Below are 56,602 nucleotides of genomic sequence, written 5' to 3' on the forward strand. Positions count from 1 at the left end.
GGCAGTACGACAACAGCGGCAGTCTGCCGGGTGACCAGAATCTCTTCAACGGCTCGACCAGCCGTCTGAAGGTGTTCGCCCGGGGCTACTAGCCCTGCCGCGTCCGGGCCGCCGCTCCCGAACGAAAGCACAGCTCTTCGTTTACGACACCCTGACGCCCGTCTCAGTTCACCTTCCGTTCATCCAGGTTACCTACGTTCGTCCAGCCAATGACTTCGAAAGATTGCCTGGGTAAATGGAAAACTTCTCGCTGATCCTCGCGATTGTGGTGGTAACCGCACTCGCGTTTGATTTCACGAACGGTTTTCATGACACCGCCAACGCGATGGCCACGACCATCTCGACCGGTGCGCTCAAGCCCAAGATCGCGGTGGCCATGTCCGCCACGCTCAACCTCGTGGGCGCTTTCCTCTCCGTGGAGGTCGCCAACACGATCTCCAAGGGTCTCGTCGACGAGACCGGCATCCGTCCCGAGGTCATCTTCGCCGCCCTGGTCGGCGCGATCCTCTGGAACCTGCTGACCTGGCTGGTGGGCCTGCCCTCCAGTTCCTCGCACGCCCTGATGGGCGGTCTGATCGGTGCCACCATCGCCTCCGCGGGCACCGGCGCCGTCCACGGCGACGCGCTCGTCACCAAGGTCCTGATCCCGGCCGTCGCGGCCCCGATCGTCGCCGGCGTCGCCGCGCTGCTCGCCACCCGGCTGTCGTACAGGCTGGGCAGGAAGGCCGACGGCGAGGCCGCAGCGAAGGGCTACCGCGCGGGCCAGATCGCCTCGGCCGGCCTGGTCTCGCTGGCCCACGGCACCAACGACGCGCAGAAGACGATGGGCATCATCACCCTCGCCCTGGTCGCCGGCGGCGCCGTCGCGCCCGACTCGGACCCGCCCGTCTGGGTCATCCTCTCCGCCGGTCTCGCCATCGCGCTCGGCACCTACCTCGGCGGCTGGCGCATCATCCGCACCATGGGCAAGGGCCTGACCGACCTTCAGCCGCAGCAGGGCTTCGCCGCCCAGACCAGCGCCGCGACGGTCATCCTGGCCTCCTCCCACCTCGGCTTCTCCCTCTCCACCACCCACTCGGTCTCCGGTTCGGTGATGGGCGCGGGTCTCGGCCGCAAGGGCGGCGTCGTGCGCTGGTCCACCGCGACCCGCATGTTCGTCGCCTGGGCCCTGACCCTGCCGGCCGCCGCGCTGGTCGGTGCCCTCGCCGAGTCCGTGACGGACCTCGGCAGCTGGGGCACGGCCGTCGTCGCCGTCTTCCTGATCGCCTCAAGCGCCGCGATCTGGAAGATCTCCCGGCGCGAGGTCGTCGACCACAGCAACGTCAACGCCCCGGAGCAGCCGGCCGGTGTCGTGACCACGGCCATCGCCGCGGTCACCCCGCCCCCCGCGGGCACGGTGACCGCGGACCTCACGGCCACGATCCCCGCCCCCGCCACCACCGTGTCCGTCCCCGCCCAGGCCACCGCCGCGTCCGTCGCCGACCCGGCGACCCCGCCGGCCGCCGCCGTCTGAACCCCCCGCGCACCCGGTTAAGAAGGAAGCATCACCATGAACATCGACTGGGCGACCCTGGGTTCCGTGTTCGGCGTCAGCCTCGTGGTCACCGTGGCCCTCGTGGCCCTGTTCACCCTCGGCATCATGGGCCTCTCGCGCCAGGAACGGGCCTCCGCGCAGGGCGGGTCCGCCGCACTGGCCGTGACGGGCGCCTACGCCTGCTTCGCGGCCTGCACCGCCGCGGTGGCCTACGGGATCTACCTGATCGTCGCCTGACCCGCGCTCACGCGCACACCGTTCTCCAAGGGGCGGGAGGAACCCACCGGTTCCTCCCGCCCCTCCCCACGTCCAACCGCCTTCACACAGACGGCACCTGCCTCTCGTGTGGGGCTGCCCACACTCCTCCGTCCCAGGTCAGCAGCAAGTTGACGGCCCTTCCGGGCCCGTGGTGGACTGCCCGAGCCATATACGGAGGCAGAAGAGGAAGCCGGTGCGAATCCGGCGCGGTCCCGCCACTGTCACCGGGGTAGTAAGCCCCGGGAGCCAGGAACTCTCGCCGCCGGTCTCGTCGAACCAGGGCGCGGACACCCTGAGTGAGGACATATCGCCATGCTCGGCTGCCGATCGAGTCTCAGCACCACATCGTCGTCCGGTACCGCCGCGATCGGCTGAACCGATGCGTGCCGACCGCGTCTTCGCGTACGGCGCCACCGCCGGCCTCCTGGGCGACCTGTTCCTCGGCGATCCGCGCCGCGGGCACCCGGTCGCGGCGTTCGGGCGGGCGGCCGGGGCCGTCGAACAGATGCTGTGGCGGGACCACCGGGGCCGGGGCGCGCTGCACACCGTCGTGTGCGTCGGCGGCGCCGTGGCACTCGGGGCCGTGGCCACCCGCGCCGTGCGTTCCTCCACCGCCGCCTCCGTGGCCCTGACCGCCACCGCCACCTGGGCCGTCGTCGGGGGCACTTCACTCGCCCGCGAGGCCGGGGCCGTCGGACGTGCGCTGCGAGCCGGGGACGTCGACGGTGCCCGCGCCCGGCTGCCCCATCTGTGCGGGCGCGACCCGCAGGCCCTGGACGCCGACGGGATCGCCCGGGCGGTCGTCGAGTCGGTCGCCGAGAACACCTCCGACGCCGTCGTCGGCGCGCTGGTGTGGGGAGCCGTCGGCGGGGTGCCGGCCCTGCTCGGCTTCCGGGCCGTCAACACCCTCGACGCCATGGTCGGCCACCGCTCGCCCCGCTATCTGCGCTACGGGTGGGCCTCCGCCCGGCTCGACGACCTCGCCGGCTGGCCGGGCGCCCGCCTCACCGCCGTACTCGCGGCCGTCTGCGGAGACGATCCGCGGGGGGCCGTACGGGCCTGGAGGGCCGACGCGGCCAGACATCCCAGTCCCAACGCCGGCCCCGTGGAGGCCTCGTTCGCGGGGGCCCTCGGCGTGCGGCTCGGCGGCACCCTCTCCTACGCCGGGCGCGTCGAGCACCGGCCCGTCCTCAACGGCGCCGACGGGCGGCCCGTCCGGGTCACGGACATCGACCGGGCCGTACGGCTCTCCCGTCGCGTCGGCTGGCTCGCGCTCGGCGTCAGCGCCGCCGCGCGACTCCTCGTGAAGGGGCGTACGTCATGAACGGTGGTCTCCTGGTCGCCGGCACCACCTCCGACGCGGGCAAGAGCGTCGTCACCGCGGGGATCTGCCGGTGGCTGGTACGACAGGGCGTCAAAGTGGCGCCCTTCAAGGCGCAGAACATGTCCCTGAACTCGTTCGTCACCCGCGAGGGCGCCGAGATCGGACGCGCCCAGGCCATGCAGGCACAGGCCGCGCGCGTCCAGCCGACCGCGCTGATGAACCCCGTGCTGCTCAAGCCCGGGAGCGACCGCAGCAGCCAGGTCGTCCTCATGGGCAGGCCCGTGGGCGAGATGACCGCGCGCGGCTATCACGGGGGGCGGCAACAGGCGCTCCTCGGGACCGTCCTCGACTGCCTCGCCGAGTTGCGGGGCACCTATGACGCGGTGATCTGTGAGGGGGCCGGCAGTCCGGCCGAGATCAACCTGCGCCGGACCGACATCGTGAACATGGGGATCGCCCGCAACGCCCGGCTGCCCGTCCTCGTGGTCGGCGACATCGACCGCGGGGGCGTGTTCGCCTCCTTCTTCGGCACCGTCGCGCTGCTGTCCCCCGAGGACCAGGAGTTCGTCGCGGGGTTCCTCGTCAACAAGTTCCGCGGCGACGTGTCGCTGCTGGAACCCGGACTGGACATGCTGCGCGGACTCACCGGCCGGCGCACGTACGGCGTCCTGCCGTTCCAGCACGGCCTCGGCATCGACGAGGAGGACGGCCTGCGGGTCTCCCTGCGGGGCGCCGTGCGGGAGTCCGCGGTCACCGCTCCGGTCGGCGAGGACGTCCTGCGGGTCGCCGTCTGCGCGATCCCGCTCATGTCCAACTTCACGGACGTGGACGCGCTGGCCGCCGAACCGGGCGTCGTCGTGCGGTTCGTGGACCGGGCCGAGGAACTCGCCGACGCCGACCTCGTCGTGATCCCGGGAACCCGGGGGACGGTCAACGCCCTGGAATGGATGCGGCGGCGTGGTCTCGCCGACGCGCTGCGGCGCAGGGCCGCCGAGGGACGGCCGGTGCTCGGCATCTGCGGCGGCTTCCAGATCCTCGGCGAACACATCGAGGACGAGGTGGAGAGCCGGCGCGGGCCGGTCGACGGGCTCGGGATGCTGCCCGTACGGGTGCGGTTCGCGCCCGAGAAGACACTCAGCCGGCCGGTCGGCGAGGCCCTCGGCGAACAGGTCGAGGGATACGAGATCCACCACGGAATCGCCCGGGTCACCGGCGGGGAGCCCTTCCTGGACGGCTGCCGGGTCGGCGCCGTCTGGGGCACCCACTGGCACGGCTCACTGGAGTCGGACGGTTTCCGGCGGGCCTTCCTGCGCGAGGTGGCGGCCGCCGCGGGCCGCCGCTTCGTACCGGCCCCCGACACGTCGTTCGCCGCGCTGCGCGAGGAACAGCTCGACCGGCTCGGCGACCTGATCGAACAGCACGCGGACACGGACGCGTTGTGGCGGCTCATCGAGTCCGGCGCGCCGCAAGGACTGCCCTTCATCCCACCGGGAGCGCCCGCATGAGCACAGTGTTGTTGTTGTCGACCGCAGACACCGATCTGCTGGCGGCCCGGGCCTCCGGCGCCCCGTACCGGATCGGCAACCCGACCCGGGTCGACGTCGCCGAGGAGCTCCCGGAGCTGATCCGGGGCGCCGACCTCGTCGTCGTACGGCTGCTCGGCGGCAAGCGGGCCTGGGAGGACGGGCTGGCCGCGCTGAAGGCGTCCGGCATCCCGACCGTGCTGCTCGGCGGGGAGGCCGTGCCCGACGCCGAGTTGATGGCGGAGTCCTCGGTGCCGGCCGGCGTCGTCGCGGAGGCGCTGCGCTATCTCGTCGAGGGCGGACCCGCCAACCTCGTCGAACTGGCCCGGTTCCTGTCCGACACCGTGCTGCTGACCGGCGAGGGCTTCGTCGAACCGCTGAAGATGCCGGAGTACGGGATCCACGGGGCGCGTCCCCGCGAAGAGGGCCGCCCGACCGTCGGGGTGCTCTTCTACCGCGCCCACCAACTGAGCGGCAACACCGGCTTCGTCGACACACTGTGCGACGCCATCGAGGCCCGGGGCGCCAACGCCCTCGCCGTGTACTGCGGTTCGCTGCGCGGCGCCGACGCCGGGCTGTACGAGATCCTCGCGACGGCGGACGCGCTCGTCGCCACCGTGCTCGCCGCGGGCGGCACCCACGCCTCGCAGGCCTCCGCGGGCGGCGACGAGGAGGCCTGGGACATCGGCGCCCTCGCCGGCCTCGACATCCCCGTGCTGCAAGGGCTCTGCCTGACCTCGTCGAAGAGCGCCTGGGACGCGTCGGACGCCGCGCTCTCCCCCATGGACGCGGCGATGCAGGTCGCGATCCCGGAGTTCGACGGACGCCTCATCACCGTGCCGTTCTCGTTCAAGGAGCAGGGCCCGGACGACGTGCCGGTGTACGTCGCCGACCCCGAGCGGGCCGCGCGGGTCGCCGGGATCGCCGTACGGCACGCCCGGTTGAGGCACCGGCCCAACGCGGAGAAGAAGCTCGCGCTGGTCTTCACCGCCTACCCCACCAAGCACTCCCGGGTCGGCAACGCGGTCGGGCTCGACACGCCCGCCTCCGCCGTACGGGTCCTCGACGCCCTGCGGGACGCCGGGTACGGGGTCGACGGGCACCCCGACAACGGCGACGAGCTGATCCACCGGCTGATCGCGGCCGGCGGCCACGACGTCGAGTGGCTCACCGAGGAGCAGCTCGCCGCCGCGCCCGCCCGCGTGCCCCTCGCCGACTACCAGGAGTGGTTCGAGCGGCTCGACCCCGGACTGCGCGACGGGATGCGGGAGGCGTGGGGCGAACCCCCGGGCAACCTGTACGTCGACGGGGACGACATCGTCCTGGCGTCCCTGCGGTTCGGGAACGTCGTCGTCATGATCCAGCCGCCGCGTGGCTTCGGCGAGAACCCGATCGCGATCTACCACGACCCCGACATGCCACCGTCGCACCACTACATGGCGGCCTACCGGTGGCTGGAGAACAGCTTCGGGGCCGACGCGGTCGTCCACATGGGCAAGCACGGCACGATGGAGTGGCTGCCGGGCAAGGGCCTGGGCCTCAGCGGCGGGTGCGCACCGGACGCCGTCCTCGGCGAACTGCCCCTGGTCTACCCCTTCATCGTCAACGACCCCGGCGAGGGCACCCAGGCCAAGCGGCGCGGCCACGCCACGGTCGTCGACCATCTGGTGCCGCCGATGGCCCGCGCCGACACCTACGGCGACCTGGCCAAGCTGGAGCAGCTCCTCGACGAGTACGCGCTCGTCTCCGACCTGGACCCGACCAAGGCCCCGGCCGTCCGCGCCCAGATCTGGACGCTGGTCAAGGCGGCCGAACTGCACCACGACCTGCATGTCGACGAGCAGCCGGACGACGGCGCCTTCGACGAGTTCGTCATGCACATCGACGGCTATCTGTGCGAGATCAAGGACGTGCAGATCAGGGACGGCCTGCACATCCTCGGCGGCGGGCCGGTCGGCGAGCCGCGGGTGAACCTCGTGCTGGCCGTACTGCGGGCCTCGCAGGTGTGGGGCGGCCAGGCGAACGCGCTGCCGGGGCTGCGGGCCTCGCTGGCCGAGCACTTCGCACTGGTGGAGAAGGAGCTGCTCGCCGAGCCGGGCGCGCCGGTGAAGGTGCCGGTCGAGTTGACCGACCTGGTCGAGGGGCCCGCGCGCAGCGCCGCCGACGCGATCGACCTGCTGGAACAGCTGTGCCGGCGGCTCGCGGAGGGCATGGAGGCGAGCGGCTGGGCGGCAACGGCCGTGCCCGCACTGCTGCGTGACGTACTCGGTACCGAACTCCGCGACGCCAAGGCGGTGTTGGAGTTCGCGTGCCATGAGGTCGTGCCCCGGCTGGCCCGTACGACGGACGAGATCGACCACATCCTCAAGGCGCTCGACGGCGGGTACGTCCCGGCCGGCCCGTCCGGGTCCCCGACCCGCGGACTCGTCAACGTCCTGCCGACCGGCCGCAACTTCTACTCGGTCGACCCCAAGGCCATTCCCTCGCGGTTGAGTTGGGAAGTCGGTCAGTCGCTCGCCGACTCCCTCGTGCAGCGCTACCTCCAGGACACCGGCGAGTACCCGCGGTCCGTCGGCCTGACGGTCTGGGGCACGTCGGCCATGCGCACCCAGGGCGACGACATCGCCGAGATCCTGGCGCTGCTGGGCTGCCGCCCGGTCTGGGACGACGCCTCGCGCCGCGTCACCGGCTTCGAGATCGTGCCGCCGGCCGAACTCGGCCGGCCGCGCATCGACGTCACCGTCCGTATCTCCGGCTTCTTCCGGGACGCGTTCCCGCACGTCGTCGGGCTCATCGACGACGCGGTGCGGGCGGTGGCGGAGCTGGACGAACCGGCCGAGTCCAACTACGTCCGGGCGCACGTGGAGCAGGACGCGGCGCAGCACGGCGACCGGCGGCGCGCGACGGCCCGTATCTTCGGCTCCAAGCCCGGCGCGTACGGGGCGGGGCTGCTGCCGCTGATCGACGCCCGCAACTGGCGCTCGGACGCCGACCTCGCCGAGGTGTACGCGGTGTGGGGCGGCTACGCCTACGGACGTGGCCTCGAAGGCCGGGCGGCGCGCGGGGACATGGAGACGGCGTTCCGGCGGATCGCGGTGGCCGCGAAGAACGTCGACACCCGTGAGCACGACCTCGTCGACGCCGACGACTACTTCCAGTACCACGGCGGCATGGTCGCCATGGTGCGGCACCTGACCGGGACCTCGCCCGAGGCGTACGTGGGCGATTCGGCCACGCCGGACCAGGTGCGGACCAGGACCCTGGGCGAGGAGACGCACCGGGTGTTCCGCGCCCGGGTCGTCAACCCGCGCTGGATGGCGGCGATGCGCCGGCACGGCTACAAGGGCGCCTTCGAGATGGCGGCGACGGTCGACTACCTCTTCGGCTACGACGCGACGGCCGGGGTCGTGGACGACTGGATGTACGAGAAGCTCAGCGCCGAGTACGTCTTCGACGCCGGGAACCGGGACTTCATGAAGAAGTCCAATCCCTGGGCGCTGCGCGGCATCACCGAGCGGCTGCTCGAGGCGGCCGACCGCGGCCTGTGGGCCGAGCCGGACGCGGACACGCTGGAACGGCTGCGGGCCACCTATCTGGAGCTCGAGGGCGACTTGGAGGGCGACGACCAGTGAGTACCCCCTTTCCGTTCACGGCCGTCGTCGGCCAGGACGATCTGCGGCTCGCGCTGCTGCTGAACGCCGTGTCGCCCGCGGTGGGCGGTGTGCTGGTGCGCGGCGAGAAGGGCACCGCCAAGTCGACCGCCGTCCGGGCGCTTTCCGCGCTGCTGCCCGAGGTCGCCGTGGTTCCCGGCTGCCGTTTCTCGTGCGACCCGGGCGCACCCGACCCGGCGTGCCCGGACGGGCCGCACGAGGCGGGGACGGGCGCGCGACGCCCGGCCCGCATGGTCGAGTTGCCCGTCGGCGCGTCCGAGGACCGGCTGGTGGGGGCGCTCGACATCGAGCGTGCGCTCGCCGAGGGGGTGAAGGCCTTCGAGCCGGGACTGCTCGCCGACGCCCACCGCGGGATCCTCTACGTGGACGAGGTGAACCTGCTGCACGACCACTTGGTGGACCTGCTGCTGGACGCGGCGGCCATGGGTGCCTCGTACGTCGAGCGTGAGGGCGTGTCCGTCCGGCACGCCGCCCGGTTCCTGCTCGTCGGGACCATGAATCCCGAGGAGGGGGAGCTCAGGCCCCAGCTCCTCGACCGGTTCGGGCTGACCGTCGAGGTGTCCGCCTCGCGCGAGCCGGACCAGCGCGTGGAGGTCGTACGGCGGCGGCTCGCCTACGACGACGACCCCGCCGGCTTCGCGGCTCGCTGGGCCGGGGAGGAGACCGCCGTACGGGCGCGGATCGTGGCGGCGCGGGAACTGCTGCCGCAGGTGCGGCTGGGCGACGGGGCGTTGCGGCAGATCGCGGCGACCTGTGCCGCGTTCGAGGTGGACGGGATGCGGGCCGACATCGTGATGGCCCGTACGGCCACCGCGCTGGCGGCGTGGGCCGGGCGGACGGACGTGCTCGCGGAGGACGTACGGCAGGCCGCGCTGCTGGCACTGCCGCACCGGCGGCGGCGGAATCCCTTCGACGCGCCGGGACTCGACGAGGACAGGCTCGACGAGACGCTGGAGGAGTTCGGCGGGTCCGAGGACGACGATCCCGATCCCGACGGGCCCGGTGGCGGTGGCGGGCAGCCCCCGCGGGCCGACGGTCCGCAAGGCGGTGACACGGGCGCGACGCCCGAGGCCGGTGAGAGCGGTGAGCCGCAGCCGTCCGGTGCCGGTGCGGGCGAGCAGTCCGCCGTACGGGCGGCGGAGCCCTTTCGCGCGAAGGCGCTGAGCGTTCCCGGTCTCGGCGAGGGCGCGGCCGGGCGGCGTTCTCGGGCGCGGACCGAGCACGGGCGGACCACGGGTGCGCGCCGGCCCCGGGGGGCCTTGACGAAGCTGCATCTGGCGGCGACGGTGCAGGCCGCCGCGCCGCATCAGCGGGCGCGCGGCCGGTCCGGGCGCGGTCTCGTGGTGCGCCGGGACGATCTGCGGCAGGCGACCCGGGAGGGGCGCGAGGGGAACCTCGTGCTGTTCGTGGTCGACGCCTCGGGCTCGATGGCGGCCCGGCAGCGGATGAGTGCGGTGAAGGGCGCCGTGCTGTCGCTGCTGCTGGACGCGTACCAGCGGCGCGACAAGGTGGGCCTGGTGACGTTCCGCGGGACGGCGGCGGAGGTGGCGTTGCCGCCGACGTCGTCCGTGGACGCCGCCGCCGTCCGGCTGGAGTCGCTGCCGACCGGCGGGCGTACCCCGCTCGCGGCGGGGCTGCTGCGGGCGCACGAGGTGCTGCGGGTGGAGCGGCTGCGGGACCCCGCGCGGCGGGCGCTGGTGGTGGTCGTGACGGACGGGCGGGCCACGGGCGGGCCCGAACCGGTGGCCCTGGCCGGGCGTGCGGCCGGGCTGTTCGCGGCCGAGAAGATCGCGTCGGTCGTCGTCGACTGCGAGTCCGGGCCGGTGCGGCTGGGACTCGCCGGGCGGCTCGCGGGTGAGCTGGGCGGAACGGCGGTGACGCTGGACGAACTGCGGGCGGACTCTATCGCCGGGCTGGTCAGGGACGTGCAGGGGACTTCGAGGAGGGCCGCGTAGTGCCTCAGGGGCAGCCGAGTGTGGTGCCGGACGACGGTCTGACGACTCGCCAGCGGCGCAATCGTCCGCTGGTCGTGGTGCACACCGGGATCGGGAAGGGCAAGTCCACCGCCGCGTTCGGGCTCGCGCTGCGCGCCTGGAACCAGGGGTGGCCGATCGGGGTGTTCCAGTTCGTCAAGTCGGCGAAGTGGAAGGTCGGCGAGGAGAACGCGCTGCGGGTGCTGGGGGCGTCCGGCGAGGGCGGCACCGTCGACTGGCACAAGATGGGCGAGGGCTGGTCCTGGGTGCAGCGGGACCTTCAGGGGGACAACCTCAGCAACGAGGAGAAGGCCCGCGAGGGCTGGGAGCAGGTCAAGCGGGACCTGGCGGCCGAGACGTACCGGCTGTACGTGCTGGACGAGTTCGCGTACCCGATGCACTGGGGCTGGGTCGACACCGACGAGGTCGTCGACGTGCTGCGCGCGCGGCCAGGCACCCAGCATGTGGTGATCACCGGGCGGAACGCGCCGGAGAAGCTGGTCGGCTTCGCCGATCTCGTCACCGACATGTCCAAGGTCAAGCATCCGATGGACGCCGGCCAGAAGGGGCAGAGGGGCATCGAGTGGTGAGTTCCGTACCCCGGTTGGTGATCGCCGCGCCGTCCTCCGGCAGCGGCAAGACCACCGTCGCCACGGGGTTGATGGCCGCCTTCGCGGGGCGCGGACTCGCCGTGTCGCCGCACAAGGTCGGTCCCGACTACATCGACCCCGGGTATCACGCCCTCGCCACCGGGCGGGTGGGGCGCAACCTCGACGCGTACCTGTGCGGTCCGGAGTTGGTCGGGCCGTTGTTCGCGCACGGTGCGCGCGGCTGCGACGTCGCTGTCGTCGAAGGGGTCATGGGGCTGTACGACGGGGCCGCCGGTGAGGGTGAACTGGCCTCCACCGCGCAGGTGGCGAAGCTGCTGCGGGCGCCGGTGGTGCTGGTCGTCGACGCCTCGTCGCAGTCCCGGTCGGTGGCGGCGCTGGTGCACGGCTTCGCGTCCTGGGATCCGGAGGTGCGGATCGGGGGCGTGATCCTGAACAAGGTCGGGTCGGACCGGCACGAGGAGTTGTTGCGGGAGGCGCTGGACTCGGCGGGGGTGCCGGTGCTGGGCGTGCTGCGGCGCGTCGCGGGGGTGGACACGCCGTCGCGGCATCTGGGGCTGGTGCCGGTCGCCGAGCGGCGGACGGAGGCGGTTCGCGCTGTCGCGGCGATGGCGGCGCAGGTGTCCGACGGGTGCGATCTGGAGGCGTTGCTGGAGCTGGCGCGGGGGGCCGGTGCTCTGTCGGGTGAGGTGTGGGATGCGGCCGAGGCCGTTGCCTCCTCGGCACGGCTGCCCCTGGGGACCGTGCCCCCGGACCCCCTTGTTCGGCCCGGAGGATCTCGTCCCGGAACGCGGGACGGGCTGGACGACGCCGGACGGGACTCGAAGGCACCGGTGATCGCCGTTGCCGGTGGGTCCGCCTTCACCTTCTCCTACGCCGAGCACGGCGAGCTGCTCGCCGCCGCCGGCGCCGACGTCGTGCCGTTCGATCCGCTGCGGGACGAGCAACTCCCCGACGGAACCCGCGGGTTGGTCATCGGCGGTGGTTTTCCGGAGGTGTACGCCGCCGAGTTGTCCGCCAACGAGCCGCTGCGCAAGGCCGTCGCCGAGCTGGCGCTGAGCGGGGCTCCCGTCGCGGCCGAGTGCGCGGGGCTGTTGTACCTGTGCCGGGAGCTGGACGGGCAGCCGATGTGCGGGGTGCTCGACGTCCGGGCGCGGATGAGCGAGCGGCTCACCCTCGGGTACCGGGACGCCGTGGCCGTGAGCGACAGTGTGCTCGCGAGCGCCGGGCAGCGGATGCGCGGCCACGAGTTCCATCGGACCGTCGTCGAGCCGGGGGCGGGCGAGGCTGCGGCGTGGGGGGTACGTGCCCCTCGGCCGCGGCTCGAGGGTTTTGTCCAAGCGGGGGTGCACGCGAGTTATCTGCACACGCACTGGGCGTCGGCGCCCGGTGCGGCCCGTCGGTTCGTCGAGAGGTGCCGGACGTCATGAGCAGCAGACTGATCGGAGTAGGAGTCGGTCCCGGCGACCCCGAGCTGGTGACCGTCAAGGGGGTCAACGCGCTGCGGGCCGCCGAGGTGGTCGTCGTACCGGTGATGGCCGCGGCGGACGGGACGGACGGCGGTGAGCGCGGCAGGGCCGAGGCGACCGTGCTGCACTACGTGCCCGAGGAGAAGGTCGTCCGGGTCGTGTTCGCGCTGAACGAGCGCAGCGACCGGGCCCGGCGCGAGGCCGCCTGGGACGCGGCCGGGGCGCGGGTCGCCGGGCTGCTGGAGGCGCACGGCAGCGTCGCCTTCGCGACCATCGGCGATCCGAACGTGTACTCGACCTTCACCTATCTCGCGCTGACCATCGCCGAGTCGGTGCCGGGGGTCGTCGTTGAGACCGTGCCCGGGATCACCGCCATGCAGGATCTCGCGGCGCGTTCGGGCGCGGTGCTCACCGAGGGGACCGAGCCGCTGACCCTCGTGCCGGTCACCGCCGGGGCCGCCGTGCTCAAGGACGCGTTGAACGGGCCCGGCACCGTCGTCGCGTACAAGTTCGGTCGGCAGGCCGGGGAGGTCGCGGAGGCGCTGCGCGAGACCGGGCGGCTCGAGGGTGCCGTGTGGGGCTCGGCACTGGGGCTGGCCGACGAGTCCATCCAGCCGGCCGTGGACCTCGGGGACGGTCCGCTGCCCTATCTCTCGACGCTCATCGCGCCCGCGCCGCGGGACGGCGGCCGGGGCGGCAAACTGTGACGGCCCGCGGCGCGTCCGGCCCATCCGGCACTACCGGCATTACCGGCACCACCGGCACTACCGGCACTACCGGCACTACCGGTTTCGCCATATCCGCCGTCTCCACCGGGTCTGGCGTCTCCACCGGGTCCAGCGGCTCATCCGGCCAAGCCCACCACCAGCCAGATGAACGCCACGCCCGCGACCGTGCACAGCAGGGTCGATTGGGCGGGGTGCTCGTGGTGGGCCTCGGGGAGGATCTCGGCCGCCGCGAGATAGAGCAGCGCACCGCCGAAGAGACCGAGATAGCCGCCGAGCAGTTGCTCGGGGAGGGTGAAGAACGCGGTCGAGGCGGCGCCGAGGACCGGTGCCGCCGCGTCCGCGAACAGCATGGCGAGCGCCTTGCGCCGGGCGTTCCCGTACAGGCTGGTGATCGTGTACGTGTTGAAGCCGTCCGCGAAGTCGTGGGCGATCACCGCGAGCGCGACCGCCGTGCCCATGCCGTGGCCGACCTGGAAGGCCGCACCGATCGCGACGCCGTCCATGGCGCTGTGTCCGACCATCGCGGCGGCCGCCGTCAGGCCCACCTCGGGTGCCCGGCCGTCGCGCGGGGCCTGCCCGGGGTGTCCCGGGGGCGCGGCCGGATGCCCGCTCTCGTCCGCGCCGTGCCCGGCCTGACGAGCGGCCAGCAGACGTTCCACCATATGGGCCAGCAGGAAGCCGGCCACGAAGAGCAGCAGCGCGGCCGGTACGCCGTGGATCTCGGTGCCCGCCGCCCGCAGTGCCTCGGGCAGCAGGTCCAGGCCGACCACGCCGAGCATCAGGCCGCCGGCCAGGCCGAGGACGAGATGGCGGCGGTCGGTCACCCGCTGTGCCGTCCAGCCGCCGGCCAGCGTCATCAGGAACGCGCCGAGCGCGACGAAGACCGCCATGTGCCCTTGCTATCCGATCGACCCCGGGTCGCGCACATCCGACCCCCGTCACGTTGAAGTTCCGTACGAGAGGACTCGAACCCATGGCCGATGCCACCACCGGCAAGGTGACCTTCGTCGGTGCCGGCCCCGGCGCCGCCGACCTGCTGACGTTCCGGGCCGCGCGCGCCATCGCCGAGGCCGACGTCGTGATCTGGGCCGCGAGCCTGGTCCAGGCGGAGGTCCTCGAACACGCGCGTGAGGACGCGGAGATCCTCGACTCGGCGGCCATGTCCCTGGAGGACGTGGTGGCGGTGTACGAGCGGGCCCTCGGGGACGGGCTGCGCGTGGCCCGGATCCACTCCGGCGACCCCGCGCTGTGGGGCGGTACGCAGGAGCAGCTCGACCGGTGCGACGTGCTCGGGATCGAGACGGAGGTCGTGCCCGGCGTCTCCTCCTTCTCGGCCGTCGCCGCGCTCGCGCAGCGCGAGTTGACCATCCCCGAGGTCGCGCAGTCCGTGGTGCTGACCCGGCTCGGCGGCGGCAAGACGCCGATGCCGCCCGGGGAGGAGGTGCGCGAGTTCGCCCGGCACGGGACGACCATGGCGGTCTTCCTGTCGGCGGCGCGCAGCGGCCAGCTGGTGCGGGAACTGCTGGAGGGCGGGTATCCGACGGACACCCCGGTCGTCGTGGCCTACCAGGCGACCTGGCCGGAGGAGCTGATCGTGAAGTGCACGATCGGCACGCTGGAGGAGACCGTCAAGGAACACAAGCTCTGGAAACACACCCTGTTCCTGGTCGGTCCGGCGCTCGACGCCAGCGGTACGCGCTCGCACCTCTACCACCCGGGCCACTTCCACGGCTACCGCAAGGCGGACCCGGAGGCCCGCAAGGCACTGCGCGCCCGGGGCGCCGGCACGTGATCACGGTCGTCGGCACGGGAACCGGTGCGCCGCCGCCCGCGGACGTCCTCGCGGGGGCGGAGCTCGTCGTGGGCGGCCGGCGGCACCTGGACGCCGTACGGCCCGCGGTGCCGGAGAGGGCCGAGCTGATCGTCCTGGGGGCGCTGGCGCCCGCCCTCGACACCGTCGAGGAGTATGTCGGCAAGGGGCGGCCGGTCGTCGTGCTCGCCTCCGGGGACCCGGGCTTCTTCGGGATCGTGCGGGTGCTCGCGCAGCGGTTCGGGGCCGGGGCGCTCGACGTCCGGCCCGGGGTGTCCTCCGTGGCGGCCGCGTTCGCCCGGATCGGGCTGCCCTGGGACGACGCCGTGGTCGTCAGCGCGCACGGGCGGGAGCTGCGCGGCGCGGTCAACGTGTGCCGCGCGCATCCGAAGGCCGCCGTGCTGACCGGGCCCGGCGCCGGCCCCGCCGAGCTGGGCGCGGCCCTCGCCCGCGCGTGCGCCGACCGGGTCCTGGTGGTGGCCTCGGCGCTGGGCGACCCCGCGCGCGAACGCGTCGAGCGGGTGACGCCGGCGCAGGCCGCCGCCCGTGACTGGGGTGCGGCGGTGAACGTGGTGCTGTGCCTGGACGAGACACGGACGGTCGGCGGGATGCGCACGGTCGCCGGGGCGGCGCCGGGACCGGCGGGCTGGGCGCTGGAGGAGAGCGGGTTCGCGCACCGCGACTCGATGATCACCAAGTTCGAGGTGCGGGCGCTGGCGCTGGCCCGGCTCGGGCCGCGCCCGGGTGACCTGGTCTGGGACGTCGGCGCGGGCTCCGGATCGGTGGCCGTGGAGTGCGCGCGGCTGGGCGCCGCCGTCAGCGCGGTGGAGAAGACCCCGGACGGTGTCGCACGGATCCGCGCCAACGCCGCCGCGCACGGCGTGGACGTGCACGTGGTGCGGGGCACGGCGCCGGCGGCGCTGGCCGAACTCGACGATCCCGACGCGGTGTTCGTCGGCGGCGGGGGCCGTGAACTGCCCGCCGTCGTCACCGCGTGCGCGCGGCGGGCCCGGCGGAGCGTGGTCGTCGCGATGGCCGCGCTGGACCGGGTGCCGGCCGCGCGGGCGGCGCTCACCGGCGCCGGGTTCGACTGCGAAGGGGTGCTGCTGCAGTCGTCGCGGCTCGCGCCGCTGCCGGGGGACGTGACCCGGCTGGCGGCTGCCAATCCCGTGTTCCTGCTGTGGGGCACCCGCCCCGCGGTGCGTAGCGAAGGAGTTGCTCAGTGATCGGCCTCATTTCCGCCACCGCGGCCGGGGCGGCGGCGCGCGACCGGCTGGCCGCGGCCTGGCCCGACCGTACGCGGGTGTACGACGAGCCCGTGGGGGACGCCGTACGGCGGGCGTTCGCGGAGTGCGAGCAGCTGGTGTGCTTCCTGGCGACGGGGGCGGTGGTACGGCTCGTCGCGCCGCTGCTGGGCGACAAGCGAACCGACCCGGGTGTCGTGTGCGTCGACGAGGGCGGGCGGTTCGCCGTGTCGCTGGTGGGCGGGCACGGCGGCGGTGCCAACGAACTGGCCCGTGCGGTCGGCGGGTTGCTGGGCGCCGAGCCGGTGGTGACGACCGCGACCGACGCGGTGGGCGTGCCCGGTCTCGACACGCTCGGCCTCCCCGTGGAGGGAGACGTCGCCGGGGTGACCCGGGCCCTGCTGGACGGGGAGCCGGTCGCGCTGCGCGAGGAGGTGTCCTGGCCGCTGCCCGCGCTGCCGGTGGCGGCGCGCGGCGCGTACACGATCCGGCTGACCGACCGCGCGGTGGAGGCCGCCGCGCACGAGGTGCTGCTGCGTCCGCCGTCCCTGGTCGTCGGGGTCGGCGCGGCCAAGGGGGCCCCGGCCGACGAGGTGCTCGGGCTGGTCGAGGGGGCGTTGCGGGAGGCGGGGCTGTCCGCGCGCAGCGTCGCCGAACTCGCCACCGTCGACGCCAAGGCGCAGGAGCCCGGCATCGTCGCCGCCGCCGCGCGGCTCGGCGTGCCGCTGGTGACCTACCGTGCCGGGGAGTTGGCGGATGTCGAGGTGCCGAACCCCTCCGACGCGCCGCTCGCCGCCGTCGGCACGCCCTCCGTCGCGGAGGCCGCCGCCCTCGTGCGGGGCGGTGAACTCCTCGTTCCCAAGCGGAAGTCGCGGCGCGCCGACGGGCGGCCGGCGATGGCGACCTGCGCGGTCGTACGGCGTCCGGGGCGCGGGCGGCTCGCGGTGGTCGGGCTCGGTCCCGGCGCCCGGGACCTGCTGACACCGCGCGCCGAGGCGGAGTTGCGGCGGGCGTCCGTGCTCGTCGGACTCGACCAGTACGTCGACCAGATCCGTGATCTGCTGCGGCCCGGTACCCGGATCCTGGAGTCGGGGCTCGGCGCGGAGGAGGAGCGGGCGCGCACCGCGGTGGCGCAGGCCCGGCGCGGGCGGGCCGTCGCGCTGATCGGGAGCGGGGACGCGGGCGTGTACGCCATGGCGTCGCCCGCGCTCGCCGAGGCGTCCGACGACATCGACGTGGTCGGGGTGCCCGGGGTGACGGCGGCGCTGGCGGCCGGGGCGATCCTGGGCGCGCCGCTGGGCCACGACCATGTCTCGATCAGCCTGTCCGACCTGCACACGCCGTGGGAGGTCATCGAGCGGCGGGTGCGGGCCGCGGCCGAGGCGGACATCGTCGTGACGTTCTACAACCCGCGCAGCCGGGGCCGCGACTGGCAGCTGCCGAAGGCCCTGGCGATCCTCGCGGAGCACCGGGAGCCCATGACGCCGGTCGGTGTCGTACGCAACGCCTCGCGCCCGGACGAGTCCAGCCGGGTCTCCACGCTGGCCGCGCTGGACCCGGCGACGGTCGACATGATGACGGTCGTGACCGTGGGCAACACGGCGACCCGGCAGATCGCGGGGCGCATGGTGACCCCGCGCGGCTACCGCTGGCAGGAGGAGCCTCAGTGAACCGTGTGGTCCATCCGATCGAGCAGGAGTCCTTCCGGCGGCTGCGGGCCCGGCTGGACACCTCGCGCTTCGCGCCGCTGACCCGGGCGGTGGTGGAGCGGGTCGTCCACTCCGCGGCCGACCTCGAATACGCCGACGATCTCGTCATGGACGAGGGGACGTTGGAGAGGGCGCACGCCGCGCTGCACGCGGGGGCGCCGGTGGTCGTGGACGTGGAGATGGTCGCCGCGGGCATCACGCGCCGCGAGACCGTCTGTCGTCTGAAGGACGCGAGGTCCGGCGCCGGGCTGACCCGTTCGGCGCACGCGATCCGGCTGGCGTACGAGGAGGTCGGCCCCGGTGCCCTGTGGGTGATCGGCTGTGCGCCGACCGCTCTGGAGGAGCTGCTGACGCTGGGCGCCGCCCCCGCGCTCGTCATCGGTCTGCCCGTCGGGTTCGTCGGGGCGGTCGAGTCCAAGGCCGCGTTGCGCGAGAGCGGGCTGCCCGCAGTGAGCAACGTGTCCGAGAAGGGCGGCTCGGCGGTCGCCGCGGCCGCGCTCAACGCCCTGCTGTATCAGTCCGTTTCGCATTCCGAGGAGAAATCGTGACCACCCCGCCGCCCGCCCTGCTCATCGCCGGCCATGGCACCCGGGACGAGGCCGGAGCCGAGGCGTTCCGTTCCTTCGTACGGGAGTTGGGCCGCCGCCACCCCGAACTGCCCGTCGCGGGCGGCTTCATCGAGCTGTCCCCGCCGCCGCTGGGCGACGCGGTGACCGAGCTGGTGGAGCGGGGGGTGCGCCGGTTCGCCGCCGTACCGCTGATGCTGGTGTCCGCCGGGCACGCCAAGGGGGACATTCCGGCGGCGCTGTCGCGTGAGCAGGAACGGCACCCCGGGATCTCGTACACCTACGGCCGTCCGCTGGGCCCGCACCCGTCGCTGCTGAACGTGCTGGAGCGGCGCCTGGACGAGGCGCTCGGCGGTGCGGGCCGCACGCCCGAGGACCGGGCCGACGTGACTGTGCTGTTGGTCGGGCGCGGCTCGACCGACCCGGACGCCAACGCCGAGGTGCACAAGGCGGCGCGGCTGCTGTGGGAGGGGCGCGGTTACGCGGGCGTGGAGACGGCGTTCGTGTCGCTGGCGGCACCGGACGTGCCCAGCGGCCTCGACCGGTGTGTGCGGCTGGGCGCCCGCCGGATCGTCGTCCTGCCCTACTTCCTGTTCACCGGCGTCCTCCCGGAGCGGGTACGTCAGCAGACGGAGGGCTGGGCGGCCGCGCATCCCGGGGTCGAGGTGCGGTCGGCGGACGTGATCGGTGCCGAGCCGGAGCTCCTGGACCTGGTGAGGGAACGGTACGAGGAGGCGGTGAAGGGCGATCTGCGGATGAACTGCGACTCGTGCGTGTACCGCATCGCGCTGCCGGGCTTCGAGGACAAGGTGGGGCTGCCGCAGCAGCCGCACTTCCACCCGGACGACGACGGGCATCACGACGGCCACCACGGGCACCATCAGCACGGGGGGCACACGCATTCGCATGCGCACTGACGACTCCCTCGAAGAGGGTCCTGACCTGCGGCATCACGGGGACGCCGAGGTCCGCGACGACGGGGCGGAGCTGGTCGACCTGGCCGTCAACGTCCGCGCGGACACGCCCCCGGCCTGGCTGCGGGAACGGATCGCCGGGTCGCTCGGCGGGCTCGCCGCCTATCCGGACGGGCGGGCGGCACGGGCGGCGGTGGCGGCACGGCACGGACTGCCGGTGGACCGGGTGCTGCTGACGGCGGGCGCGGCGGAGGCGTTCGTGCTGCTGGCGCGCGCGCTGAAGGTGCGTCGGCCCGTGGTCGTGCACCCGCAGTTCACCGAGCCGGAGGCGGCGCTGCGGGACGCCGGGCACACCGTCGACCGGGTGCTCCTGCGGGCGGCGGACGGCTTCCGGCTGGATCCGGCCTCGGTGCCTCAGGACGCGGACCTGGTGGTGATCGGCAATCCGACGAATCCCACGTCGGTGCTGCATCCGGCCGCGCTGATCGCCGGACTCGCCCGCCCCGGGCGGACGTTGGTGGTCGACGAGGCCTTCATGGACGCCGTGCCGGGCGAGCGGGAGGCCCTGGCCGGGCGGACGGACGTGCCGGGCCTCGTGGTGCTGCGCAGCCTCACCAAGACATGGGGCCTGGCCGGACTGCGCATCGGCTATGTGCTGTCGTCCCCCGAGACGGTCACCGCGCTGGAGCGGGCCCAGCCGCTGTGGCCGGTGTCCACGCCCGCGCTCGCGGCGGCCGAGGCGTGCGTGGACCCGCGGGCGCTGGCGGAGGCGGCCCACGCGGCTCGTCGCGTCGCCGGTGACCGGGCCCATCTGGTCGCGGGCCTCGCGGGGTTGGCGTCAGCGGGCGTGCAGGTCGTGGGGCCGGCCGAGGGACCGTTCGTGCTGGTCCGGATGCCGGAGGCGGGCGCCGTACGACGGCGGCTGCGGGAGCTGGGCTTCGCGGTACGGCGCGGCGACACGTTTCCCGGGCTGGGCGAGGAGTGGGTACGGCTCGCGGTGCGGGACCGGGCTACGGTGAACGCTTTTCTGGCGGCGCTGGGGCGGGCGTTGACGGGGTGAGACGGGGGCGGGACGGGGGACGCCCCCCTCCGCCCCTACCAGTCCCCCGGTCCGGGAGACGCCGCCCTCTCCCCCCGGACCCTGCCCCTGCCCCTCAGCCGCTGCCGGCGTCGATTCAGCCCCGGCGCCGCGCCACCGCCACCGCTCCCCCGCCGGCCACCAGCAGCGCGACGGCGCCGCCCACGAGGTACGGCGTCATCGAACTCCCGCCGGTCTCGGCCAGGTCGGCCTTCGCGGGGGCGCCCTGGGGCTGCACGTCGGATGCCGGGTCGGCGCCCGCCGGTGCCGGTGCCGCCGGCGCGGCGGGGGCCTCGCAGGTCGCCTTCGCGAGGCTCAGGGTGCCCGTCACCTCGGCCACGTTGAGGTTCAACGGGTTGATGGACACCGTGAGTTCGAGCGCGGTCGCGGCCGCCGTGCGGGAGGTGGTCTCGCGCTTGGATAGGTCCAGGCGCACCTCTCCCACGCCGGGCACCTTGACGTTCGTGGGGCCGCCCGCGGTCAGCGTGGTCCGCTTGCCGAGGACGGTCACCGAGCCGAGGACGTCGGCCGAGGCGACCGGGGTCTTCCCGGCCTCGCAGGTCGCCTTCGAGGTGATGCCGTCGACCTCGATGACGGACAGCAGGGGCAGGCCGGGCACATGGAGCTTGACGTGCGCGAGGTCGGTGAGCCCCTCGGCCTTGGTGGCGGTGACCGTGGCCTTCGCGGTCGCCACGTCGGCGCGCAGCACGCTGAACGGCTTTCCGCTGTCGACGCCGTCGAGGTGGGCGGTGAGCGCGGTCTCCCGCGCGTTCTGCCGGTGCGGCGCCTCGACCTCGTTGAGGGAGACCGCGAGAGGGACGTCCACGGTCTTGTCGACGAGGGCCACGTCGAGGCCGGTGCGCAGGACGGCGGCGCTCGCGCGGCCCTGGCCGGTGGTCGCGTGGGCCGGCTCCGCCGCGGCGAGGGCCGCGGGACCGGCGGCCAGGGAAGTGGCCGCGGCGACGGCGGCGAGACGGCGTGCGGGCATGCGGAAGTGGTTGCCGTTCAAGGCGTGGGACCCCCAGAAGAGACGTGCTCGGGACCCGGCAAGAATTACGCACTGGGAGTGAACGGGCGGCAATCCTGGGGCACTTCACTCCATCGTGGGGTTTCCGCGAATCTTTTCGAATCTCACGGCACGGGTGTTCCCCAGCGACACCCCCACGGCTCCCTCCGTGCGAGCGCGCGGGTTGACGCACCCGCGCGTGCGAGGGAGCGCAACGACGCAGCCGGCCGGCCGGTCACGCCCCGTCAACCGAGCGGTTCGGGCGGGCGGTTCGTCGCGGTGCCTCCCACGGAGCACTCAGCCGACGACGCGCCCGTTCAGCACCACCCGCAGCGGAGCCGCCAGCACCCGTACGTCGGCCCGCGGGTCGCCCTCGTACACGACCAGGTCCGCCGGTGCCCCCTCCTCCAGACCGGGTCGGCCCAGCCAGTCGCGCGCGCCCCACGTCGTAGCCGCCAGGGCCTCGACCGGGGGGATTCCGGCCGTCACCAGTTCCGCGACCTCCCCGGCCACCAGGCCGTGCGCGAGCGTGCCGCCGGCGTCGGTGCCGACGTACACCGGGACGCCGGCGTCGTAGGCGGCGCGCACCGTGTCGTAGCGGCGCTCGTGCAGCCGTCGCATATGGGCCGACCAGCGCGGGTACCTGCTCTCGCCGCCGGCGGCGAGCCGCGGGAAGGTCGCGATGTTGACGAGGGTCGGGACGATGGCCACGCCCCGTTCGGCGAACAGCGGGATGGTGTCCTCGGTCAGGCCCGTCGCGTGCTCGATGCAGTCGATGCCGGCCTCGACCAGGTCCCGCAGGGAGTCCTCGGCGAAGCAGTGGGCGGTGACGCGGGCGCCCAGGCGGTGGGCCTCGGCGATCGCGGCCTCGACCGCCGCGCGCGGCCAGCAGGCCGACAGGTCGCCGAGGTCGCGGTCGATCCAGTCACCGACCAGCTTGACCCAGCCGTCGCCGCGCCGGGCCTCCCGGGCGACATACGCGACGAGGTCCTCCGGCTCGATCTCGTGGGCGAAGCCCCGGATGTAGCGGCGGGTGCGGGCGATGTGCCGGCCGGCCCGGACGATCTTCGGGAGATCCTCGCGCTCGTCGGTCCAGCGGGTGTCGGAGGGCGAGCCCGCGTCGCGGATGAGCAGGGTGCCGGCCTCCCGGTCGGTCAGCGCCTGCTTCTCGGCCACGTCCTGGTCGACCGCGCCGTGCGGGCCCAGGCCGACATGACAGTGCGCGTCGACGAGGCCGGGCAGGACCCAGCCCTCGACGGCGCGGATGTCGCGGGCGCCGGCCGGACGGTCGTACGAGATCCGGCCGCCGACCACCCACAGCTCGTCCCGGACGTCGGTGTCGTCCGGGCCGGCCAGCACCCGCCCCTTCACGTGCAGCACCGTGTGATCGCTCATGCACCGCACCTTAGTGAGCCGCTAGGCGGATCCGCCCACCTGGTCCGAGGTCTCTTCCTCCACCTCGGCCATCGCGGGGTCGAGGAGACGGGAGAGGAAGTGCCGGGTGCGTTCGTGGCGCGGGTCGCCGATGACCTCCTCCGGGGTGCCGTCCTCGACGATCACTCCGCCGTCCATGAAGACGACCCGGTCGGCGACCTCCCGGGCGAAGGTCATCTCGTGGGTGACGACCATCATCGTCATCCCCTCGTTCGCGAGCATGCGCATGACCGCGAGGACGTCCCCGACCAGTTCCGGGTCGAGCGCCGAGGTCGGCTCGTCGAAGAGCATCACCGCGGGGCCCATCGCCAGGGAGCGGGCGATGGCGACGCGCTGCTGCTGGCCGCCGGAGAGGGAGGCCGGGTAGGCGTCCGCCTTCTCGGACAGCCCGACCCGCGCCAGGTTCTCGGCGGCGATCCTCGCGGCCTCCGCCTTGCCGCGGCGCAGCACCCGGCGCTGCGGCAGGGTGAGGTTCTCGGTCACCGACAGGTGCGGGAAGAGGTTGAACTGCTGGAAGACCATGCCGATCCGGCGGCGGACGGCGTCGATGTCGACGTCCGGGTCGGTCAGTTCGGCGCCGCCGACGAAGACCTGGCCCCGAGTGGGTTCCTCCAGGAGGTTCACGCAGCGCAGCAGGGTCGACTTGCCCGACCCCGAGGGGCCGATGACGCAGACGACCTCGCCCTGGCCGATCTCCAGGTCGATGCCGCGCAGCACCTCGTTGCCGCCGAAGGACTTGTGCAGGTCCTTGACCTCGATCTCCGGTCGGCTCATGCGACGGCCTCCTGCGCCTTGGCCTCCATACGGCGTACGACGAAGCCGAGCGGGATCGTGACCAGCAGGTAGCACAGGCCGGCGACGAGGATCGGCGTGGAGTTGGCGGTCGTGCTGGCCAGGTCCCGGCCGTACTTGGACAGTTCGCGCTCCTCCAGGGTCACTCCGAGGAGCAGCACCAGGGAGGAGTCCTTGAAGAGCATCACGAGTTCGTTGGTGAGCGGCGGCAGGATGATCCGGAAGGCCTGCGGGATGACGATCGAGACCATCGCGCGGGCGGGCGAGAAGCCCAGCGAACGGGCCGCCTCCAGCTGTCCCTTGGGGACCGCCTGGATACCCGCGCGGAACGTCTCCGCCATGTAGGCGGCGCCGATCAGGCCGAGTCCGATGGCGGCCTTGCCGTAGGTCCCGCCCGGGATCTCCGTGCCGGGGAACGCCAGCGGCACGGCCACGCCGATGAAGACGAAGATCAGCAGCGCGGGCAGGCCGCGGAAGATCTCGATGTAGACGCTCGCGATCCAGCGGTAGGGGCCGACGGACGACAGCCGCATCAGCGCGACGACCAGGCCGAGGGCCAGGCCGAGCACGAAGCCGGAGACCGTGAACAGCACGGTGTTCTTCAGCGCCAGCGTGATGACGTCCGGGAACATCTGCCGGGCGATGTCCCACTGCGCGAACTGGTTCTTCAGGCGGGCCCAGTCGGCCGTCACCGCGAAGAGGATCACGACGGCGGCGAAGACCGCGTACTGCGCTCCGCGCGACAGGCTGCGCCTCCGCCGTCGGCTCAGCCCCTTCCTGCGGGGCTGGACCTCGGCCTCGGTGGTACCGCTCATGAGGCGGACGGCGAGGCGGCGGACGCGTCGTACGGGCCGATCCACTTCTCGTAGAGCTTCTTGTACGTGCCGTCGGCCTTGGCGTCGGTGATCGCCTTGTCGATGGCGGCGAGGAGCTTGGTGTTGCCCTTCTTCACCGTGAAGCCGTACTGCTCTCCGGTGTTCAGGTTGTCGACGACCTTGAAGGCGTCGGCGTTGGCCTTGTCCTTCAGCCAGCCCTGGACGACCGGGTAGTCGATGACGACGGCCTTGACCTGGCCGGTGCGCAGGCCGTTGAGGACGGCGTCGGAGGACTCGAAGGAGACCGGGTCGAGCCCCTTGCTCTTCGCGTAGTCCTCGCCGGTGGTCTGCGCCTGGGCGCCGACCTTCCGGCCCTTGAGGTCCGCGAAGGAGCCGATGCCGCTCTTCTTGTCGACCAGGACGGCCTGGGTGGCGTCGAAGTACGGCTCGGAGAAGTCGACGTTCTTCTTGCGCTCCGCCGTGATGGTCATGCCGGCGGCGGCCACGTCGCACTGACCGGCGTTGAGGAACGCGCCGGTCTTGAAGTTCTCGAACGGCGTGTCGAGGATCTCCTGCCGCACGCCGAGGTTCTTGGCGGCCAGGTCGATCAGCGAGACGTCGAAGCCCTGCACCTTGCCGTCGATCTCCGACTGGAAGGGCGGGTAGGGCAGGTGGGTGCAGGTGGTGAGCTGCCCGGCCTTTGCGAGTTCGACCCCGCCGGCCGCTGTCTTGGTACCGCCGCCGCCGTCGCTCGAGGAGCAGCCGGCCACGAGGACCAGTCCGACCGTCGCTGTGGTGGCGGCCAGGACGCGGGCCCGGCGTCCGAGGAGCGTGTTCACGGGGTGACCTCCTGAAGGGGTCCGTGGGGGGTGGGTGAACTGTGGGTTCCGATTATAAGGAGATGTTTGGGTATCTCAAACCAAACCGATGGCCAAGCGACTGTCCGACCTAAGAACTCGCCTGTCGGGAGGGGTGCGAGCGCCGCCGGATACGCTCGTCGGCGTCGACCACCCGTGAGTGAAGAGAGCGAAGAGAGCACCGCCGTGACCCACCCCTTCCTCGACCTGCCCCCACTGAGCGCCGCGCACTTCGCCTCGATCGAGGACCGGGTGGCCCGGCTGCTCGGCACCCGGCAGGACGTCGTGATCATGCAGGGCGAGGCGCTGCTGCCGCTGGAGGGCGCGATCCGCGGGACGGCGGGCCCCGGCACCACGGCCCTGAACGTGATCACCGGCCCGTACGGACAGACCTTCGGCGACTGGCTGCGCGACTGCGGCGCCACGGTGATCGATCTGGCCGTGCCCTTCCACACGGCGGTCACCGCCGAGCAGATCCGGCAGACGCTCGATGAGCACCCGGAGATCGACTTCGTGTCGCTGGTGCACGCCGAGGCGGCGACCGGCAACACCAACCCGGTCGCGGAGATCGGTGACGTGGTGCGGGAGCACGGCGCGCTGTTCTACCTGGACGCGGTCGCCTCCGTCGGGGCCGAGCCGGTGCTGCCGGACGCGTGGGGCGTCGACCTGTGCGTGATCGGCGCGCAGAAGGCGATGGGCGGTCCGGCCGGGGTCTCGGCGGTGTCGGTGAGCGAGCGGGCGTGGGCGCGGATGGCCGCGAACCCCCGGGCGCCGCGCCGGTCGTACCTGTCGCTGCTCGACTGGAAGGAGCGGTGGGCCGACGGCGGACGCAAGGCGCTGCTGCACGCGCCGGCCCAGCTGGAGATGCTCGCGCTGGAGGCGTGCCTCGAGCGGATCGAGACGGTGGGACCGGAAGCGGTGATGGCCCGGCACCGGGGCGCCGCGCTGGCCACCCGGGCCGGGGCGGTGGCCCTGGGCGGCGGCCTGGAGCCGTATGTGCACGAGGAGAGGGACGCCGCGCCGGTCGCCACGACCCTGCGGACGCCGCCCGCAGTGGTGGCCTCGGAGCTGGTGGCCCGGGCGCTGGCGGCCGACCCCGCGCTGCCGCTGGCCGCGGGCGGGGGTGCGCTGGCGAAGGAGATGATCCGGGTCAACCACTACGGTACGGACGCGACCGTGGGGGCGGTGCAGGCGAGCCTGGCGGCGCTGGGCGCCGCACTGGTCGGGATGGGGCTGGACGTGGACCTGGAGGCGGCCCGCCGGGCCGCGGAGGGCGCGTGGCGTTAGCGGCAGTAGCGGCAGTAGCGGCAGTAGCGGCGGCGAGGGTGTTCCTCGAACGCCGCCTGCCGACGGCAAACTCCGGACGGGCCGCATCACAATACCTCGCGGCCCGAATTCCAGATTAATTGTCGAATTCCTATTCAAGGTAGTTCCCCGCATTCTTCTGCCCGCTCATTCAGTACCTAAACGCAAAGATTTCGCTAACGCTCAGGGGCGTGATTCGCGGGGATCTCGTGAAGGTTACACCCATGTGACACGTCCCACAGGCTGACCTTTTTGAGGCTTTTATGGCGGGCGAATCACCATATTCGCCCGCAGTCTGCGGACCGTCCGCGCCCGCGTGATAACACGGGACGGCCGCGCGCGTAAGCCCCTACCGCCATGCATTTTTAAATTTCCCTCGGTAAATTCAATTTGCATGACCGCCGCACAAGCAGACCTCCAGATCGACCGCCCGTCGGTGACGGACGGAGCCGCTCTCTGGCGAATCGCCAAGGACTCCGGAACGCTCGACCTGAACTCCTCGTACAGCTATCTGCTGTGGTGCCGCGACTTCGCCGGGACCTCGGCGGTGGCGCGCGGGGAGGACGGACGGCCCGTCGGGTTCGTCACCGGATACGTCCGGCCGGAGCGTCCGCGCACCCTGCTCGTCTGGCAGGTGGCGGTCGACCCGGCGTATCGCGGCCGTGGACTCGCCGCCTCGATGCTCGACGGGCTGACCGCCCGGATCGCCGCCGAGCACGGCGTCACCTCCGTCGAGACCACGATCACGCCGGGCAACACCGCCTCCGAGCGGCTGTTCACCTCCTACGCCGCCCGGCACGGGGCGAGCGTCAGCCGTGAGGTCCTGTTCGACGCCGGGCTCTTCCCGGACGGCCCGCACGATCCCGAAGTCCTGTACCGCATCGGCCCGTTGACCCACCCGTCGCACTGAGGAGCGTTTCGCCGTGACCATCACCCAGCCCGACCTGAGCGTCTTCGAGACCCTGGAGTCCGAGGTGCGCAGCTACTGCCGTGGCTGGCCCACCGTGTTCGACCAGGCGCGGGGCAGCCGGATGTACGACGAGGACGGCCACGCCTACCTCGACTTCTTCGCCGGAGCCGGCTCACTCAACTACGGCCACAACAACCCGGTCCTGAAACGGGCGCTGATCGACTACCTCTCCCGGGACGGGGTCACCCATGGCCTGGACATGTCGACCACGGCCAAACGGTCCTTCCTGCGCACCTTCCAGGACCTGGTGCTGCGCCCGCGCGACCTGCCGTACAAGGTCATGTTCCCCGGACCGACCGGCACCAACGCCGTCGAGTCGGCGCTCAAGCTGGCCCGCAAGGTGAAGGGGCGGGAGGCGATCGTGTCGTTCACGAACGCCTTCCACGGCATGTCCCTGGGCGCCCTCGCCGTCACCGGCAACGCCTTCAAGCGGGCGGGCGCCGGCGTACCGCTGGTGCACGGCACCCCCATGCCGTTCGACAACTACTTCGACGGCCAGGTCCCGGACTTCCTGTGGTTCGAGCGGCTGCTGGAGGACCAGGGGTCCGGCCTCAACAAGCCCGCCGCGGTGATCGTGGAGACCGTGCAGGGCGAGGGCGGCATCAACGTCGCCCGCCCGGAGTGGCTGCGGGCCCTGAAGGAGCTGTGCGAGCGGCAGGACATGCTGCTGATCGTCGACGACATCCAGATGGGCTGCGGTCGTACGGGCGCCTTCTTCTCCTTCGAGGAGGCCGGCATCACGCCCGACATCGTCACCGTGTCGAAGTCGATCAGCGGTTACGGCCTGCCGATGTCGCTGTGCCTGTTCAAGCCGGAACTCGACATCTGGGAGCCGGGCGAGCACAACGGCACCTTCCGCGGCAACAACCCGGCGTTCGTCACCGCCACCGCGGCGCTGGAGACGTACTGGGCCGACGGCGCGGCCATGGAGAAGCAGACCCGCGCCCGGGGCGAGCAGGTCGAGCGGGAGCTGGTCTCCATCACCGAGGAGAACCTCGCCGACGTGAAGGAGTACCGCGGCCGAGGGCTGGTGTGGGGCCTGGAGTTCCACGAGAAGGCGCGGGCCTCGCGGGTCGCCCGGCGGGCTTTCGAACTCGGACTGCTCATCGAGACGTCCGGACCGGAGGGCGAGGTGGTCAAGCTGCTGCCCGCCCTCACCATCACCCCCGACGAACTGGACGAGGGTCTGAGCATCCTCGCCCGCGCCGTCCGGGAAACCGTCTAGCGAGGAGGAGACAACCCCCCATGATCGTCCGATCGTTCAAGGACATCGAAGGCACCGACCGGCACGTCAAGGCGAAGTCCGGCACCTGGGAGAGCAAGCGGATCGTCCTCGCCAAGGAGCGGGTCGGCTTCTCCGTGCACGAGACGATCCTGTACGCCGGGACCGAGACGTCGATGTGGTACGCGAACCACATCGAGGCCGTCGTCTGCACCAAGGGCGAGGCCGAACTGACCGACCAGGAGACCGGGAGGACGTACACGATCACTCCCGGCACCATGTACCTCCTCGACGGCCACGAGCGGCACACACTGCGCGTCAAGGAGGACTTCCACTGCGTCTGCGTGTTCAACCCGCCCGTCACGGGCCGGGAGGACCACGACGAGAACGGCGTGTACCCGCTGCTCACCGAGCCCGAGGGGGTGTGACACCCATGACCACGATCACCGACCTGTACCCGAGCCGCGGCGCGAACGAGGTCGCCGTCCCGCGCCAGGACCCGGTCGTCTGGGGCGCACCGGACACCCCGGGCCCGGTCTCGACGGCGGAGCTCCAGGCCTACGAGCGCGACGGCTTCCTCGCCGTCGACCAGCTGATCACCCCGGACGAGGTCGAGGTGTACCGGCGGGAGCTGGACCGGCTGGTGGCCGATCCGGCGGTCCGTGCCGACGAGCGGTCGATCGTCGAGTCGAAGTCGAAGGAGATCCGCTCGGTCTTCGAGGTGCACCGGATGAGCGAGGTGTTCGCGCGGCTGGTCCGTGACGAGCGCGTCGTCGGCCGGGCCCGGCAGATCCTCGGCTCCGACGTGTACGTCCACCAGTCACGGATCAACGTCAAGCCGGGCTTCGGGGCCGGCGGTTTCTACTGGCACTCCGACTTCGAGACCTGGCACGCCGAGGACGGTCTGCCCAACATGCGGACGGTGTCCGTCTCGATCGCGCTGACCGAGAACCTCGACACCAACGGCGGGCTCATGATCATGCCGGGCTCGCACCGCACGTTCCTCGGGTGTGCGGGAGCCACGCCCGAGGACAACTACAAGAAGTCCCTCCAGATGCAGGACGCGGGCACGCCGTCGGACGAGGCGCTGACCGCGCTCGCGGGCGAGCACGGCATCAAGCTGTTCACGGGCAAGGCCGGTTCGGCGACCTGGTTCGACTGCAACTGCATGCACGGCTCCGGCGACAACATCACGCCGTTCCCGCGCAGCAACGTCTTCATCGTGTTCAACAGCGTGGAGAACGCGGCGGTGGAGCCGTTCGCGGCACCGGTACGGCGGCCCGACTTCATCGGCGCGAGGGATTTCACGCCCGTCCGGTGAACCGACCCCGGTCGGACGGACCCCGGCCGGCCGGTCGTCCGGGACGCACCGCCACGCCGGCGACACGGCCCTCTCCCGTACGTCGCGTGCGGCGGCCGCGCCGCCGGCGACGCCCCGCGGCACCGTGTCGGGTGCGTACCGGCCGCCGACCAGCAGGCGCGCGGCCGATGTCGTCGGCATGGACGCCGGGGAGGCACCACCAGCCTGGTGCCTCCTCGCCGTCCTCGCCGTCCTCGCCGTCCTCGCCGTCCTCGCCGTCCTCGCCGTCCTCGCCGTCCTCGCTGTCCTCGCGCCAGAGGGTCAGCCCGCCAGGACGTCCAGCAGGCGGTCGACGTCCGCGGCGGTGTTGTACAGGTGGAAGGAGGCGCGCAGGTTGCCGGCCCGGTCGGAGACCTCGATGCCGGCGCGGCTCAACTCGGGCTGCCGGTGGCCGAGTCCGGGAACGGACACGATCGCCGAGCCGGGTGCGGGCAGGGGCGCGCGGTCCAGGGTCGCGAGTCCCGCGCGGAAGCGGTCGGCGAGCGCGAGATCGTGGGCGTGTACGGCGTCCACGCCGAGTTCCTCCACGAGCGCGAGGGAGTGGCGCAGCCCGGCGTAGCTGAACAGGGCGGGGCTGACGTCGAACCGGCGGGCGGAGTGGGCGAGTTCGGTCACGGGGCCGTAGCAGCTGTCCCAGGGCTTCTCCCCCGCGACCCAGCCCGCCAGCAGGGGGGTCAGTCCGCCGAGGTCCTCCGGGACGACGAGGAAGGCCGCCCCGTGCGGGCCGAGCAGCCACTTGAAGCAGATGGCCACGGAGTAGTCGGCGGTGTCGGCGGCCAGCGGCAGCCAGCCGGCCGCCTGGGACCAGTCGACGTAGGTCCGCGCCCCGTGCGTGCGGGCCGCTTCGCGCAGCGCGGGCAGATCGGCGATGCGCCCGTCGGCTGACTGCGCGGCGCTGACCGCGACGAGCGCGGTGCCCGGCCGGACGGACTCGGCGAGCCGTTCCAGGGGCACGGCCCGCACCTTGAGGTCGCCGCGGGTGTGGAAGGGGTTCACCACGGAGGTGAAGTCGTCCTCGGCGGTCAGGACTTCGGCGCCGGCGGGCAGCGAGGCGGCGATCAGTCCGGTGTGCGCGGCGACCGAGGCCCCGGCCGCCACCCGGCCGACCGGGACACCGGCCAGCCGGGCGAACGCGGCCCGGGACGCCTCCACGTCCGCGAACAGCGAGTCCAGCGGCCGGCCGTCGGCCCGGATCCGCACCGCCTCGTGCAGGGCGGCCACGGTGCGGGCCGGGAGCAGCCCGCTGCTCGCGGTGTTGAGAAAGGTGTTCTTCGGGGCGAACTCGGCACGGACCAGGCTCTCGAAGGTCTCCATGGCACCACTCTGCGGCCCCGTGAAGCCACCGTCCATTGCCGACTTCTACGTGGTTTCGCCAAGCAACCCTTATAGATCAGTCCCGGCCTGGGGTTTCAGTCGTGCTGCGGTACCGCGCAGCCGTCGGGGCCGCACGCCTGCGCGCCGCCGGCAGCCCCGTCGTCGAGCAGCTTCAGCGGCGAGCGGTCGCCCCAGGCCTGCGTCAGCGCCTGGGCGAAGACCTCGGCGGGCTGGGCGCCGGAGACACCGTAGGTGCGGTCGAGGACGAAGAACGGCACGCCGTTGGCGCCGAGCTGGGCCGCCTCGCGCTCGTCGGCGCGGACCTCGTCGGCGTAGGCGGCCGGGTCGGCCAGCACCTCACGAGCCGCGTCGCCGTCCAGCCCGGCCTCGACGGCCAGCTCGACGAGGCGCTCCTCGCCCTCGGCGAAGACGGACCGCTCCTCGGCGAAGTTGGCCCGGTAGAGGATCTGGATCAGTTCGTCCTGCCTGCCCTGCTCCTTGGCGAAGTGCAGCAGGCGGTGCATGTCGAAGGTGTTGCCGTGGTCGCGGCCCCCGGTGCGGTACGCCAGTCCCTCGGCGGCGGCCTGGGTGCCCAGGTTCTCCTCGCCGGCCCGGGCCTGCGCCTCGCTCATGCCGTACTTCTTGGTGAGCATCGTGATCACGGGCTGGATATCGCTCTTGGCGCGCCCGGGGTCCAGTTCGAAGGAGCGGTGCACGACCTCGACCTGGTCACGGTGCGGGAAGGCGTCGAGCGCCTTCTCGAAGCGGGCCTTGCCCACGTAGCACCAGGGGCAGGCGATGTCGCTCCAGATCTCGACGCGCATGTCTTCGGCTCTCTTCAGATCGCACGGGGACGGAGACTCCCTCCGCCGGGTGCGTGAACGTTCAAACAGCCCGTTTCATTCCCGGCGTCGCTTCCCCGCGTCACCCCCCTCGCTCCCCCGCGTCACCCCCCGGCCACGGCGTACCGCAGGAAGAGGTGGTGATCGCCCTCGGCGGGCGGGTGCAGCGGATCCGGGACCCAGCCCCGGCGGGCGTAGAACTCCTGGGCCCGCCGGTTGCCGACGTGCACGTCGAGGACGGCGGTGCTCCTGCCGTCGGCCCGCCAGTGTTCCACGCAGGCCGTGTGCAGGGCCGTACCGAGACCGGTGCGCCAGTGGTCGGGGTCGACATGGAACTGGAACAGCTTGACGGTGTCCGCCGGGGCACCCTCCGGCGTGCGGAAGGAGGCGAGTCCGACGAGGCTCCCCCGCTCGACGGCGCACAGCACCTGCCCGTCCGGGCGCGCGATGGCGCTCCGCCAGACGGCGGGCCAGTCGGTTCCGTCGTCGGGGACGCCGTCCGGGTAGTACGTGGCCCGGGCGCGCGCGTGCAGCGCGGCCACGGTCTCGGCCTCCGCGGCCAGGACGCTGCGGATCACCCGGCCGCCGGTCACTCTGTCACTGATCACATAACGGAGGACGCGGTTCCACTCTGCTCGGTTCCGCTCCCCCGGGTTCCGCTCCCCCGGGTTCCGCTCTCGCGGATACCAGGTCAGCTGCCGTCCCGCAGGTCGTCCGGCCAGGCGGGCTTGAACTCGATGTGGTCGTAGGTGACGACACACCCCTCCCCCATCGGCGACTGCGACATGAAGCCGATCAGCGCCGCTCCGGTCTCCTTCTCCTCGCCCAGGGTGAACAGCCGGACGAAGGTCCAGCGGACGCCGTCACGGGAGGCGTGGAAGGCGAAGGCGCGGCCGGTCCTGCTCACCCGCAGCCAAACCGAACTCCCGTCCACGGAGAAGGAGTTGGCGTCGTCGGAGTGTCCCCGGGTGACCACCGTGCACACGGTGGGCACGTCCGGGGAGTACTCCAGGCAGAGCTTGGCCCAGGCCCGCTCGCCGACGTGGACGTAGAGCACCCCGGCGTCGAAGGCCCCGGCGAAGCCCACCGTGACCCGGGCGATCAGCTGGAAGTCCCCTTCCGGCGAGCCGAGCAGCCGGGGCGCGTCGGAGGCGGGGTCCAGCCCCTCACCGGTGGGCGGGACGAACCGGTCCTGCCGGGGTCCGGCCCAGCCGCTGAGGATGCCGTCCTCGTAGACCCAGTGCCCGTCGGGGCCGTAGGTGCGCAGCAGGAAAGGGAGTTCGGGAATTTCGACGTCCATGGACCAAGTCTCTCAGGGTCTCTCGGGCCAGACCGGACAGCACACCTAGCGCTCCAGCCGGCCGTTGAACCGACGGGGCAGCCCCAGCGGGTTGTCGTCGCGGAGCTCCGCGGGGAGCAACGCCTCGGGGGCGTTCTGGTACGCAACCGGCCGCAGCCAGCGTTCGATCGCCGTACCGCCGACGGACGTCGACGTCGAGGTGGTCGCCGGGTACGGGCCTCCGTGATGCTGGGCCGGTGCCACGGCGACACCGGTCGGCCACCCGTTGACGAGCACGCGCCCGGCGAGCGGCGTCAGTTCCGCGAGGATCTCCGCTCCGCGTCCCTCGCCCGCCGCCTCCGCCGCGGACAGCTGGACGGTCGCCGTGAGGTTGCCCGGCAGCCGCGACAGCACGCCGCGCACCTCGGCGTCGTCCTCGTAGCGGGCGACCACGGTGACCGGGCCGAAGCACTCCTCCAGCAGCAGGTCGTAAGCGCCCGCCGCGGTCAGTCTGCTCGCCGGCACGGTCAGGAAGCCCGCGCTCACGGTGTGCTCGCCGCCCGCGCCCGGGGTCACCGGGGAGTCCACGTCCGGCAGTTGCGCCCGCTCGGCGACTCCGGCGACGAAGTTGTCGCGCATCCGGTGGTCGAGCAGGACGCCCGCCTCGGTGTCGCTGACGGCGTCCGTGAGGGACTTGACCAGTCCGTCGCCCGCGGCGCCGGACGGCACCAGAACGAGTCCGGGCTTCACGCAGAACTGGCCGACACCCAGTGTCATGGAACCGGCGAGCCCGGTCCCGATGGCCTCCGCGCGCTCCGCGGCCGCGGCCTCGGTCACGACGACCGGGTTCAGCGACCCCAGCTCGCCGTGGAACGGGATCGGCACCGCTCGCGCGGCCGCCGCGTCGAACAGCGCCCGCCCGCCCCGGATGGAACCGGTGAAACCCGCGGCGGAGACCAGCGGGTGCCGGATGAGCTCGACGCCGGCCTCGAAGCCGTGCACCAGACCCAGCACGCCGTCCGGGACGCCGTGCTCCGCGGCGGCCCGGCGCAGCACCTTCGCGACCAGCTCGGACAACGCCGGGTGGTCGGGGTGGGCCTTGACCACGACCGGGCAGCCCGCGGCCAGCGCGCTGGCGGTGTCGCCGCCGGCGACGGAGAAGGCGAAGGGGAAGTTGGAGGCCGAGTAGACGGCGACGACACCCAGCGGCACCTTGTAGCGGCGCAGGTCCGGGATGGGCGGGGCGGCGGTGTCGTCGGGGTGGTCGACGACCACGTCGAGGAAGGCGCCCTCGTCGACGATGTCCGCGAAGGCCCGCAACTGGAAGCAGGTACGGGCGAGTTCGCCGGTCAGCCGGACCGGGCCGAGCGCGGTCTCCGCGTCGGCGGCCTCGACGAGCTGGTCCTTGGCCGACTCCAGGTGTGCCGCGGCGGCGCGCAGGAAGGCCGCGCGGACGGTGCGGTCGGTCAGGGCGCCGCGGGCGTCGTGCGCGGCACGGACGGTGGTGTCCACCTCCTGGGCCGTGGCCTCCACCGCAACCTGTTCACGCTGCTTCCCGGTACGGGGGTCGACACTCCAGACTGGTGCTGCTGCCACCGCGGGTCCCTCCACATCGAATGCCGCATGCAATGCCGCAGTACGTACGTCATCCACCAGGGCGTTCGATATACTGAACGCCGTCTCTGATGATGAATATGCTGTCGGAGACTATTTCCCGGCGAACGAAGGGGTCAAGGGCGATGTCGGCAGGCGAGACGGGGGGCGGGGCGCAGGTCAAGTCCGCCGTACGGACGGTTGAACTGCTGGAGTACTTCGCCGGGCGCCCCGGTATGCACTCCCTCGCGTCGGTACAGGAAGCCGTCGGATACCCCAAGTCCAGCCTGTACATGCTGCTGCGCACGCTGGTGGACCTGGGCTGGGTGGAGACGGACGCGACGGGCACGCGGTACGGCATCGGGGTCCGCGCGCTGCTCGTGGGCACCTCCTACATCGACGGCGACGAGGTGGTCGCGGCGGCCCGCCCGACACTGGACCGGCTCTCGGACGACACGACCGAGACCATCCACCTGGCGCGGCTGGACGGCACGAACGTCGTCTACCTCGCCACCCGCCAGTCGCAGCACTATCTGCGCCCCTTCACCCGGGTCGGCCGCCGGCTCCCCGCGCACTCCACCTCGCTGGGCAAGGCGCTGCTGAGCACGTACACGGACGAGCAGGTCCGCAAGATGCTGCCCGAGACGCTCCCGGCGCTGACCGAGAACACCATCACGGACCGCGAGAAGCTCATCGAGGAACTGCACCAGGTCCGCGAGCAGGGCTTCGCCGTGGACCGCGAGGAGAACACGCTGGGGCTGCGCTGCTTCGGCGTCGCGATCCCCTACCGCACCCCGGCCCGGGACGCGATCAGCTGCTCGGTCCCGGTGGCCCGGCTCACCCCCGCCCACGAACAGCTGGTGAAGGACGCCCTGTTCGACGCGCGTGACCGGCTGACGCTCGCCACCCGGAGGCTCTGAACGATGGACGTCTCGCTGCGCAAGGTCCACGACAGCGACCTGCCGGTCTTCTTCCGGCAGATGAACGACCCCGAGTCCCTCCGGATGGCCGCCTTCACCCCCGAGGACCCGGCCGACCGCGACCGCTTCGACGACCAGTGGAAGCGGATCCGGGCCACGTCCCTGGTCCGTACGGTCCTGGTGGACGGGGACGTCGTCGGCAGTGCCGCGGTGTACGGGGAACCGGGCGAGCGCGAGGTCACGTACTGGGTGGACCGGGCGTACTGGGGACGCGGCATCGCCACGGCCGCGCTGCGCGCCCTGCTCGACGAGGTGACCGAACGCCCGCTGTACGCGCGTGCGGCGGCGGACAACGAGGGGTCGCTGCGGGTGCTGCGCAAGTGCGGCTTCCTGGAGAGCGCGCGCACCAGGGGGTTCGCCCACGCGCGCGGCGAGGAGATCCCCGAGGTCGTGCTGACGCTTCGGGCCCTCTGACGTCAGGTCGGGCCACGTCGACGTCCGGTCGCGGTCCGGTCGGGCCGTGAACGTCCGGTCGGGCTTCATGAACGTACGATGAGAAATCGGGGCGGAAGGGAACGATTCCCTCCGTCCCGCTCGTCTGTCTGAGCGGGATGAACAAGATGATCAGGCGCGCATCGGTCTTCGCGCTGCTCCTCGTGTTCGCTCTGCTGGTCAGGGCGACATGGGTGCAGTTCTACGAGGGCACGGCACTCGCGGACGACAAGGACAACCGGCGCAACGCGATCACGACGTACGCGAAACCGCTCGGGAACATCATCGTGGCCGGTGAGTCGGTCACCGGCTCGGCGAGGACGAAGAACGGCGACCTCGCGTACAGACGTACGTACACGGACGGCGAGCTGTACGCGGCGGTGACGGGCTACGCCTCGCAGAGCTACGCGCCGACCCAGCTGGAGGGCATCTACCAGGATCTCCTCGACGGCACTGACGGCCGGCTCAGAACCGCCATGGACACCGTCACCGACCAGCGGGCGGATCCGGGCGACGTGGTCACGACGATCGACCCCGCCGTGCAGAAGGCGGCCTACAGGGCGCTCGGCGACAACAAGGGCGCGGCCGTGGCGATCGACCCGAAGACCGGCAGGATCCTCGCGGTCGTGTCGACCCCGTCGTACGACCCGTCCTCGCTCACCGACGCCAACACCGCGGGGGCGGCCTGGAAGAAGCTCACCGCCGACGCCGACAAACCGCTGACCAACCGTGCGCTGCGCCGGCCGCTGCCGCCGGGCTCGACGTTCAAACTGGTCGTGGCGGCCGCCGCGCTGGAGGACGGTCTGTACACCTCGGCGGACGACCGCACGGACAGCCCCGACCCCTACACCCTGCCGGGCACCAGCACGGTCCTCAGGAACGAGAACACCTCCGCGCCCTGCGAGAACGCCACGATCCGGGTCGCGTTGCAGTACTCCTGCAACAACGTGTTCGCGCACATGGCCGTGCAGCTCGGGCAGGACAAGGTCAGGGCGATGGCGGAGAGGTTCGGCTTCGACGACGACAGCCAGGACGTCCCGGTCCGGGCCTACACCAGCGTGTACCCGTCGGACATGGACCAGGCGCAGACGGCCCTGTCGGGCATCGGCCAGTTCGACGTCACCGCGACCCCGCTCCAGATGGCCATGGTGTCGGCGGCCCTCGCCAACGGCGGCAAGCTGGTGTCGCCGCACATGGTCTCGCAGATCACCGACAGCGGCGGCGATGTGCTGCGGAACTACGACGACGAGGCGGGGACCACCCAGGTCGTCGGCTCCGGCACGGCGGAGCAGCTCCGGTCGGCGATGCAGACCGTCGTCGAGCAGGGCACCGGCACGAACGCACTGATCGACGGGGTCACCGTGGGCGGCAAGACCGGCACGGCCCAGCACGGCGAGAACAACAGCAAGACGCCGTACGCGTGGTTCACGTCGTACGGCACGTCCGACGCGACCGGTGAGGAGGTCGCTGTGGCGGTCATGGTCGAGCAGTCGGACGCGGCCCGTTCCGAGGTCAGCGGCAACGGGCTGGCCGCGCCGGTGGCCAAGGCGATGATGCGGGCCGCGCTGCGCGACTGACCGGCCCGGGTCGCCCTTCGGCGGCGAGCCGTCGGGCTCTCCTGCGGCCTCGTACGACCTGGAACGGCCGTGTACTGCCCTGTACGACCTCGAACGGCCGGTCGTGCGATTCCCCGCGTCCCCTCGGGGGCGGGGAATCGCGCGAAGGCCTACTTGACGCCGAGGATCTGCTCGATCGGGTCGATCGCGAAATACACGAGGAACAGCGCCGAGGCCCCCCACAGCAGCCAGTGGACCTCCTTGGCCTTGCCGAGCACCGTCTTGATCAGGACGTAGGCGAGGAAGCCCGCGCCGATGCCGTTGGTGATCGAGTAGGTGAAGGGCATCACGGCGATGGTCAGGAACGCCGGGATGGCGAACTCGTACCTGTCCCAGTCGATGTTCTTGACCTGGGTCATCATCAGGAAGCCCACCGCGACCAGGGCCGGGGCGGCCGCCTGGAGCGGGACGATGGTGAGCAGCGGGGTCAGGAAGAGCGCGAGGGCGAACATGCCGCCGGTGACCAGGTTGGAGAAGCCGGTGCGCGAGCCCTCGCCGACGCCGGCCGCGGACTCGATGTAGGAGGTCGCCGAGGAGGACGAGGCCGCGCCGCCCGCGACCGCGGCAGCGCCGTCGATGAGCAGCACCCGGCCGAGGTTGGGCACCTTGCCCTCGTCGTCCAGCAGGCCCGCCTCGGCGCTGATGCCGACGACGGTGCCCATGGTGTCGAAGAAGTCGGACAGGATCAGCGTGAAGACCAGCAGGACGACGGTGAGGGCGCTGGTCTCGCCGAACGCGCCGAACAGGCTGAAGTGACCGAGCAGCCCGAAGTCGGGGGTGTCGACGGCCTTGTCGGGCCACGCCGGTGTGGTCAGGCCCCAGGACTTGATGTCGGCGATCGAGTCGATGACGATCGCGACGACCGTCATGGTCACGATGCTGATGAGGATGGCGCCCTTGACCTTGCGGGCGAGCAGTCCGACGGTCAGCAGCACGCCGAGACAGAAGACGAGAACCGGCCAGCCGGTGAGGGTGCCCGTACCGCCGAGCTGGACCGGCACGGTGGTGCCCGCGATGTCGGGGATACGGCTGACGAAACCGGCGTCGACGAAGCCGATGAAGGCGATGAACAGGCCGATGCCGACGCTGATCGCCTGCTTGAGCGGTTGCGGGATGGCGTGCATGACGGCCTCGCGCAGCCCGGTCGCCACCAGCACGCAGATCAGCAGGCCTTCGAGGACGATGAGGCCCATCGCGTCGTCCCAGCTCATCAGCGGGGCGATCTGGAAGGCGACGACGGCGTTGAGGCCGAGTCCGGCGGCCAGCGCGAGCGGGAGGTTGCCGCCGACGCCCATGATGATCGTCATGACGGCGGCCACCAGGGCGGTGGCGGTGGTGAGTTGGACGGCGTCGAGCTGGTGGCCGAACTTGTCCTTGGCGCTGCCGAGGATGATGGGATTCAGGACAAGGATGTAGGCCATGGTGAAGAACGTGGCGAAGCCGCCGCGTATCTCCCGGCCGAAGGTGGACCCCCGTTCGGAGATTCTGAAGAACCGGTCGACACCGTTGGCCGCTGGTGGGGCGGCACTTGGCCGGTCGGTCACCTTCTGTTGTTCGGACATGGCAGGTACTCCTCGTCGCCTGATTGATCGGTGCGCGGATGCTGGCTGGATTGTTCCCTCGCCGAACCTGTTTCAGGTTTTCCCCGTGTTACGGAATCGGGTTCAGGCAGCCACACGCCGTTCGAAGCCCTGTACGAACAGGGCCGTTGACCACTGCTACGCTTCCGGATCTCGCCCGGCCACCCCCTCCGGGCTTCCCCATGCCATGTATATGACATGCACATGCGCCCTGTCGTCGGCGCACTTCGCACCGAGACGAGGTCATCCGTGGGCACAGTCGTGGACGACGGAGCCTCCGTGGAGTTCCACGCCTTCTTCGAGCGTCACTACGCCGAACTCACGGGCCTCGCCCATCTGTTGACGGGAGAGCCGGACGCCGCCGACGATCTGGCGGCGGACGCGCTGCTGGCGCTGTGGTACCGCTGGGACCGGATCCGGACCGCCGACCGCCCGGTGGCGTACGCGCGGGGTGTCGTCGCCAACCTGGCCCGCACCCGGATCCGCAGCGCCGTGCGCGAGCGGCGCAGGGTCGCTCTCTTCTGGTCGCAACGCACGGAGAAGGTGGCGCAGAACCCGGACGTCGCGAGCGTGGTGGACGTCCGGACGGCGCTGCGTGGACTCCCGTTCCGCAAACGCGCTTGCGTGGTGCTGCGGCACGCCTTCGATCTCTCCGAGAAGGACACCGCGCTGGCCCTGGGGATCTCGGTGGGTACGGTGAAGAGCCAGACCTCCAAGGGCATGGCCGAGTTGCAGAGGCTGCTGGGCGCACAGGGAACGCGGCAGAAGGTGCGCGCGGTGCTGGCGCGCACCGGCGAGGCCGGGGGAAGGGGCCGATGACGTTGCGTCGGGACGCGCACGACGAGCTGCGCGCCCTGCTGCACGAGGCGGCCGAGGCGCACGAACCGCGACCGGTCCCGCATCCTGGCCCGGATCGGACGGGGCACGGCCGGCCGACGGCGGACGGACCACCGGGCGACGCGCCCGCCCCTGTGGAACTGGGCGCGGATCGCGAGCGCCACGGCCGCCGTCACGGGCCTGCTCGCGGTCGGCGGCGACGCGGTCGCGTCCGCGGTGAAGGACGACACCCCGCCGCGGCGGACGGTCGCGGTCTCGCCCACACCGGGCCGGTCCCCGGCCCCGACGGGCCGCCCCTCGGCCGCACCGCGCCCGACGCCGGGCTCCGGCGGCGCGCACGAGCCGGACGGGCCCCGACCGCGTCCCCCTCGCCGGACACCCCCACGTCCGGGCCCCCCGCGGCCTCCGCGCTCCCGCCCGCCGACGGCGACGGGGACGCCCCGCTGTGGTCGGACGGCTCGGTGGACCCGCACAGCGACAACTCCTGGGGGCAGAGCAACGTCACCTTCAGGACCGTCGAGGAACTGACGGCGCTCATCGTGCAGTTGAAGGTCATGCAGACCGGCGGGGGACGGCACGGCCGGCGCCTGGCGCTCGCTGCCCGAGGACGACTTCACACTGACGGTGGGCGATCAGGACGGCTTCCTCGTCTACACCTGGGCGCTCAAGGACGGCCGTACGGTCGCGGCCGGTGAGTGGGTGTTCGCCGGGCAGTACGACCACGACCGCGGCGGCCGGGACGCGAAGGACGACCGCTACACGGTCACGGCCACCGCGAGCGGCCGGGAGCGCGCGGTGGGCGGCGCCTTCGCCGCGCACCGCGGCGACGAGGGCGACTCCTAGGAGATCCGGCCGGCCCGGGTGAACGCCCCCGCCGGCCGCGGAACCGGGAGACGTCAGTTCATGGCCGTGCCGATGTCCGTCGAGCCCGTGGTCAGGAACGTGGTCTTCGGCAGCGACCCGTCCGCCCCGCGTGCCCCGTACGCCGTGGTCGCGTCCGTCGACCTGAAGGACGGAGTCGGCACTCCGCCGTCCCAGTTGTTGGCCGCGGACACCGTCGAGGAGCCGAGCTCGGCCGGGCCGCCCTGGTCGCCCACCGCGAGGTTGCGGGCGAGCCGCGCCCTGCCGCCGGCGAAGGAGAAGCCGGCCCCGGTGTTCGCGTACGCGGTGTTGCGGTTGAGCACGACGGCACCGGTGTTGGAGCTCGCGGTGAAGCCGTTGAGGGTGTTGTCCCAGGCCGCGTTCCTGTTCACGAGGTGCGCGACCGCGACGCCCCCACCGCCCAGCTCGAAGCCGTTGCCGTCGCCCTCGAAGGCCGGGTCGCTCCAGCGGTTTCTGCCGTTGCCGAACGCCCAGGAGTGGTCGATGGTCACCGGCGAGGAGAACTGCCGCAGGTCGAGGCCGTCGTCCGAGTTGTCGTACAGGCGGGCGCCGGTGATCCTGTTGCCCGTGCCCGAGCCGAACTCGACCGCGATGCCGTCGGCGTCCTGGCCGTGCCCGGCCGCGTCGTAGTTGCCGTGGCTGTCCAGGTTCTGCACGAGGTTGTCGACGGTGTGGTCGCCGCCCAGGGTGAACCCGGAGTCGCCGTTGTCCGCGGTGACCAGGTTCCTGAAGACGCCGCCGGTCGACGAGGTGACGACGAGGCCCTGGGCCGGGGAGTTCTGGAAGGTGAGGTCCTGAACGGTCCAGTAGCTGCCGTGGATCCCGGCGAGCGAGGATCCGGCGGGCAGTCGGGAGCCGTCGATCCGCACCCTCTCACCGCTCTGGGCCTGGAGCGTGATGCGCGCCGAACCGGTGCCGCTGGCCGTGGACCTGAGCGTGGCGGTCGGGTGGTACGTGCCGCCGCGGACCTGGATGACGGTACCGGCGGTGGCGTTCGCGACCGCCGACTCCAACTGCGCGGTGGTGGACACGGTGACCGTCGTGGACGCGGCCTCGGCACCCCCGTTCGACAGCCCGAGGAAGACGCCGCCCGCCCCCGCGGCGAGGGCCACCACGGCGGCGATCGGGAGGGTGCGCGTCCTGCGGTGGCGTCCGGTGCTCTGACGCACGGAGGGCTCCGTTCCTTGAGGGATGATGCGGAGTCCTGTCGCCGCCGGGGCCACGGAAGGTTGCCGTGGCGGGGCGACATCGCGCACGGATCTCGTCGGTTCTCTTCTCGTCCGCTCGCGGGGCGGCCCTCGCCCGGCCCGTGGACCGGGCGAGAGCCGGTGCGCCGACACTGGAGCCGGGCGGGCCCGTGCGGGCCGTCGTAGCCGCTCAAGCCCGCTCAAGCCCGCGCGGGCCCGGGCGGGCCCGTGCGGGCCGTCGTGGACTAGCTGACGAAGTACGTCGGGTTCGGCAGCTTGTACGTGCGGTCGGCGTAGCCGCCGTCGAGGTCGGAGTACTGGTCGCCGAAGTTGGCGATGACGTCGTACCCGAGGGCCTCGATGTGCTTGCGGGTGCCGGACTTGTACTGGACGGTCGTGCAGGTCCAGGTGCCCGGGGTGGCGCAGGCGCTCAGGTACGACGGCGGGTTGGCCGCGTCCTTGAGGAACATGTGGCCGGCGTCGAGGTTCACGTCGGCGCCGATCTTCCTCAGGTTCTCGACGGCGGCCGTGCGCTGCGCCTCGCCGAGACCGGAGTTGTAGAAGACCTCGACGCCCTTGGACTCGGCGTAGCGCACGAGCTCCGCGCTGCCGAAGACGGCGGGGCGGTCTGCCTTGTTCACGTACGCCGCCCAGGAGGCCGAGTTGTACGTGTAGTTGTAGCGCTTCTCGTAGTCGAGGCTGAGCAGCAGCGTGTCGTCGATGTCGAAGACGACCGCGGGCTTGGTGCCCCTGTGGTGGCCCTTGTGCGCGGCCTGGTCGATGTACTTCCTCGCGGAGGCGTCGATGCGCGCGAGGTCCTTGGCGTACTGGCTGTCCGGGGACGCCTGGTACACGCCGTCGGCGTCGAGCGCGGTGCCGTAATAGGTGTCGATGTCCTTCACCAGGAGCCCGATGTTGTAGGGCTCGTGGGTGGAGTTGGCCGTGGACTGGCCGGCCGTGGCGGCGCCGGCGCCGTAGAGCCCGGCACCGGCGACGACGACGGCTGCGGCGAGCGCCGTGATTCGCAGTGGCTTATGCATGACAAGTGTTCTACGCGCGTCACCCTGCGGGGCGCGAGAGCCGTTGCCTGATCGATACCGCGTTCACAGCAAAGATCACGTCAAGCTCCCCGGACGGGTCGGCCTGGGCGAGCCGTCAGCACTCCCGCCACGGCGTCCAGTCACCGAGGTGGGCCACTCGGGTCGCCGACTCCGCCTGCGCGACGCCGAGTTGGGGGCGGTTCTCGGGGACGGTGATCGCGGCGCCGGGACCGGTGTTGCGGTACTCGGCGAACCGCTGGGCCTGCCAGGGGTGGGCCGCCGACATGTCGGCGTACGGCGCGACCGCGTCGATGCCGGGGCCCAGCCGGGTGTCGCGGACGGTGAGCATGGGGCGGGCGGTGGGGTCGGAGCTGGGCACCCAGGGGCGGGCCAGTTTGTAGCGGCCGTCCGGGGCCGCGCTGCTCACCCTGCTCTTCGTGACCAGGTAGCCGCGCGGGTTGGCGGCCGCCGTGGAGGGGGCGAGGACGAAGCCGTACGGGGCGGCGGCCAGGTCGGTGCGGTCGAGGGTGCGGAAGTGGCAGTCCTCGTACACGGCCGTCGCCCGGCCGAAGACGAAGTCGACGTCGCCCTCGATGTGGCAGTGGGCGTAGTACTGGCGGGCGAAGGCGGTCAGGGCCGGCGAGTCGGCGTAGAGCGTGTCCTGGTGGCCGAGGAAGCGGCAGTGGTGGAAGGCCGAACGATCGCCCTGCACCTTGATCGCGACGGCCTGGGTGCCGGTGACGTCGGGGTGGTCGGCGCGCAGCCAGTCGTTGGCGAAGGTGATCCGGCGGGCGGTGAAGCCGTCGGCCTGCACAGTCGTGGTGGCGGACCCGCTGGTGCCGTAGGTGCCACCGTCGGGCCTGGGGGTGCCTGCCGCGTTGTCGTACACGATCACGACGTCCTCGGGGTGGTCCGAGGCGCCGATCCAGGTCGTCTGTGTGCGGGTGACGTCGACGGTGACCGTCTCCCGGTAGGTGCCGGGTGCGATGACCAGCGTCCAGCCGCTGCCGGTCGCGGCGGTCACGGCTGCCTGGACGGTGCTGAAGTCACCCCGGCCGCCCCGGTCGACGTACAGGGTCTTCGGGGTCGGGCGGGCGGCCGGTGAACCGTGGCGGCCGAACGGGCGCGGCAGGGCGGCGGCCCGGGCGGGGCCGGGTGCGAGGCCCAGGGCGGCGCCCGCGCCGGCGCCCGCCAGCAGGAAGCCTCTGCGGGAGAAGGGGAGGGAGAGGGGGAGATGCGAGGGCATGCGGCTGCTCCTTCGCGGTGCGGCTCGTACGGGTCGGGGGACCGGGCCGGGGCGGTGCGCCCCGGCCCGGTGGGCGGGGACGTCAGCGCAGGCGGCCGGCGCCCGCGCCGCAGTCGACGATGCGGGGGACGGCTTTCGCCGGGTCGACCCGGGTGCGCAGGGTGGGCGTCCACCCGGCGCCCGGCTCCAGGGCCTCCGCCGGGATCTCCGCGTTGTGGACGGCGATCAGGTCGGTGAGCCTGCCGTTGACGTAGTTGTCGGCGGCGGTGAGCGGGGCCACGTTCCATCGCTTCAGGGTCTTCGCCGCGCTGATCCCGTCCGGCAGCGTGAACGCGTTGTGCTCGGCGACGAGTTGGGACTCCTTGCCGATGCCGAAGCTGTAGGAGTAGCCCGCCTCGGCCACGAAGTGGTTGTTGTAGGAGTCGACCTGACCGAAGCGGACCCGTGGCGCGCGCTCCACCAGGCCCGAGAAGAGGTTGTGGTGGAAGGTGACCTTCAGGTGTCCCCGGTCGCCCACGGCGGTGGACTCGCTGTCGCTGTTGCCGATCAGGATCGTCTTGTCGTGCTCGGTGAAGACGTTCCAGGAGGCGGTGACGTGATCGGCGCCCCGGACGATGTCCAGCTCGCCGTCGTGCTGCTGGTAGAGCATGCCGAAGTAGGTCGGCGCCGCGCTGTCGGGATGGCTGCCGTCGGTGAACGTGTTGTGGTCCAGCCAGACATGGGTGGCGCCGTAGACGACGGCGGTGTCGTACTCGGAGTTCCAGTTGCCGGTGGCGCCGTCGGTGGGGTCCCACTGCGGGAAGCAGTCGAGGGGGCTCTCGAAGGCGAGGTTGCGCACGATGACGTTGTCGACGGCCTTGATCTGGAGGCTGACGCCCTTGAACCCTGCGTTCTTCCCGATGCCGATGACGGTGGTGTGGGCCGGGATGTCCACCTTGATGGCCTGGTCCTGCCGGGCGGCGGAGGCCCGGCGCAGCCCCTCGGGGCTGTCGTCGGGCTCGGCGCTCAGGTCGGTGTCCAGGCCCCAGGCCTCGGGCGAGTACCTCGCCAGATAGTCGTCGAGGTCGTAGCCGGGCGCGGCGAAGGCGTCGCAGCCCTCGGAGACGGCGTCGATCGTCCCCTTCACCTTGATGATCTTCGGTGCGGTGCCGTCGGCGGCGAGGGCGGCCTTGAAGCCGGCCCAGGTGGTGACGGTGTGGACGTGCGCGGCGTCGGCCGCGGCGCCGCCGGTGGTGCCGCTCCCGTAGGAGCCCCAGCCGTCGTGCGCGGCGAGCACCTGCCGGGCGGGGTCGCGGGGGGACTCTCCCGCGGTGGCGGTGCCGGTGACGGACAGCACCAGGGCCGTGCAGCCCACGAGTGCCCTTATGGCGCGTGCATGACATGCCTGTGTACGCATGGTGCGGGTCTCCTCGGTTGCGCGGCCGGGCGACGGTCGCCTCGGGCCGGGTCGATCCAGAACGGAGGGATGCCGATTCCCCAGGGGCGCGGGGAACCGCGCGACCGGCCACGACCGGCCCGCGGTCACCCCGCGACCGAACCACCCCAGCGGCTCAGTGGTTCTTCTTCCAGTCGGCCTGCGCCGCGTTCAGCTGGTCGGCGAGTGTGTCCAGGAAGTCCTTCGCGCTCATCTTCCCGAGCAGCACCTTCTGGAAGTTCGGCTCGTTGTCCGCCTTGGAGATCGTGTTCCAGTCGGGCAGGTAGTACGGCAGCTGGACGATCTTCGTACTGGTCCCGTTCAGCGCCTCAGCCGCCAGCTTCGTCGGCTCGGCGTTCTGGATCCACGCGTCCTGCGCGGCATCGGTGTTCGCCGGCACCTGCCCCGCAGACTCGTTGAACTTCGAGTTCTCCGCGGCCGAGAGCGCGAACTCGATGAACGTCCAGGCCGCCGCCTTGTTCTTGCTGGACTTGAACAGGCTCAGCCCGTCAACCGGGTTGGAGATCTGCACCCGGGTGCCGTCGTCCGCCGTCGGGTTCGGGACACCCTTGAACTTGTCCGCGCCCAGCGCCTTCAGATGGTCCTGGTAGGAGCCCAGGTTGTGGCTCAGCATGCCGATCGTGCCGCTGTCCCACTGGGCGACCATCTTGGTGAAGTCGTTGTTGACGTCGGCGGACGGGGTGTCCTTCTTGTACAGCGCGATGTACTTCTCGAGCGCCGCCACGTTCTTCGGGTCGTTGACCGTGGTCCTGTCGCCGTTCCAGAACGAGGTGATGCCGGTCTGGCCGTACACCGCGTCCAGGGCCGGCGCGATGGACCCCTCGCCGCCGCGGATGGTGAACCCGAACTTGTTCGCGCCCTTGTCGGTGAGCTTGTCGGCCGCCGCGTAGAACTTCGACCACGTGGTCGGGGCGTCGAGCCCGGCCGCCTCGAAGAGGTCCGTCCGGTACCACAGCGTGCCGTTGTTGGCGGAGGTCGGCACCTGGTACAGCGCGTCTCCGCCACCGGCCGACTTGCTGACGTCGAGCAGGTTCTGGCTCAGCTTGCCGTTCAGCGGACTCTTCTCCAGCCGGCCGTCCAGCGGCTCCAGCGCTCCCTGCACGGCGACCTCGGCGAGCACCGCGGTGCCCACCCCGCCGACGTCGGGCAGGCCGCCGCCCTGGATGGCGGTGTCGTACTTGGACTGGGCGCCGGCGGCGGGGATCCCGACGTAATTGACCTTGATGTCCGGGTACTTCTTCTCGAAGTCGGCGATGATCTGCTTCCAGATGTCGGTACGGACACCGCCGTTGTTGTCCCAGAAGGTGATCTCACCCTTGCCGGAACCCTCGCCGCCCTTGTCCCCCGCCGCGCCACTGCCGTCGTCGCCGCAGGCGGTGGCGGTCAGCGCGAGCACGGAGCCCAGGGCGACGGCCAGGGCGGCGCGCCTGCTTCTGCGGATGCTGCTCTTCATAGATCGGCTCTCTTCTTCCGGATCCGGCGGGGTCATGAGGGGATGGACGGGCTCGGTCACGTCGCCGGTGCCGACGACGCCACCGATGGGTAAGCGCTTGCTAGGGAAGTGCGTCATTGCGGCTCCCAACAGGCGTGCGGGTGGACTGGGTTACAGGGGACTGATCCGGAACTGGGTGAACGTGGCCGCGCCCGCGTGCCCATGGCCCTCGGGGGCGAGCGCGAACAGACCGAGCTGGGCACCGACCCATCGCCAGGGGGCGGCGGCGAAGACGGGACCCGACGGACGGGAACCGTCGACGGCGGGAGTCTCGGGAGACGCCGCGGGGACCGCGGGGAGTGCCCCCTCGGGCACCGGCGCGGCGGAGAACCGGCAGCGTGCTCCGGCCCCGATCTCGATCCGCAGCCTCACCCGTCCCTCCGGCGCGAGCCGCGGTAGTTCGGCGTCGCGCTCCCGTTCGGCGACGGACTCGGCGAACCGGTGCACGAGGTGCACCGCCCGGTCCGCGCCTCGCTGGAGCCCGATCCAGCCGTACGCGTCCCCGAGGACCGCGAGCCCGGCCCGCGCTCCCGGCTCCTCGCTGTGCAGCCTCAGCTCCACCTCGACGGCGACCGGCGTCCCGGGCAGCCGCTGGGTGAGGACGCTCGGCAATCTCCGCAGATCGTGCGCGTCGGCCGAGCGTACGCAGGTCAGCCGCAGCCCGTCGGCCGAGTGCCGGGTGGCCCAGCCGTCCAGCGGGTTGGCCGTCCACGACCACTGCCGGCCGAACCGTCCGCCCGGGAAGTCGTCGTCGGTGGCGGGCGCGGCGGCCGGCTGCGGGGGCAGGGCGGGCCGCCGGTGCTCGGCGACCGGGGCGCCCTCGTCGCCGAGCACCGGCCAGTGGTCGGCACCCCAGCGCATCGGCTGGAGATGGACGACCCGGCCGTACGCGCCACGCTGCTGGAAGTGCAGGAACCAGTCCTCGCCGGACGGGGTGCGCACCCAGCCGCCCTGGTGCGGGCCGTTGACGTCGGTGTCCTTCTGTTCCAGGACGATCCGCTCCTCGTACGGGCCGAAGAACTCCCGGGCGCGGAAGGCGCCCTGCCAGCCGGTGCCGACTCCCCCGGCGGGCGCCAGGATCCAGAACCAGCCGTCGTGCCGGTAGAGCTTGGGGCCTTCGAGGGTGAACCAGCCGGGGATCCGGTCACCGTCGACGATCACCTTGCCGTCGTCGAGCAGGGAGGTTCCGTCGGGGTGCATCCGGTGGCCGGTGAGGCGGTTCTTGACGCCGGAGCGCGACCTGGCCCAGGCATGGGCCAGATACGCCTCACCGGTCTCGTCGTCCCACAGGGGGCAGGGGTCGATGAGCCCCTTGCCCTCCTTCAGCAGGTGCGGGCGGCTCCAAGGGCCGCGGATCGCGGGGGCGTTGATCTGGAAGATGCCCTGATCGGGGTCGCCCCAGAAGATCCAGAAGCGATCGTCGTGGTGCCGCAGCGACGGGGCCCAGACCCCGCCGTCGTGCCGCGGTGAGCCGAACTCCGAGGCTGGTTCCAGGCGTTCGAGGGCGTGGCCGACCAGTGTCCAGTCCACGAGGTCGCGGGAGTGCAGCAGCGGCAGGCCGGGGACGCGGCCGAAGCTGGAGGCGGTGAGGTAGAAGTCTTCGCCGACCCTGACGACGTCCGGATCGGACCAGTCGGCGTTCAGCACGGGGTTGCGGTAGGTCTCGTACGTCACCGGCCGACCGCCTTCCGCACCAGCGCGGCGGCCGAGTCCCGGTCGAGCCGGCCGTCGGCGGCGACGGTGACGATCCGGCGTACGGCGGTGTCGCCGGGCTCGATCGTCAGCCGCTGCTCGGCCGCCAGGGACGAGCCGACGCCGGGATAGTCGGCGGCGCGCACGAACCAGGGGTCCTGTCGGGTGGTGTCCGTGGCCCCGGCGAAGACCAGCGTCCAGGTGGCCCCGGCCAGGGCGAGCCAGTCGGCGCGGGCGCCGTGGGCGGCGGCCTCGCCCTCGGTGTCGGCGGTGAAGACGTCCGGGGCCCGGGACTCCCCGCGGGCCCGCCAGAAGTAGCCGCCGTAGGCCGCGCCCGGGCGCCCGTTGGTGGCGGGGCTGCCGATCGACAGCGGGTCCGGCGTGACGTTGGTCAGCGAGAAGGTGAAGTCCAGCGCCCAGGCGGACGAGGTGAGTTCGACGGCCGCGACCGTACGGCACTCACGCAGCAGCTCGGTTCCCGCGGCCACCCAGCGCAGTTGCGCCACGAAGCCGTCGGGGTCGCACAGCTGGAACGCCGTGTGCCGCTGGGCGCCGTGGTTGTCGAGCTCGGTCGGGCCCCGGTCGCGGACGTAGGTGCGCCCGCCCCAGAAGTTGTGCCCCTCGACGTCGGGAACGGCGACACCGACGCCGAGGTGGTGGAGGTGGTCGGCGGGGCCGAGCTCGGTGACCGCCGTGCCGGCCAGGGTGGTGACGGGATGCAGATAAGGGCGCGGGGAGAGCCGGGCGGGCAGTTCGGGCCTGATCACGTAGCGGGCGACCGGGCGGCCCGCGACACGCAGGACCGGTGCGTCGTTCGCCGTCATCGGGTGCTCACCTCTTCCGGGTCCGCCGGGGTGAGCGCCCAGGGGGCGCCCAGTTCGGAGTAGAGGGCGAGGGTGTCGGCGGCGGCCGCGACCAGTTCCTCGACGCCGGGCACGATCCGGCGGCCCTCCTCGGGGACCGGACACCAGGCCCCGGCGGGCAGCGCGGCCGGGTCGGGCGCCAGCCGGATCGCCTCGACGACCTTCATGAACGCGCCGGTCGCCGCCGGCGGGACGAGCAGCGCGCTCCCGTCGGTGACATGCGCGACGAGGTTCTCCAGCAGGTCGGTACGGCCGTACTCGTACTCCTGCGGGCCGTGGTCCGCGCGCTGGAGCAGCACGCGGTCCTGCTTGTACCAGAAGGTGATGCGGCCGTGGCTGCCGTGCACGACGACGTACGGCTCGCCGGGCTGCTCGGCGCACAGCGTCGCGGCGACGGTGATCCGCCGGCCCCGAGCGGTGGTGACGCGGACGCAGGAGGTGTCGTCGGACTCGATGTCGTTGGCGCGCAGCAGTTCGGTCTCGATGCCGGTGACGTCCTCGGCGCGGGGTGAGCCGCCCAGGGCGAGGGCGGTGGCCACGGCGTGCGCGAGGGGGTTGGTGAGGACGCCGTCGACCACGTCGACGGCGTCCAGCCGTCGCCTGCCCGCCCAGGCCGCCCGCCGGTAGTAGGCCTCGGCGCGCGCCCAGGCCCCGGCGCCGCCGATCCCGGCCACCGCGCCGATCGCACCCTGCGCGATCAGCTCGCGGATCGCGGGCAGGGCGTGCGAGCCCAGCGACTGGAAACCGATCTGGCAGCCGACCCCGGCCTTCGCGACCCCGTCGGCCATCCGGCGGAACTCGGCGTAGGAGGGGGCGGGCGGCTTCTCCAGGAGGAGGTGCACGCCCCGTCGCGCGGCCGTCAGCGCGAGGTCGGTGTGGGTGGGGATGGGCGTGCAGATCACGGCGATCCGGGCGCCGGTGGAGTCGAGGAGCGCGCCGAGGTCGGCGGACTGCTCGGGGGTGCCGAGGCCGTCGGGGATCTCGTCCGGGGCCAGCGGGGTCAGTTCGCAGATACCGGCCAGCCGGACGGCTCCCCGGTCCTGGAGCCGGCGGATGTTCTCGAGATGCCGGCGGCCGTGGCCGCGCGCACCGGCGAGGACGACGGGGAGCGCCGCGGCGGGGGCGGCGGTGTTCGTGTGCGTGTGCGTCTGGATCTGGGTCTCGGTCTGGGTCTGGGTCTGGGTCTGGGTCTGCGGGGCCGGGGGTGAGTACGTGCGTGCGGCCGGCGTCATGCCCGTGCCGGTGTTCGTGCTTGTGTACGTGCCCGCGTTCACGCCCGTGCCCGTGTACGTGCCAGTGCCCGTGACCGTGTACGTACTGGTCATGGGGGTCTCCCGGCGCCCGGGCCCGGTGTCGCCTCGGGGCCTCATCCCTTCACCGCCCCCGCGCTGAAGCCGGTGATCAGCCACTTCTGGATGAAGGCGAACACGATCACCACGGGCAGGGCCGCGATGATGCCGCCCGCGGCCAGCCCGCCCAGGTCGACGCTGTCCGAGCTCATCAGGGTGTTGAGGCCCACCGGGATGGTCTGCTTGTCCTGGTCGGAGAGGAACATCAGGGCGAACAGGAAGTGGTTCCAGGCGTGCACGAAGGCGAAGGAGCCGACGGCTATCAACCCGGGCCGCAGCAGCGGCAATACCACGATGCGGAAGGCGGTGAGCCGGGTGCAGCCGTCGACCCAGGCGGCCTCCTCCAGGGAGTACGGCACGTTCCGGATGAAGCCGCTGATCAGGATCATCGACAGCGGCAGCTGGAAGACCGTCTCCGCGATGACGACGCTGCTCAGCGAGTTGATCATCTGGAGGCCGGCGAAGATCTGGAAGAGAGGCACCAGGAGCAGCGCGCCCGGGACGAACTGCGAGCACAGCAGGGCCAGCATGAAGGCGCGCTTGATCCGGAAGTCGAACCGGGCGAGCGCGTAGCCGCCGGCCAGGGCGACGACGGTGGTCAGGAACAGGGTCGCCACGCCGACCAGCACGCTGTTCTGGAAGTAGGTGCCGAAGCTGCGCTCCGTCCAGACCTTCTCGAAGTGGTCGAAGGTCATCGGCCAGGGCACGAGCGAGGTCGAGCCGGCCGGGCGCAGGGCGAAGAGCAGGATCCAGTAGAACGGGATCAGCGTGAAGAGCAGGTAGACCGACAGGGGAAGGTAGATCTGCCAGCGCGGGGCCTCGTCCCAGGCCCGGCGGCGCCGGGCCGGGCGGGGGGATCCGGGGGCGGCCGGCCGCTCGGGAGCGGGGGCGACCGCGGTGGCCTCCTTGGTGATCACTTGTCCTCGCCTCCGAACTTGCTCAGCCGCAGATAGACGACCGAGCAGAACAGCAGGATCACGAACGCGACCGTCGTCAGGGCGGACGCGTAGCCGAAGTTGTGGGCGTCGACGCTGGTGTTGGCGATGTAGAGCGGAAGCGTCGTGGTCTCGCCGGCCGGGCCACCGCCGGTGAGGGTGTAGAGCAGGTCGACGTTGTTGAACTCCCAGACCGCGCGCAGCAGCGTGGAAAGGACGATCGCGTCCTTCAGATGCGGCAGCGTGATGTGCCAGAACTGCTTCAGCCGGCTCGCGCCGTCGACCTCGGCGGCCTCGTACAGGTCCTTGGAGACGGACTGGAGGTCGGCGAGGATGAGGATCGCGAAGAAGGGGACACCGCGCCACAGGTCGGCGACGACCGCCGCCGGGAAGACGGTGGAGGTGTCCGACAGCCAGCTGGTGCCGTAGTCGCCGATGCCGAGGTCCGCGAGGTAACGGGTGATACCCGTCTGGGAGTTGTAGAGCAGCACCCAGATCGCGGAGGTGAGCACACCGGAGACTGCCCATGGGGAGAAGACCAGGGCACGGCCCAGACCCCGGCCGACGAAGGTCTGGTTGACGATCAGCGCCAGCGCGAGACCGCACAGCAGTTGCAGACCGACCTCGACGACGACCCACTTGGCGCTGAAGGTCAGCGTGTCCCAGAACTGCGGGTCGTCGCCGAAGGCGTGGACGAAGTTGTCGAAGCCCGCGTAGCCGTTCCGCCACGGCTTGGTGGGGTTGTAGTTCTGCAGGCTGTAGTAGAAGACGCTGATGACCGGGTAGGCGATGAAGCCCAGCATCAGCAGGGCCGCCGGGGCGATCAGCAGGTACGGCAGCCTGCGGGGCGTGGTGGAGGCACGGCGCCGCCGGGGTGGCACGGGCGGTTTCGCCACGGCTGCGGCTTGGGCCATGACTGGTCTCCGTTCTCGGTACGTCGTGCGTGCGTGATGCGTGCGTGGCGCGTGGATGGTCCTCGCGTGGTACCGCTTGCGCGGTGTGCGTGTGCGGCGCTTGCGTGGTGTGCGTCGTGCGTGAGCGGCGCTTGCGCGGTGTGCGCGTGTGGCGCTTACGTGGCGTGCGTCGTGCGCGTGTGGCGCTTACGTGGCGTGCGTCGTGCGTGTGCTCGCGTGGCACGAGTGGTGCGTACGGGTGCCCGCGTGACGCGGGAAGCGCTTTCTCCCTGTACAGGGGTGTGCCGTGCCGAAGGCCGGATCCGCGGGGGTCAGCCCGCGTACGGATCCGGCACCTGGCCCGGCCGGGCCAGGAACTCGAAGTCGCAGCCGGTGTCGGCCTGGGTGATCTGCTCGTTGTAGAGCGCGCCGTAGCCACGCTCGTAGCGCACGGGCGGCGGCGTCCATTGCGCCCTGCGTCGCTCCAACTCCTCGTCGTCGACGTCGAGACGGAGGGTGCGCGCGTCGACGTCCAGGGTGATCGGATCGCCGGTGCGCACCAGCGCCAGCGGCCCGCCGATGTACGACTCCGGTGCCACGTGCAGCACACAGGCGCCGTAACTCGTCCCGCTCATCCGGGCGTCGGAGATCCGCACCATGTCCCGCACCCCCTGCTTGAGCAGGTGGTCGGGGATGGGCAGCATCCCGTACTCCGGCATGCCCGGACCGCCCTTGGGCCCGGCGTTGCGCAGCACCAGCACGCTGTCCGCGGTGATGCCGAGCTCCGGGTCGTTGATGGTCCGCTGCATCGTCCTGTAGTCGTCGAAGACGACCGCGGTCCCGGTGTGCTTGAGCAGGTGACGCTCGGCGGCGATGTGCTTGATGACGGCGCCGTCCGGGCAGAGGTTGCCGCGCAGGACGGCGACCCCGCCCTCGGCCGCGACCGGGTTGTCCCGCGGGCGGATGACGTCGTCGTCGTGCACCCGGGCGCCGGCGAGCTGTTCGCGCAGGGTGTCGTACGAGATCGTCGGCCGGTCGAGGTGGAGCAGGTCCGGGATGCGGGAGAGGAACCCCGGGAGGCCGCCGGCGAAGTGGAAGTCCTCCATGAGGTACGTCCGGCCGCCGGGGCGGACGTTGGCGAGGACGGGAACCGTACGGGCGATGCGGTCGAAGTCGTCGAGGGTGAGGGTGACCCCGGCCCGGCCCGCCATGGCGATCAGGTGGATGACGGCGTTGGTGGAGCCGCCGAGGCCGAGGACGGTGGTGACGGCGTCCTCGAAGGCGTCACGGGTGAGGATCTCGGAGAGGATCCGCCCCTTGTGGACTTGTTCAACGATCCTCATGCCGGCCGAAGCGGCCATCCGATCGTGTCCCGAGTCCACGGCGGGAATGCTCGACGCTCCGGGAACCGTCACACCGAGCGCCTCCGCGGCGGCCGTCAGCGTGGACGCCGTCCCCATCGTCATGCAGTGCCCGGGGGAACGCGCGAGCCCGTTCTCCAGCTCGGTCATCTCGCAGTCACCGATGAGGCCGGCCCGCTTGTCGTCCCAGTACTTCCACATGTCGGTGCCGGAGCCGAGGACCTCGTTGCGCCAGTGTCCGGGCAGCATGGGCCCGGCGGGCACGAAGACGGTCGGCAGGTCGACGGAGGCGGCCCCCATGAGCAGGGCGGGCGTGGTCTTGTCGCAGCCGCCCATCAGCACGGCGCCGTCCACCGGATAGGACCGCAGCAGCTCCTCGGTCTCCATCGCCAGCAGGTTGCGGTAGAGCATCGGGGTCGGTTTCTGGAAGGTCTCGCTGAGCGTGGAGACGGGGAACTCGAGCGGGAATCCGCCCGCCTGCCACACGCCCCGCTTCACGGCCTGGGCCCGGTCCCTCAGGTGCACATGGCAGGGGTTGATGTCGGACCAGGTGTTGAGGATCGCGATGACGGGCTTGCCCAGGTGCTCCTCGGGGAGGTAGCCGAGCTGGCGGGTGCGGGCGCGATGGCTGAAGGAGCGCAGTCCGTCGGTGCCGTACCACTGGTGGCTTCTGAGCTCCTCCGGGCGCTTCTGCACCACCGGGGACTCTCCCCCGGGCTTCATATGGACCACCCGGCCGCGATGGCGGCGACCTCGGCCCGCTCCCGCTCCGGCAGCACCCTGCTCGGCGGGCGGACCTCGCGGCGGCACAGACCGAGGGAGGCGAGGGCCTCCTTGACGACGGTGACATTGTCGGCGGAGCCGTTGGCGGCGCGCAGTTCCTCGAAGCGGCGGATCTGTTCCCAGACCTTCATGGCGGCCGGGTAGTCGCCCGCCCGCAGCGCCTCGATCATGTTCAGCGAGACGGCCGGGGCGACGTTCACGAGCCCGGAGGTGAAGCCGGTGGCGCCCGCGGAGAAGTACGAGGGGGCGTAGGGCTCGGCCAGACCGGCGACCCAGACGAATCGTTCCAGCCCGGCGTCGCGGGCGAAGGCGGCGAAGCGGGAGGCGTCCGGAACGGCGTACTTGACGCCGATGACGTTCGGGCAGGCGTCGGCGAGCTCGGCGAGGCGGGCGCCGGTCAGCTGCGCGTTGCGGATGTAGGGGACGACGCCCAGTTCGGGCACCGCCGCAGCGACGGCGCGATGGTAGTCGACCCAGCCGCGCTGCGAGACGTAGGGGTGGACGGGCTGGTGGACCATGACCATCTCGGCCCCGAGCTCACGGGCGTGCCGCGCGGAGTCGACGGCGGTGGGCACGTCGTGCCCGACCCCGACGAGGACCGTCGAACGATCCCCCGCCTCATCGATCGTCAGTTCCGTGACCAGACGACGCTCTTCGGGGGTGAGGGCGTAGAACTCGCCGGTGTTGCCGTTCGGGGTGAGCGTGGTGATCCCGCCGTCGAGCAGCCGGCGCAGCAGGGCCCGGTGGGCGCGCCGGTCGACGGAGCCGTCCTCGGCGAACGGGGTCACCGGGATCGCCACC

At 72.1% G+C, this 56,602-nt stretch carries 50 protein-coding genes and 1 riboswitch (2 of these 51 running past the window's edge); of the genes, 26 read left to right on the forward strand and 24 right to left on the reverse strand.

All coding sequences use genetic code 11. The features are described from left to right. The 10 genes from ACFV0T_RS24055 to cobI form a co-directional block, all read left to right on the forward strand. Window positions 1-92: the 3' end of a lysozyme gene (locus ACFV0T_RS24055; protein WP_385782652.1), read on the forward strand. Its footprint begins 655 nt before the window's first position; 92 of the gene's 747 nt are visible here — the last part of the coding sequence; its start codon lies beyond the left edge, outside the window; its stop codon occupies window positions 90-92. A gap of 143 nt (window positions 93-235) precedes the next feature. Then, on the forward strand, window positions 236-1,513 hold the full coding sequence (locus ACFV0T_RS24060) for an anion permease (RefSeq protein ID WP_385782655.1): 1,278 nt from the start codon (window positions 236-238) through the stop codon (window positions 1,511-1,513). 36 nt (window positions 1,514-1,549) lie between these two features. After that, window positions 1,550-1,771, forward strand: coding sequence for a hypothetical protein (locus ACFV0T_RS24065; RefSeq protein ID WP_385782658.1), 222 nt, complete (start codon window positions 1,550-1,552; stop codon window positions 1,769-1,771). 156 nt (window positions 1,772-1,927) lie between these two features. After that, window positions 1,928-2,071: riboswitch (cobalamin riboswitch) on the forward strand. A 100-nt stretch (window positions 2,072-2,171) separates the two neighbouring features. Beyond that, window positions 2,172-3,116, forward strand: a complete 945-nt coding sequence (locus ACFV0T_RS24070; protein ID WP_385782661.1) for a cobalamin biosynthesis protein — start codon at window positions 2,172-2,174, stop codon at window positions 3,114-3,116. Then, entirely contained in the window at window positions 3,113-4,621 is a 1,509-nt protein-coding gene (locus ACFV0T_RS24075) for a cobyric acid synthase (protein WP_385782664.1), read from the forward strand. The genes ACFV0T_RS24070 and ACFV0T_RS24075 overlap by 4 nt, the downstream gene beginning before the upstream one ends. After that, window positions 4,618-8,271 (forward strand): cobaltochelatase subunit CobN, encoded by a 3,654-nt coding sequence (gene cobN / locus ACFV0T_RS24080; RefSeq protein WP_385782666.1) that lies wholly within the window; start codon window positions 4,618-4,620, stop codon window positions 8,269-8,271. Before ACFV0T_RS24075 ends, cobN begins: the two co-directional genes overlap by 4 nt. Further along, window positions 8,268-10,265 (forward strand): putative cobaltochelatase, encoded by a 1,998-nt coding sequence (locus ACFV0T_RS24085; protein WP_385782669.1) that lies wholly within the window; start codon window positions 8,268-8,270, stop codon window positions 10,263-10,265. Before cobN ends, ACFV0T_RS24085 begins: the two co-directional genes overlap by 4 nt. Then, window positions 10,265-10,873, forward strand: coding sequence for a cob(I)yrinic acid a,c-diamide adenosyltransferase (cobO, locus tag ACFV0T_RS24090; protein WP_385782672.1), 609 nt, complete (start codon window positions 10,265-10,267; stop codon window positions 10,871-10,873). The genes ACFV0T_RS24085 and cobO overlap by 1 nt, the downstream gene beginning before the upstream one ends. Next, window positions 10,867-12,321: a cobyrinate a,c-diamide synthase gene (locus ACFV0T_RS24095; protein WP_385782675.1), complete on the forward strand. Its 1,455-nt coding sequence runs from the start codon at window positions 10,867-10,869 to the stop codon at window positions 12,319-12,321. The genes cobO and ACFV0T_RS24095 overlap by 7 nt, the downstream gene beginning before the upstream one ends. Beyond that, window positions 12,318-13,067 (forward strand): precorrin-2 C(20)-methyltransferase, encoded by a 750-nt coding sequence (gene cobI, locus ACFV0T_RS24100; protein ID WP_385782678.1) that lies wholly within the window; start codon window positions 12,318-12,320, stop codon window positions 13,065-13,067. Before ACFV0T_RS24095 ends, cobI begins: the two co-directional genes overlap by 4 nt. 137 nt (window positions 13,068-13,204) lie before the next feature. Here the strand turns inward: cobI and ACFV0T_RS24105 are convergent, their stop codons facing one another. Beyond that, window positions 13,205-13,978, reverse strand: a complete 774-nt coding sequence (locus tag ACFV0T_RS24105) for a ZIP family metal transporter (RefSeq protein ID WP_385782681.1) — start codon at window positions 13,976-13,978, stop codon at window positions 13,205-13,207. 83 nt (window positions 13,979-14,061) lie between these two features. Between ACFV0T_RS24105 and cobM the strand changes: the two genes are divergently transcribed. The 6 genes from cobM to cobC are packed head-to-tail and all read left to right on the forward strand — an operon-like array spanning window position 14,062 to window position 20,391. Then, the gene (gene cobM / locus ACFV0T_RS24110) at window positions 14,062-14,880 is read left to right on the forward strand and encodes a precorrin-4 C(11)-methyltransferase (protein ID WP_385782684.1); all 819 of its coding nucleotides are present in this window, start codon (window positions 14,062-14,064) and stop codon (window positions 14,878-14,880) included. Beyond that, the gene (gene cbiE / locus ACFV0T_RS24115; protein ID WP_385782687.1) at window positions 14,877-16,124 is read left to right on the forward strand and encodes a precorrin-6y C5,15-methyltransferase (decarboxylating) subunit CbiE; all 1,248 of its coding nucleotides are present in this window, start codon (window positions 14,877-14,879) and stop codon (window positions 16,122-16,124) included. Before cobM ends, cbiE begins: the two co-directional genes overlap by 4 nt. After that, a complete protein-coding gene (cobJ, locus tag ACFV0T_RS24120; protein ID WP_385782690.1) occupies window positions 16,121-17,812 on the forward strand; it encodes a precorrin-3B C(17)-methyltransferase in 1,692 nt (563 codons plus the stop codon). The genes cbiE and cobJ overlap by 4 nt, the downstream gene beginning before the upstream one ends. After that, window positions 17,809-18,399: a precorrin-8X methylmutase gene (locus tag ACFV0T_RS24125; protein WP_385782693.1), complete on the forward strand. Its 591-nt coding sequence runs from the start codon at window positions 17,809-17,811 to the stop codon at window positions 18,397-18,399. Before cobJ ends, ACFV0T_RS24125 begins: the two co-directional genes overlap by 4 nt. Then, window positions 18,396-19,334 (forward strand): sirohydrochlorin chelatase, encoded by a 939-nt coding sequence (locus ACFV0T_RS24130; RefSeq protein WP_385782696.1) that lies wholly within the window; start codon window positions 18,396-18,398, stop codon window positions 19,332-19,334. The genes ACFV0T_RS24125 and ACFV0T_RS24130 overlap by 4 nt, the downstream gene beginning before the upstream one ends. Continuing rightward, a complete protein-coding gene (cobC, locus tag ACFV0T_RS24135; RefSeq protein ID WP_385782697.1) occupies window positions 19,324-20,391 on the forward strand; it encodes an Rv2231c family pyridoxal phosphate-dependent protein CobC in 1,068 nt (355 codons plus the stop codon). The genes ACFV0T_RS24130 and cobC overlap by 11 nt, the downstream gene beginning before the upstream one ends. A gap of 115 nt (window positions 20,392-20,506) precedes the next feature. Here cobC and ACFV0T_RS24140 read toward each other — a convergent pair whose 3' ends face one another. The 5 genes from ACFV0T_RS24140 to ACFV0T_RS24160 all read right to left on the reverse strand — a co-directional run bounded on the left by ACFV0T_RS24140 (window position 20,507) and on the right by ACFV0T_RS24160 (window position 25,295). Further along, window positions 20,507-21,418, reverse strand: a complete 912-nt coding sequence (locus tag ACFV0T_RS24140) for an SCO1860 family LAETG-anchored protein (RefSeq protein ID WP_385782700.1) — start codon at window positions 21,416-21,418, stop codon at window positions 20,507-20,509. A 294-nt stretch (window positions 21,419-21,712) separates the two neighbouring features. Then, window positions 21,713-22,810, reverse strand: coding sequence for an amidohydrolase family protein (locus tag ACFV0T_RS24145; RefSeq protein ID WP_385782703.1), 1,098 nt, complete (start codon window positions 22,808-22,810; stop codon window positions 21,713-21,715). Window positions 22,811-22,831: 21 nt separating this feature from the next. Continuing rightward, window positions 22,832-23,623, reverse strand: a complete 792-nt coding sequence (locus tag ACFV0T_RS24150; RefSeq protein ID WP_385782706.1) for an amino acid ABC transporter ATP-binding protein — start codon at window positions 23,621-23,623, stop codon at window positions 22,832-22,834. Beyond that, entirely contained in the window at window positions 23,620-24,456 is an 837-nt protein-coding gene (locus tag ACFV0T_RS24155) for an amino acid ABC transporter permease (RefSeq protein ID WP_385782709.1), read from the reverse strand. The genes ACFV0T_RS24150 and ACFV0T_RS24155 overlap by 4 nt, the downstream gene beginning before the upstream one ends. Then, window positions 24,453-25,295 (reverse strand): transporter substrate-binding domain-containing protein, encoded by an 843-nt coding sequence (locus ACFV0T_RS24160; protein WP_385782712.1) that lies wholly within the window; start codon window positions 25,293-25,295, stop codon window positions 24,453-24,455. Before ACFV0T_RS24160 ends, ACFV0T_RS24155 begins: the two co-directional genes overlap by 4 nt. Before the next feature lie 204 nt (window positions 25,296-25,499). On the opposite strand from ACFV0T_RS24160, the gene ACFV0T_RS24165 reads away from it, so the two are divergent. The 5 genes from ACFV0T_RS24165 to thpD all read left to right on the forward strand — a co-directional run bounded on the left by ACFV0T_RS24165 (window position 25,500) and on the right by thpD (window position 30,131). Further along, window positions 25,500-26,600 carry a pyridoxal-phosphate-dependent aminotransferase family protein gene (locus tag ACFV0T_RS24165; protein ID WP_385782715.1) on the forward strand — a complete coding sequence of 367 codons (1,101 nt, stop codon included), beginning with the start codon at window positions 25,500-25,502 and terminating at the stop codon, window positions 26,598-26,600. 412 nt (window positions 26,601-27,012) lie between these two features. Then, window positions 27,013-27,528 (forward strand): diaminobutyrate acetyltransferase, encoded by a 516-nt coding sequence (ectA, locus tag ACFV0T_RS24170; RefSeq protein ID WP_385782718.1) that lies wholly within the window; start codon window positions 27,013-27,015, stop codon window positions 27,526-27,528. Between the two features lie 13 nt (window positions 27,529-27,541). Continuing rightward, entirely contained in the window at window positions 27,542-28,813 is a 1,272-nt protein-coding gene (ectB, locus tag ACFV0T_RS24175) for a diaminobutyrate--2-oxoglutarate transaminase (RefSeq protein WP_385782722.1), read from the forward strand. Between the two features lie 20 nt (window positions 28,814-28,833). Then, window positions 28,834-29,238: an ectoine synthase gene (locus ACFV0T_RS24180; RefSeq protein WP_385782725.1), complete on the forward strand. Its 405-nt coding sequence runs from the start codon at window positions 28,834-28,836 to the stop codon at window positions 29,236-29,238. A gap of 5 nt (window positions 29,239-29,243) precedes the next feature. Next, entirely contained in the window at window positions 29,244-30,131 is an 888-nt protein-coding gene (thpD, locus tag ACFV0T_RS24185; protein WP_385782728.1) for an ectoine hydroxylase, read from the forward strand. 300 nt (window positions 30,132-30,431) lie between these two features. Here the strand turns inward: thpD and ACFV0T_RS24190 are convergent, their stop codons facing one another. The 5 genes from ACFV0T_RS24190 to ACFV0T_RS24210 all read right to left on the reverse strand — a co-directional run bounded on the left by ACFV0T_RS24190 (window position 30,432) and on the right by ACFV0T_RS24210 (window position 35,201). Continuing rightward, window positions 30,432-31,484: an aminotransferase class V-fold PLP-dependent enzyme gene (locus ACFV0T_RS24190; RefSeq protein WP_385782731.1), complete on the reverse strand. Its 1,053-nt coding sequence runs from the start codon at window positions 31,482-31,484 to the stop codon at window positions 30,432-30,434. A 95-nt stretch (window positions 31,485-31,579) separates the two neighbouring features. Beyond that, window positions 31,580-32,308, reverse strand: a complete 729-nt coding sequence (locus ACFV0T_RS24195; RefSeq protein ID WP_385782734.1) for a DsbA family oxidoreductase — start codon at window positions 32,306-32,308, stop codon at window positions 31,580-31,582. Window positions 32,309-32,430: 122 nt separating this feature from the next. Continuing rightward, window positions 32,431-32,934, reverse strand: a complete 504-nt coding sequence (locus ACFV0T_RS24200; RefSeq protein WP_385782736.1) for a GNAT family N-acetyltransferase — start codon at window positions 32,932-32,934, stop codon at window positions 32,431-32,433. A gap of 83 nt (window positions 32,935-33,017) precedes the next feature. Continuing rightward, the gene (locus ACFV0T_RS24205) at window positions 33,018-33,626 is read right to left on the reverse strand and encodes a DUF1349 domain-containing protein (protein ID WP_385782738.1); all 609 of its coding nucleotides are present in this window, start codon (window positions 33,624-33,626) and stop codon (window positions 33,018-33,020) included. 45 nt (window positions 33,627-33,671) lie between these two features. Continuing rightward, entirely contained in the window at window positions 33,672-35,201 is a 1,530-nt protein-coding gene (locus ACFV0T_RS24210; RefSeq protein WP_385782741.1) for an aldehyde dehydrogenase (NADP(+)), read from the reverse strand. A gap of 143 nt (window positions 35,202-35,344) precedes the next feature. On the opposite strand from ACFV0T_RS24210, the gene ACFV0T_RS24215 reads away from it, so the two are divergent. The 3 genes from ACFV0T_RS24215 (at window position 35,345) to ACFV0T_RS24225 (ending at window position 38,187) form a co-directional block, all read left to right on the forward strand. Then, entirely contained in the window at window positions 35,345-36,118 is a 774-nt protein-coding gene (locus tag ACFV0T_RS24215; protein WP_385782743.1) for an IclR family transcriptional regulator, read from the forward strand. Between the two features lie 3 nt (window positions 36,119-36,121). Next, the gene (locus tag ACFV0T_RS24220) at window positions 36,122-36,592 is read left to right on the forward strand and encodes a GNAT family N-acetyltransferase (protein WP_385782746.1); all 471 of its coding nucleotides are present in this window, start codon (window positions 36,122-36,124) and stop codon (window positions 36,590-36,592) included. Between the two features lie 137 nt (window positions 36,593-36,729). Further along, on the forward strand, window positions 36,730-38,187 hold the full coding sequence (locus ACFV0T_RS24225; protein WP_385782748.1) for a peptidoglycan D,D-transpeptidase FtsI family protein: 1,458 nt from the start codon (window positions 36,730-36,732) through the stop codon (window positions 38,185-38,187). A gap of 149 nt (window positions 38,188-38,336) precedes the next feature. Here ACFV0T_RS24225 and ACFV0T_RS24230 read toward each other — a convergent pair whose 3' ends face one another. Beyond that, entirely contained in the window at window positions 38,337-39,788 is a 1,452-nt protein-coding gene (locus ACFV0T_RS24230; RefSeq protein WP_385782751.1) for an NCS2 family permease, read from the reverse strand. A 267-nt stretch (window positions 39,789-40,055) separates the two neighbouring features. On the opposite strand from ACFV0T_RS24230, the gene ACFV0T_RS24235 reads away from it, so the two are divergent. Together ACFV0T_RS24235 and ACFV0T_RS24240 are read left to right on the forward strand one after the other, a co-directional pair. Next, on the forward strand, window positions 40,056-40,625 hold the full coding sequence (locus tag ACFV0T_RS24235) for a SigE family RNA polymerase sigma factor (RefSeq protein WP_385782754.1): 570 nt from the start codon (window positions 40,056-40,058) through the stop codon (window positions 40,623-40,625). 642 nt (window positions 40,626-41,267) lie between these two features. Further along, window positions 41,268-41,486, forward strand: a complete 219-nt coding sequence (locus ACFV0T_RS24240; RefSeq protein ID WP_385782755.1) for a hypothetical protein — start codon at window positions 41,268-41,270, stop codon at window positions 41,484-41,486. A gap of 53 nt (window positions 41,487-41,539) precedes the next feature. Here the strand turns inward: ACFV0T_RS24240 and ACFV0T_RS24245 are convergent, their stop codons facing one another. The 12 genes from ACFV0T_RS24245 to ACFV0T_RS24300 all read right to left on the reverse strand — a co-directional run. After that, complete coding sequence (locus tag ACFV0T_RS24245) at window positions 41,540-42,694, reverse strand: right-handed parallel beta-helix repeat-containing protein (protein ID WP_385782758.1); 1,155 nt, start codon at window positions 42,692-42,694, stop codon at window positions 41,540-41,542. Window positions 42,695-42,957: 263 nt separating this feature from the next. Continuing rightward, a complete protein-coding gene (locus ACFV0T_RS24250; RefSeq protein WP_385782760.1) occupies window positions 42,958-43,752 on the reverse strand; it encodes an HAD family acid phosphatase in 795 nt (264 codons plus the stop codon). Between the two features lie 115 nt (window positions 43,753-43,867). After that, complete coding sequence (locus ACFV0T_RS24255; protein WP_385782763.1) at window positions 43,868-44,998, reverse strand: pectinesterase family protein; 1,131 nt, start codon at window positions 44,996-44,998, stop codon at window positions 43,868-43,870. Window positions 44,999-45,080: 82 nt separating this feature from the next. After that, window positions 45,081-46,394 carry a polysaccharide lyase family 1 protein gene (locus ACFV0T_RS24260; RefSeq protein ID WP_385782766.1) on the reverse strand — a complete coding sequence of 438 codons (1,314 nt, stop codon included), beginning with the start codon at window positions 46,392-46,394 and terminating at the stop codon, window positions 45,081-45,083. A 154-nt stretch (window positions 46,395-46,548) separates the two neighbouring features. Beyond that, window positions 46,549-47,886, reverse strand: coding sequence for an ABC transporter substrate-binding protein (locus ACFV0T_RS24265; RefSeq protein WP_385782768.1), 1,338 nt, complete (start codon window positions 47,884-47,886; stop codon window positions 46,549-46,551). 150 nt (window positions 47,887-48,036) lie between these two features. After that, the gene (locus ACFV0T_RS24270; protein WP_385782771.1) at window positions 48,037-49,599 is read right to left on the reverse strand and encodes a family 43 glycosylhydrolase; all 1,563 of its coding nucleotides are present in this window, start codon (window positions 49,597-49,599) and stop codon (window positions 48,037-48,039) included. After that, window positions 49,596-50,441, reverse strand: a complete 846-nt coding sequence (locus tag ACFV0T_RS24275; protein ID WP_385782773.1) for a PmoA family protein — start codon at window positions 50,439-50,441, stop codon at window positions 49,596-49,598. The genes ACFV0T_RS24270 and ACFV0T_RS24275 overlap by 4 nt, the downstream gene beginning before the upstream one ends. Then, window positions 50,438-51,805: a Gfo/Idh/MocA family protein gene (locus ACFV0T_RS24280; RefSeq protein WP_385782776.1), complete on the reverse strand. Its 1,368-nt coding sequence runs from the start codon at window positions 51,803-51,805 to the stop codon at window positions 50,438-50,440. The genes ACFV0T_RS24275 and ACFV0T_RS24280 overlap by 4 nt, the downstream gene beginning before the upstream one ends. A 41-nt stretch (window positions 51,806-51,846) precedes the next feature. Continuing rightward, on the reverse strand, window positions 51,847-52,746 hold the full coding sequence (locus tag ACFV0T_RS24285; protein WP_385782779.1) for a carbohydrate ABC transporter permease: 900 nt from the start codon (window positions 52,744-52,746) through the stop codon (window positions 51,847-51,849). Further along, window positions 52,743-53,678, reverse strand: coding sequence for a carbohydrate ABC transporter permease (locus ACFV0T_RS24290; RefSeq protein WP_385782782.1), 936 nt, complete (start codon window positions 53,676-53,678; stop codon window positions 52,743-52,745). The genes ACFV0T_RS24285 and ACFV0T_RS24290 overlap by 4 nt, the downstream gene beginning before the upstream one ends. A 311-nt stretch (window positions 53,679-53,989) precedes the next feature. Next, a complete protein-coding gene (gene araD, locus ACFV0T_RS24295) occupies window positions 53,990-55,717 on the reverse strand; it encodes an L-arabinonate dehydratase (RefSeq protein ID WP_385782785.1) in 1,728 nt (575 codons plus the stop codon). A 20-nt stretch (window positions 55,718-55,737) separates the two neighbouring features. Beyond that, window positions 55,738-56,602, reverse strand: the 3' portion of a protein-coding gene (locus ACFV0T_RS24300; RefSeq protein ID WP_385782787.1) for a dihydrodipicolinate synthase family protein. Its footprint extends 47 nt past the window's final position; only the last 865 of its 912 coding nucleotides appear in the window; its start codon lies off the right edge, out of view — the gene reads right to left on this strand; its stop codon occupies window positions 55,738-55,740.

The sequence above is a fragment of the Streptomyces sp. NPDC059582 genome (genome assembly GCF_042735715.1).
Classification (GTDB): Bacteria; Actinomycetota; Actinomycetes; order Streptomycetales; family Streptomycetaceae; genus Streptomyces.

Excerpts from the sequence above, each read along its gene's own strand:
- ACFV0T_RS24060 (WP_385782655.1), top strand. The coding sequence starts at position 236 with ATGGAAAACTTCTCGCTGATCCTCGCGATTGTGGTGGTAACCGCACTC.
- ACFV0T_RS24065 (WP_385782658.1), top strand. The coding sequence starts at position 1,550 with ATGAACATCGACTGGGCGACCCTGGGTTCCGTGTTCGGCGTCAGCCTC.
- ACFV0T_RS24070 (WP_385782661.1), top strand. The coding sequence starts at position 2,172 with ATGCGTGCCGACCGCGTCTTCGCGTACGGCGCCACCGCCGGCCTCCTG.
- ACFV0T_RS24075 (WP_385782664.1), top strand. The coding sequence starts at position 3,113 with ATGAACGGTGGTCTCCTGGTCGCCGGCACCACCTCCGACGCGGGCAAG.
- cobN (WP_385782666.1), top strand. The coding sequence starts at position 4,618 with ATGAGCACAGTGTTGTTGTTGTCGACCGCAGACACCGATCTGCTGGCG.
- cobI (WP_385782678.1), top strand. The coding sequence starts at position 12,318 with ATGAGCAGCAGACTGATCGGAGTAGGAGTCGGTCCCGGCGACCCCGAG.
- ACFV0T_RS24105 (WP_385782681.1), bottom strand. The coding sequence starts at position 13,978 with ATGGCGGTCTTCGTCGCGCTCGGCGCGTTCCTGATGACGCTGGCCGGC.
- cobM (WP_385782684.1), top strand. The coding sequence starts at position 14,062 with ATGGCCGATGCCACCACCGGCAAGGTGACCTTCGTCGGTGCCGGCCCC.
- cobC (WP_385782697.1), top strand. The coding sequence starts at position 19,324 with ATGCGCACTGACGACTCCCTCGAAGAGGGTCCTGACCTGCGGCATCAC.
- ACFV0T_RS24145 (WP_385782703.1), bottom strand. The coding sequence starts at position 22,810 with ATGAGCGATCACACGGTGCTGCACGTGAAGGGGCGGGTGCTGGCCGGC.
- ACFV0T_RS24150 (WP_385782706.1), bottom strand. The coding sequence starts at position 23,623 with ATGAGCCGACCGGAGATCGAGGTCAAGGACCTGCACAAGTCCTTCGGC.
- ACFV0T_RS24155 (WP_385782709.1), bottom strand. The coding sequence starts at position 24,456 with ATGAGCGGTACCACCGAGGCCGAGGTCCAGCCCCGCAGGAAGGGGCTG.
- ectA (WP_385782718.1), top strand. The coding sequence starts at position 27,013 with ATGACCGCCGCACAAGCAGACCTCCAGATCGACCGCCCGTCGGTGACG.
- ACFV0T_RS24180 (WP_385782725.1), top strand. The coding sequence starts at position 28,834 with ATGATCGTCCGATCGTTCAAGGACATCGAAGGCACCGACCGGCACGTC.
- thpD (WP_385782728.1), top strand. The coding sequence starts at position 29,244 with ATGACCACGATCACCGACCTGTACCCGAGCCGCGGCGCGAACGAGGTC.
- ACFV0T_RS24190 (WP_385782731.1), bottom strand. The coding sequence starts at position 31,484 with ATGGAGACCTTCGAGAGCCTGGTCCGTGCCGAGTTCGCCCCGAAGAAC.
- ACFV0T_RS24195 (WP_385782734.1), bottom strand. The coding sequence starts at position 32,308 with ATGCGCGTCGAGATCTGGAGCGACATCGCCTGCCCCTGGTGCTACGTG.
- ACFV0T_RS24205 (WP_385782738.1), bottom strand. The coding sequence starts at position 33,626 with ATGGACGTCGAAATTCCCGAACTCCCTTTCCTGCTGCGCACCTACGGC.
- ACFV0T_RS24215 (WP_385782743.1), top strand. The coding sequence starts at position 35,345 with ATGTCGGCAGGCGAGACGGGGGGCGGGGCGCAGGTCAAGTCCGCCGTA.
- ACFV0T_RS24220 (WP_385782746.1), top strand. The coding sequence starts at position 36,122 with ATGGACGTCTCGCTGCGCAAGGTCCACGACAGCGACCTGCCGGTCTTC.
- ACFV0T_RS24225 (WP_385782748.1), top strand. The coding sequence starts at position 36,730 with ATGAACAAGATGATCAGGCGCGCATCGGTCTTCGCGCTGCTCCTCGTG.
- ACFV0T_RS24230 (WP_385782751.1), bottom strand. The coding sequence starts at position 39,788 with ATGTCCGAACAACAGAAGGTGACCGACCGGCCAAGTGCCGCCCCACCA.
- ACFV0T_RS24250 (WP_385782760.1), bottom strand. The coding sequence starts at position 43,752 with ATGCATAAGCCACTGCGAATCACGGCGCTCGCCGCAGCCGTCGTCGTC.
- ACFV0T_RS24255 (WP_385782763.1), bottom strand. The coding sequence starts at position 44,998 with ATGCCCTCGCATCTCCCCCTCTCCCTCCCCTTCTCCCGCAGAGGCTTC.
- ACFV0T_RS24260 (WP_385782766.1), bottom strand. The coding sequence starts at position 46,394 with ATGCGTACACAGGCATGTCATGCACGCGCCATAAGGGCACTCGTGGGC.
- ACFV0T_RS24265 (WP_385782768.1), bottom strand. The coding sequence starts at position 47,886 with ATGAAGAGCAGCATCCGCAGAAGCAGGCGCGCCGCCCTGGCCGTCGCC.
- ACFV0T_RS24275 (WP_385782773.1), bottom strand. The coding sequence starts at position 50,441 with ATGACGGCGAACGACGCACCGGTCCTGCGTGTCGCGGGCCGCCCGGTC.
- ACFV0T_RS24280 (WP_385782776.1), bottom strand. The coding sequence starts at position 51,805 with ATGACCAGTACGTACACGGTCACGGGCACTGGCACGTACACGGGCACG.
- ACFV0T_RS24290 (WP_385782782.1), bottom strand. The coding sequence starts at position 53,678 with ATGGCCCAAGCCGCAGCCGTGGCGAAACCGCCCGTGCCACCCCGGCGG.